This is a genomic window from Microbacterium sp. 4-7 (assembly GCF_014332665.1).
Classification (GTDB): domain Bacteria; phylum Actinomycetota; class Actinomycetes; order Actinomycetales; family Microbacteriaceae; genus Microbacterium.
This window is the reverse complement of sequence record NZ_MCRH01000004.1, coordinates 111882-169552: the sequence shown is the minus strand read 5'-3', so window position 1 is coordinate 169552 and position 57671 is coordinate 111882. Positions and strand designations below refer to the sequence as shown.

The 57671-nt window shown below is 68.2% G+C and carries 51 protein-coding genes (2 of these 51 cut by a window edge); 44 read left to right on the top strand and 7 right to left on the bottom strand.

All coding sequences use genetic code 11. The features are described from left to right. Positions 1 to 360 carry the 5' portion of a hypothetical protein gene (locus BEP68_RS07865; RefSeq protein WP_053096202.1) on the bottom strand. Its footprint begins 60 nt before the window's first position, so only the first 360 of its 420 coding nucleotides appear in the window; its start codon is at positions 358 to 360; the stop codon falls past the left edge of the window. A 101-nt stretch (positions 361 to 461) separates the two neighbouring features. Between BEP68_RS07865 and BEP68_RS07860 the strand changes: the two genes are divergently transcribed. The 3 genes from BEP68_RS07860 (at position 462) to BEP68_RS07850 (ending at position 3413) form a co-directional block, all read left to right on the top strand. Continuing rightward, positions 462 to 821 (top strand): YnfA family protein, encoded by a 360-nt coding sequence (locus tag BEP68_RS07860; protein ID WP_187249672.1) that lies wholly within the window; start codon positions 462 to 464, stop codon positions 819 to 821. Positions 822 to 942: 121 nt separating this feature from the next. Next, a complete protein-coding gene (thrS, locus tag BEP68_RS07855; RefSeq protein ID WP_232224560.1) occupies positions 943 to 2868 on the top strand; it encodes a threonine--tRNA ligase in 1926 nt (641 codons plus the stop codon). Next, positions 2865 to 3413, top strand: coding sequence for an HIT family protein (locus tag BEP68_RS07850; protein WP_053096196.1), 549 nt, complete (start codon positions 2865 to 2867; stop codon positions 3411 to 3413). Before thrS ends, BEP68_RS07850 begins: the two co-directional genes overlap by 4 nt. Positions 3414 to 3434: 21 nt before the next feature. Here BEP68_RS07850 and pdxY read toward each other — a convergent pair whose 3' ends face one another. Then, positions 3435 to 4286: a pyridoxal kinase PdxY gene (gene pdxY / locus BEP68_RS07845; protein ID WP_056278788.1), complete on the bottom strand. Its 852-nt coding sequence runs from the start codon at positions 4284 to 4286 to the stop codon at positions 3435 to 3437. Positions 4287 to 4332: 46 nt separating this feature from the next. Beyond that, positions 4333 to 5640, bottom strand: a complete 1308-nt coding sequence (locus BEP68_RS07840) for an aminotransferase class I/II-fold pyridoxal phosphate-dependent enzyme (RefSeq protein WP_053096192.1) — start codon at positions 5638 to 5640, stop codon at positions 4333 to 4335. A 114-nt stretch (positions 5641 to 5754) separates the two neighbouring features. Here BEP68_RS07840 and pdxS point away from each other — a divergent pair, with 114 nt between their 5' ends. The 5 genes from pdxS to BEP68_RS07815 all read left to right on the top strand — a co-directional run bounded on the left by pdxS (position 5755) and on the right by BEP68_RS07815 (position 12782). Continuing rightward, the gene (gene pdxS, locus BEP68_RS07835; RefSeq protein ID WP_056278787.1) at positions 5755 to 6648 is read left to right on the top strand and encodes a pyridoxal 5'-phosphate synthase lyase subunit PdxS; all 894 of its coding nucleotides are present in this window, start codon (positions 5755 to 5757) and stop codon (positions 6646 to 6648) included. Beyond that, a complete protein-coding gene (gene pdxT, locus BEP68_RS07830; RefSeq protein ID WP_187249671.1) occupies positions 6638 to 7243 on the top strand; it encodes a pyridoxal 5'-phosphate synthase glutaminase subunit PdxT in 606 nt (201 codons plus the stop codon). Before pdxS ends, pdxT begins: the two co-directional genes overlap by 11 nt. A gap of 73 nt (positions 7244 to 7316) precedes the next feature. Beyond that, positions 7317 to 8780: a DUF3375 domain-containing protein gene (locus BEP68_RS07825; RefSeq protein WP_187249670.1), complete on the top strand. Its 1464-nt coding sequence runs from the start codon at positions 7317 to 7319 to the stop codon at positions 8778 to 8780. After that, a complete protein-coding gene (locus BEP68_RS07820) occupies positions 8773 to 9432 on the top strand; it encodes a DUF4194 domain-containing protein (RefSeq protein WP_187249669.1) in 660 nt (219 codons plus the stop codon). Before BEP68_RS07825 ends, BEP68_RS07820 begins: the two co-directional genes overlap by 8 nt. After that, positions 9429 to 12782: an ATP-binding protein gene (locus tag BEP68_RS07815; protein ID WP_187249876.1), complete on the top strand. Its 3354-nt coding sequence runs from the start codon at positions 9429 to 9431 to the stop codon at positions 12780 to 12782. The genes BEP68_RS07820 and BEP68_RS07815 overlap by 4 nt, the downstream gene beginning before the upstream one ends. A gap of 15 nt (positions 12783 to 12797) precedes the next feature. On the opposite strand, the gene BEP68_RS07810 is transcribed toward BEP68_RS07815, so the two are convergent. Next, on the bottom strand, positions 12798 to 14177 hold the full coding sequence (locus BEP68_RS07810) for a pyridoxal phosphate-dependent decarboxylase family protein (protein ID WP_187249668.1): 1380 nt from the start codon (positions 14175 to 14177) through the stop codon (positions 12798 to 12800). A 155-nt stretch (positions 14178 to 14332) separates the two neighbouring features. Between BEP68_RS07810 and BEP68_RS07805 the strand changes: the two genes are divergently transcribed. The 8 genes from BEP68_RS07805 (at position 14333) to BEP68_RS07770 (ending at position 22942) form a co-directional block, all read left to right on the top strand. Next, positions 14333 to 15094 carry a YebC/PmpR family DNA-binding transcriptional regulator gene (locus BEP68_RS07805; RefSeq protein WP_053096182.1) on the top strand — a complete coding sequence of 254 codons (762 nt, stop codon included), beginning with the start codon at positions 14333 to 14335 and terminating at the stop codon, positions 15092 to 15094. 45 nt (positions 15095 to 15139) lie between these two features. After that, the gene (gene ruvC, locus BEP68_RS07800; protein ID WP_053096180.1) at positions 15140 to 15724 is read left to right on the top strand and encodes a crossover junction endodeoxyribonuclease RuvC; all 585 of its coding nucleotides are present in this window, start codon (positions 15140 to 15142) and stop codon (positions 15722 to 15724) included. 9 nt (positions 15725 to 15733) lie between these two features. Next, positions 15734 to 16339, top strand: coding sequence for a Holliday junction branch migration protein RuvA (gene ruvA / locus BEP68_RS07795; protein ID WP_056278784.1), 606 nt, complete (start codon positions 15734 to 15736; stop codon positions 16337 to 16339). Continuing rightward, on the top strand, positions 16332 to 17357 hold the full coding sequence (gene ruvB / locus BEP68_RS07790) for a Holliday junction branch migration DNA helicase RuvB (RefSeq protein WP_053096175.1): 1026 nt from the start codon (positions 16332 to 16334) through the stop codon (positions 17355 to 17357). The genes ruvA and ruvB overlap by 8 nt, the downstream gene beginning before the upstream one ends. 81 nt (positions 17358 to 17438) lie before the next feature. Further along, positions 17439 to 17852, top strand: a complete 414-nt coding sequence (yajC, locus tag BEP68_RS07785) for a preprotein translocase subunit YajC (protein WP_053096173.1) — start codon at positions 17439 to 17441, stop codon at positions 17850 to 17852. A gap of 52 nt (positions 17853 to 17904) precedes the next feature. Then, complete coding sequence (secD, locus tag BEP68_RS07780) at positions 17905 to 19635, top strand: protein translocase subunit SecD (RefSeq protein WP_053096171.1); 1731 nt, start codon at positions 17905 to 17907, stop codon at positions 19633 to 19635. Next, entirely contained in the window at positions 19635 to 20627 is a 993-nt protein-coding gene (gene secF / locus BEP68_RS07775; protein WP_053096169.1) for a protein translocase subunit SecF, read from the top strand. The genes secD and secF overlap by 1 nt, the downstream gene beginning before the upstream one ends. Positions 20628 to 20692: 65 nt before the next feature. Continuing rightward, complete coding sequence (locus BEP68_RS07770) at positions 20693 to 22942, top strand: RelA/SpoT family protein (protein ID WP_053096167.1); 2250 nt, start codon at positions 20693 to 20695, stop codon at positions 22940 to 22942. Here the strand turns inward: BEP68_RS07770 and BEP68_RS07765 are convergent. Both BEP68_RS07765 and BEP68_RS07760 read right to left on the bottom strand, forming a co-directional pair. After that, positions 22929 to 23480, bottom strand: coding sequence for a type IV toxin-antitoxin system AbiEi family antitoxin (locus BEP68_RS07765; RefSeq protein ID WP_053096165.1), 552 nt, complete (start codon positions 23478 to 23480; stop codon positions 22929 to 22931). The genes BEP68_RS07770 and BEP68_RS07765 overlap by 14 nt on opposite strands. A 61-nt stretch (positions 23481 to 23541) precedes the next feature. Continuing rightward, the gene (locus BEP68_RS07760; RefSeq protein ID WP_187249875.1) at positions 23542 to 24906 is read right to left on the bottom strand and encodes a DUF349 domain-containing protein; all 1365 of its coding nucleotides are present in this window, start codon (positions 24904 to 24906) and stop codon (positions 23542 to 23544) included. A gap of 209 nt (positions 24907 to 25115) precedes the next feature. On the opposite strand from BEP68_RS07760, the gene nirB reads away from it, so the two are divergent. From nirB to BEP68_RS07740, 4 genes are read left to right on the top strand one after another with little or no spacing between them, the layout of a single operon-like run. Next, positions 25116 to 27695 (top strand): nitrite reductase large subunit NirB, encoded by a 2580-nt coding sequence (gene nirB / locus BEP68_RS07755; RefSeq protein WP_187249667.1) that lies wholly within the window; start codon positions 25116 to 25118, stop codon positions 27693 to 27695. Then, the gene (nirD, locus tag BEP68_RS07750) at positions 27692 to 28060 is read left to right on the top strand and encodes a nitrite reductase small subunit NirD (protein WP_187249666.1); all 369 of its coding nucleotides are present in this window, start codon (positions 27692 to 27694) and stop codon (positions 28058 to 28060) included. Before nirB ends, nirD begins: the two co-directional genes overlap by 4 nt. Beyond that, positions 28057 to 28824: a uroporphyrinogen-III C-methyltransferase gene (gene cobA / locus BEP68_RS07745; RefSeq protein ID WP_053096161.1), complete on the top strand. Its 768-nt coding sequence runs from the start codon at positions 28057 to 28059 to the stop codon at positions 28822 to 28824. The genes nirD and cobA overlap by 4 nt, the downstream gene beginning before the upstream one ends. Then, the gene (locus BEP68_RS07740) at positions 28821 to 29948 is read left to right on the top strand and encodes a uroporphyrinogen-III synthase (protein WP_053096159.1); all 1128 of its coding nucleotides are present in this window, start codon (positions 28821 to 28823) and stop codon (positions 29946 to 29948) included. The genes cobA and BEP68_RS07740 overlap by 4 nt, the downstream gene beginning before the upstream one ends. Positions 29949 to 30013: 65 nt before the next feature. Here the strand turns inward: BEP68_RS07740 and BEP68_RS07735 are convergent, their stop codons facing one another. Beyond that, positions 30014 to 30310: a hypothetical protein gene (locus BEP68_RS07735; RefSeq protein ID WP_053096157.1), complete on the bottom strand. Its 297-nt coding sequence runs from the start codon at positions 30308 to 30310 to the stop codon at positions 30014 to 30016. A 112-nt stretch (positions 30311 to 30422) separates the two neighbouring features. On the opposite strand from BEP68_RS07735, the gene BEP68_RS07730 reads away from it, so the two are divergent. The 24 genes from BEP68_RS07730 to gmk all read left to right on the top strand — a co-directional run. Continuing rightward, complete coding sequence (locus BEP68_RS07730) at positions 30423 to 31754, top strand: replication-associated recombination protein A (protein ID WP_082297813.1); 1332 nt, start codon at positions 30423 to 30425, stop codon at positions 31752 to 31754. A gap of 161 nt (positions 31755 to 31915) precedes the next feature. Continuing rightward, the gene (rpsD, locus tag BEP68_RS07725) at positions 31916 to 32545 is read left to right on the top strand and encodes a 30S ribosomal protein S4 (protein WP_052677824.1); all 630 of its coding nucleotides are present in this window, start codon (positions 31916 to 31918) and stop codon (positions 32543 to 32545) included. Between the two features lie 106 nt (positions 32546 to 32651). After that, a complete protein-coding gene (locus tag BEP68_RS07720) occupies positions 32652 to 32840 on the top strand; it encodes a hypothetical protein (RefSeq protein ID WP_053096155.1) in 189 nt (62 codons plus the stop codon). Positions 32841 to 32919: 79 nt separating this feature from the next. Next, on the top strand, positions 32920 to 35580 hold the full coding sequence (gene alaS, locus BEP68_RS07715; protein WP_053096153.1) for an alanine--tRNA ligase: 2661 nt from the start codon (positions 32920 to 32922) through the stop codon (positions 35578 to 35580). Further along, on the top strand, positions 35577 to 36053 hold the full coding sequence (ruvX, locus tag BEP68_RS07710; RefSeq protein WP_187249665.1) for a Holliday junction resolvase RuvX: 477 nt from the start codon (positions 35577 to 35579) through the stop codon (positions 36051 to 36053). The genes alaS and ruvX overlap by 4 nt, the downstream gene beginning before the upstream one ends. Continuing rightward, positions 36053 to 37591 (top strand): endolytic transglycosylase MltG, encoded by a 1539-nt coding sequence (gene mltG, locus BEP68_RS07705; RefSeq protein ID WP_187249664.1) that lies wholly within the window; start codon positions 36053 to 36055, stop codon positions 37589 to 37591. The genes ruvX and mltG overlap by 1 nt, the downstream gene beginning before the upstream one ends. Further along, positions 37588 to 38400, top strand: a complete 813-nt coding sequence (locus BEP68_RS07700; protein ID WP_187249663.1) for a shikimate dehydrogenase family protein — start codon at positions 37588 to 37590, stop codon at positions 38398 to 38400. Before mltG ends, BEP68_RS07700 begins: the two co-directional genes overlap by 4 nt. Before the next feature lie 54 nt (positions 38401 to 38454). Further along, positions 38455 to 39684, top strand: coding sequence for a chorismate synthase (gene aroC / locus BEP68_RS07695; protein ID WP_187249662.1), 1230 nt, complete (start codon positions 38455 to 38457; stop codon positions 39682 to 39684). Further along, positions 39668 to 40186 (top strand): shikimate kinase, encoded by a 519-nt coding sequence (locus tag BEP68_RS07690; RefSeq protein WP_056278777.1) that lies wholly within the window; start codon positions 39668 to 39670, stop codon positions 40184 to 40186. Before aroC ends, BEP68_RS07690 begins: the two co-directional genes overlap by 17 nt. Continuing rightward, positions 40183 to 41271: a 3-dehydroquinate synthase gene (gene aroB / locus BEP68_RS07685; protein ID WP_187249661.1), complete on the top strand. Its 1089-nt coding sequence runs from the start codon at positions 40183 to 40185 to the stop codon at positions 41269 to 41271. Before BEP68_RS07690 ends, aroB begins: the two co-directional genes overlap by 4 nt. Continuing rightward, the gene (locus BEP68_RS07680; RefSeq protein WP_053096139.1) at positions 41268 to 41705 is read left to right on the top strand and encodes a type II 3-dehydroquinate dehydratase; all 438 of its coding nucleotides are present in this window, start codon (positions 41268 to 41270) and stop codon (positions 41703 to 41705) included. Before aroB ends, BEP68_RS07680 begins: the two co-directional genes overlap by 4 nt. A gap of 75 nt (positions 41706 to 41780) precedes the next feature. After that, a complete protein-coding gene (gene efp, locus BEP68_RS07675; protein WP_053096137.1) occupies positions 41781 to 42341 on the top strand; it encodes an elongation factor P in 561 nt (186 codons plus the stop codon). Positions 42342 to 42344: 3 nt separating this feature from the next. Beyond that, positions 42345 to 42755: a transcription antitermination factor NusB gene (nusB, locus tag BEP68_RS07670; RefSeq protein WP_053096135.1), complete on the top strand. Its 411-nt coding sequence runs from the start codon at positions 42345 to 42347 to the stop codon at positions 42753 to 42755. Between the two features lie 56 nt (positions 42756 to 42811). Continuing rightward, positions 42812 to 46111 carry a DEAD/DEAH box helicase gene (locus tag BEP68_RS07665; RefSeq protein ID WP_261987774.1) on the top strand — a complete coding sequence of 1100 codons (3300 nt, stop codon included), beginning with the start codon at positions 42812 to 42814 and terminating at the stop codon, positions 46109 to 46111. A 75-nt stretch (positions 46112 to 46186) separates the two neighbouring features. Then, the gene (locus tag BEP68_RS07660; protein WP_187249660.1) at positions 46187 to 47764 is read left to right on the top strand and encodes a Rieske 2Fe-2S domain-containing protein; all 1578 of its coding nucleotides are present in this window, start codon (positions 46187 to 46189) and stop codon (positions 47762 to 47764) included. 52 nt (positions 47765 to 47816) lie between these two features. Next, entirely contained in the window at positions 47817 to 48350 is a 534-nt protein-coding gene (locus tag BEP68_RS07655; RefSeq protein ID WP_187249659.1) for a hypothetical protein, read from the top strand. Between the two features lie 68 nt (positions 48351 to 48418). Then, a complete protein-coding gene (pyrR, locus tag BEP68_RS07650) occupies positions 48419 to 48949 on the top strand; it encodes a bifunctional pyr operon transcriptional regulator/uracil phosphoribosyltransferase PyrR (protein ID WP_056278772.1) in 531 nt (176 codons plus the stop codon). Next, a complete protein-coding gene (locus BEP68_RS07645; RefSeq protein WP_053096128.1) occupies positions 48946 to 49911 on the top strand; it encodes an aspartate carbamoyltransferase catalytic subunit in 966 nt (321 codons plus the stop codon). The genes pyrR and BEP68_RS07645 overlap by 4 nt, the downstream gene beginning before the upstream one ends. Then, complete coding sequence (locus tag BEP68_RS07640) at positions 49908 to 51212, top strand: dihydroorotase (RefSeq protein ID WP_187249658.1); 1305 nt, start codon at positions 49908 to 49910, stop codon at positions 51210 to 51212. Before BEP68_RS07645 ends, BEP68_RS07640 begins: the two co-directional genes overlap by 4 nt. After that, positions 51209 to 51736, top strand: a complete 528-nt coding sequence (locus BEP68_RS07635; protein ID WP_056278770.1) for a hypothetical protein — start codon at positions 51209 to 51211, stop codon at positions 51734 to 51736. Before BEP68_RS07640 ends, BEP68_RS07635 begins: the two co-directional genes overlap by 4 nt. Next, a complete protein-coding gene (gene carA, locus BEP68_RS07630) occupies positions 51733 to 52878 on the top strand; it encodes a glutamine-hydrolyzing carbamoyl-phosphate synthase small subunit (protein WP_053096121.1) in 1146 nt (381 codons plus the stop codon). The genes BEP68_RS07635 and carA overlap by 4 nt, the downstream gene beginning before the upstream one ends. After that, on the top strand, positions 52878 to 56165 hold the full coding sequence (gene carB / locus BEP68_RS07625; protein WP_053096119.1) for a carbamoyl-phosphate synthase large subunit: 3288 nt from the start codon (positions 52878 to 52880) through the stop codon (positions 56163 to 56165). The genes carA and carB overlap by 1 nt, the downstream gene beginning before the upstream one ends. Next, positions 56162 to 57007, top strand: a complete 846-nt coding sequence (gene pyrF, locus BEP68_RS07620) for an orotidine-5'-phosphate decarboxylase (RefSeq protein ID WP_053096118.1) — start codon at positions 56162 to 56164, stop codon at positions 57005 to 57007. Before carB ends, pyrF begins: the two co-directional genes overlap by 4 nt. Continuing rightward, on the top strand, positions 57000 to 57671 hold the 5' portion of the coding sequence (gmk, locus tag BEP68_RS07615) for a guanylate kinase (protein ID WP_187249657.1). 237 nt of this gene lie beyond the right edge of the window; the window shows 672 of its 909 coding nt (coding positions 1–672); its start codon is at positions 57000 to 57002; its stop codon lies off the right edge, out of view. Before pyrF ends, gmk begins: the two co-directional genes overlap by 8 nt.

The window sequence follows — 57671 nt, the reverse complement described above, 5'->3', positions numbered from 1 at the left end:
CGCCCAGACGACGAGAAGAGGCTGGAGGAAGAGTCGTCCCAGACGCCGCGCCTCGGTGTCGAGCCCCGGGGTGGACCGGTGAGTGCGCCACTGGTGCACGTTTCCCGGGAACACGGCGACGAAGAACGCGGCGGTGGCGATTCCGACACGCCGTCTCTCGTTCGGCAGCAGGAGCAGCCCGGCGGCGAGGGCGACCTCCGCGGCGCCCGACGCGATGATGATCGCCTCCTTGTCGAGACGAGTGGCCCGAGTCGCCCAGTCAGGCACGACGACGCGGAAACCGCGGGTGCTCGTGAAGTGGACGATGCCGATCGCACCCAGGGCGAGTGCGAGGATCCAGCGCGCCAGTGGTCTGATCATCCGCTCACGCTACCCCGGCGGAATCGGAGCTCACGGGTGTCGCCCGGGCGCGTCGCGGCAGGTCTGCCCGCTCAAGTGGCGGCCTTTGCCACACTGAGTGCATGACCGTCCTGCGCATCAGCATCCTCTTCGTGCTCGCCGCCGTCGCCGAGATCGGCGGCGCGTGGCTGATCTGGCAGGCCGTGAAGGAGAACCGTGGCTGGGTCTTCGCTGTGCTCGGCGTGATGGCTCTCGGTGCGTACGGGTTCATCGCGGCGCTCCAGCCTGACGCGAACTTCGGACGTGTGCTCGCCTCGTACGGCGGGGTGTTCATCGCCGGATCGCTCGCGTGGGGCATCATCGTCGACGGCTTCAAGCCGACCGTCTGGGACTGGGCCGGCTCGGCGATCGCGCTCGTCGGCGCGGCGATCATCATCCTCGCTCCCACGGCGGCGAACACCGAGTCTGAGGTGGCGTCGTAGCGGTCAGCGGCCCCCGGGCATGCGAGTAGCCTAGATCCAGACCCAGATGGAGTGTGCAGTGCCTGAAAATGCTCAGCCGAAAGACGGCTTCGCCCTGTTCTCTGACCGTTCAGTCGTCGCCATGCGCGTCAACGGGACCCTCAAGGACCTCGCCGCGACAGTGACGGATGCCGACGAGGTCGAGCCGGTCACGATCGACAGTCCCGACGGGCTGAACATCCTGCGTCACTCGGCCGCGCACGTGCTCGCGCAGGCGGTGCAGCGGATCAACCCGCAGGCGAACCTGGGCATCGGGCCGCCCATCACCGACGGCTTCTACTACGACTTCGGCGTCGACACCCCGTTCACGCCCGAGGACATCAAGGCCATCACGAAGGAGATGCAGCGCATCGTCCGTGAGGGGCAGCGCTTCGTGCGTCGTGTCGTCACGGACGACGAGGCGCGGGCAGAGCTGGCCGACGAGCCGTTCAAGCTCGAGCTCATCGGTCTCAAGGGCGGCAAAGAAGCCGCCGAGGGCGCCTCCGTCGAGGTCGGCGAGGGCGAGCTGACGATCTACGACAACACGACCCGCGACGGCGAGGTCGTCTGGAAGGACCTCTGCCGCGGGCCGCATCTGCCCAACACCCGCATGATCGGCAACGGCTGGGATCTGACCCGCATCGCCGCCGCGTACTGGCGGGGCAGCGAGAAGAACCCGCAGCTGCAGCGGATCTACGGCACCGCCTGGCCGTCGAAGGACGAGCTGCGTGAGTACCAGCACCGCCTCGAGGAGGCCGCCAAGCGCGACCACCGCCGTCTCGGCAAGGAGCTCGACCTCTTCTCGTTCCCCGAGGAGATCGGTTCGGGTCTGTCGGTCTGGCACCCCCGTGGCGGCATCGTCCGCGGCGAGATGGAGCAGCACGCTCGCAGGCGCCACATCGAGGGCGGCTACACCTACGTGTACACCCCGCACATCTCGAAGGAAGACCTCTTCCTCACCTCGAACCACCTCGTGACGTACAAGGAGGGCATGTACCCGCCGATCGTCATGGACGAGGAGCGCGACGACGAGGGCAACATCACGAAGCAGGGCCAGGACTACTACCTGAAGCCCATGAACTGCCCGATGCACATCCTGATCTACAAGGAGCGCGCGCGCAGCTACCGTGATCTGCCCCTGCGGTTCGCCGAGAACGGCACCGTCTATCGCAACGAGCTCTCCGGTGCGCTGCACGGCCTCACCCGAGTGCGCGGCTTCACTCAGGATGACTCGCACCTGTTCGTCACCCCCGATCAGCTCGAGGGCGAGGTCGCGAAGGTCCTGGAGTTCATCCTGTCGATGCTGCGCGACTTCGGTCTCACCGACTTCGAGCTCGAGCTGTCGATGAAGGATGACGAGAAGTCCAAGTGGATCGGCTCGGACGAGTTCTGGGAATCGTCGACCGATGCTCTCCGCCGGGTCGCCGTGGCATCCGGCCTGAAGCTCACCGAAGTCCCCGGCGAGGCCGCGTTCTACGGACCGAAGATCGACCTCAAGACGCGTGATGCGATCGGCCGCACCTGGCAGCTGTCGACCGTGCAGGTCGACCCGAACCTGCCCGAGCGCTTCGAGCTCGAGTACATGGACAAGGACGGCCAGAAGAAGCGTCCGATCATGATCCACCGTGCGCTGTTCGGCTCGATCGAGCGGTTCTTCGCGATCCTCCTCGAGCACTACGCCGGCGACTTCCCGGTGTGGCTGTCGCCCGTGCAGGTCGTGGGAATCCCCGTCGCCGACGAGTTCGCCGACTACCTGGGCGAGATCGTCCAGACGCTGCGCACGCAGGGCGTGCGCGCCGAGCTCGACGCCTCCGACGACCGGATGCAGAAGAAGATCCGCACGCACACGACCGGCAAGGTCCCGCTGCTGCTGATCGCGGGCGAGAAGGATCGCGACGCGGGCACCGTCTCGTTCCGCTACCGCGACGGCACGCAGGAGAACGGCGTGCCGATCACCGATGCAGTAGCGCGCATCCGCGCAGCGATCGATGCACACACTCTCGTGCAGACAGCAGGGGACCTGGCGTGACGTCCTCGGAGTCGTGGGAGGACGCCGGCGAGTTCGCGGGCGTCCCCGACGAGTTCCAGCGGCTCTGGACGCCGCACCGGATGGCCTACATCCAGGCTGGTCCTGAGCCGCTGCGTGAGGAGTGCCCGTTCTGCGAGGCTCCGAAGTTCCCGGATGCCGAGCGGCTGATCGTCGCCCGGGGGGAGACGGCCTATGTGCTGCTCAACCTCTTCCCGTACAACTCCGGACACCTTCTGGTGTGCCCGTACCGCCACATCGGCACCTACGACCAGGCAACACCCGAGGAGGTCGCCGAGATCGGGGCACTGACCCAGATCGGCATGCGCGTGCTCCGCGAGGTCTCGCGCTGCGACGGCTTCAACATCGGGATGAATCAGGGTGCCGTCGCCGGTGCCGGAGTCGACGGCCACCTGCACCAGCACATCGTGCCGCGGTGGACGTCGGACGCCAACTTCTTCCCGATCATCGCCAAGACCAAGGCCCTGCCCCAGCTGCTCGGCGAGGTGCGCGAAGCCGTGGCGAACGCCTGGCCGACGACGGCGTAGGCCACAGCTCGGAATCGCGGGTCAGCGCACCTGGCGTGCCGTGAACTGCATCCGAGGGTTCGCGTAGAACTCCTGCGCTTCGACGAGCTGCAGCTCGCGCGCACCCGACTCGAGGGTCGCGGCGAGCAGGTCGAACACGCTGGACGCGGTGCGCTCGAGCGCCGTCTTCGCGTCACCGGATCCGACATAGTGGGCCGTGAAGAGCGCCGCGGTGACGTCGCCCGAGCCGTTCGCCTTCATCGGAAGCCGAGGCGTCTGCACGATCCAGGCTCCTGCGGCGTCGGCCACGAGCATCTCGATCGTGTCGTCCTCACGGTCCGGCCGCTCGACGCTCGTGACCAGCACCGTGCTCGGTCCCATCGCCATGGCCAGGTCGACCGAGGCCAGGGTGGACTCGAGCGTGTCGGGCTCGGTGCCGGTCAGGAACCCGAGCTCGAACTGGTTCGGGGTGATGATGTCGGCAGCCGGCACGACCTTCTCGCGCAGCAGGATCGGGATGGCCGGGGCGACGAAGCATCCTGACTTCGCGTTGCCCATCACCGGATCGCAGGCGTACACGGCGGCGGGATTGGCGGCCTTGACGCGCGCCACGGCGTCGATGATCACATCGCCGATGCCCTCGCCGCCCTGGTAACCGCTCAGCACCGCGTCGATCTCGCCGAACACACCGCGCTCCTCGATGCCCGTGATGACCTCGCGCACGTCGTTCGGAGAGATGAGCGGACCGCGCCAGGCGCCGTAGCCGGTGTGATTGGAGAAGTTCACGGTGTAGACCGGCAGAACCTCGACGCCGATGCGCTGCAATGGGAAGACCGCGGCGGAGTTCCCGACATGCCCGTACGCGACGGCGGACTGGATGGAGAGGACCTTCATTCCCCGATCCTTTCTTTCAGAGCGGGAATGCTCCCGCGGCGGTGGGTCATCGTGCGGCCGATACGAGGTCGGCGACGAGTGTCGCAGTGTCGTCTTCGGACAGATCATGCACTGTGAGGCGCAGATGGCGCGACGGATCGGCGCGTTCGTCGAGGGCGAAGTCGTCGCCGGTTCGAGCGAGCCAGCCCCGACGCATGAGGCGTTCGGCGACGATGCGCGCCGGCTTCGGCAACTCGATCCACAGGCTCAGACCGTCGGTGGCGGGGGAGTCGAGGCCATGCTCGCGCAGCCGCGACGCGAAGGCCGCATTGCGTGCCGCGTAGTGCTCGCGGGCGTCGGCGATGCGTGCGAGCACCGACTCGTCGGTCAGCTGAGTGAGGGTGAGACGCTGCAGCAGGTGGCTGACCCAGGTGGTTCCGGGACTCAGACGCATGGCGAGGCGCTCTGCCGTGGTGGCATCCGTCGCCGCGATGGCGAGGCACATGTCCGGCCCGAGGAACTTCGAGACCGAGCGCACCAGCGCGAACCGCCGGTGGTCCGGGCCGATCAGCGATTCGTATGGACGCTGCGACAGCATCGAGAAGTGATCGTCCTCGATGATCAGCACGTACGGATGAGCGGCGAGCACGGCGCGCAGCTCCGCCGCACGAGCGGCCGTGAGACTCGCCCCCGTCGGGTTCTGAGCGCGCGGGGTGCAGATCACCGCTCGCACGCCGGCATCCAAGGCGGCGCGCAGCCCCTCGACCGTCATCCCCTGTTCGTCCACCGGCACGGGAACGGCCCGATACCCGCCGAGTCGGACCGTGTGGATGCTCGCCAGGAAGCAGGGATCCTCGAGTGCGACGGCATCGTCGCGCATCAGCGCCTGCGCGAGCAGTCGCTCGACGGCGTCGACGGCGCCGCTCGTGACGGTGATGCCGAAGTCGAGGTGACCGAGATCATGCGCGATCCATTCGCGCGCCCAGTCCTGCAGCCCCGGGTCGATGACGGGCTCGCCGTAGAGCACCGGACGACCGGCCACCGTGGCCAGCGCAGGCGATGGATCGGGGATCAGTCGAGGGTCCGGGTTGCCGGTCCCGACGTCGCGCAGCACCGTATCGGAGGCGTAGCCCTCCTGGGCCACCGACTCGAGACCGGCGATGACCGTGCCGGCGCGACCTCGGGAGATCACGAGCCCGGCCTGAGCGAGCTGTCGGTATGCGGCGACCGCGGTGTTGCGATTGACTCCGAGGGTCGTGGCGAGCTCCCGCACGGGAGGGAGGGGACTGCCGGCGCGCAGCACACCGCGCTCGCGCAGACCGCGCACGCTGTCGGCGATGTCCGCTGCGGTCGTTCCGGTGATCTGGTCGCTCATGTGTCCTCACTACCGATTCTAGGTCGTTCCGGACAGTGCTACTGTTTGGCCTAGATCAAACGAGACATCGTTCGACACACTCATGCACATCGTGCTTCCCCGACAGGAGCTCTCATGACCGAACAGACCACCACCGGATCCTCGCGCGTCAAGCGCGGTCTCGCCGAGATGCTCAAGGGCGGCGTGATCATGGACGTGGTCACCGCCGATCAGGCCAAGATCGCCGAAGACGCGGGCGCCGTCGCCGTCATGGCGCTCGAGCGGGTTCCCGCCGACATCCGCGCACAGGGCGGTGTCTCGCGCATGAGCGACCCCGACATGATCGACAGCATCATCGCGTCGGTGTCGATCCCCGTCATGGCGAAGGCACGCATCGGCCACTTCGTCGAAGCGCAGGTGCTGCAGGAGCTCGGCGTCGACTACATCGACGAGTCCGAGGTGCTCTCTCCCGCCGACTACGTGAACCACATCGACAAGCACGGCTTCGCTGTGCCCTTCGTCTGCGGTGCCACCAACCTCGGTGAGGCGCTGCGCCGCATCAATGAGGGCGCGGCGATGATCCGCTCCAAGGGTGAGGCCGGCACGGGGGATGTCTCCGAGGCGATGAAGCACATCAGGAAGATCCGTGGCGAGATCGCGGCTCTCACGGCTCTTCCGAAGGACGAGCTGTTCGTCGCGGCGAAAGAACTGCAGGCGCCGTACGAGCTCGTGGCCGAGATCGCCGAGACCGGCAAGCTCCCCGTCGTGCTGTTCGTCGCGGGTGGCGTCGCGACCCCCGCGGATGCAGCGATGATGATGCAGCTGGGCGCCGACGGCGTCTTCGTGGGCTCGGGCATCTTCAAGTCCGGCAACCCGGCGGAGCGCGCCAAGGCGATCGTCAAGGCGACCACCTTCTTCGATGACGCCAAGGTGATCGCCGAGGTCTCACGCGGACTCGGCGAGGCCATGGTCGGCATCAACGTCTCCGACCTCCCCGCGCCGCACCGCCTGGCCGAGCGTGGCTGGTAGTCCACGGGTCGGCGTCCTCGCGCTGCAGGGCGACGTGCGCGAGCACGCCGCCCTGCTCGCGGGACTCGGAGCCGAGGTGGCGCTGGTGCGCCGCCCGGAGGAGCTTGCATCTGTCGACGGTCTCGTCATCCCCGGCGGCGAGTCCAGCGTGATCGACAAGCTGTCGCGCACATTCGGGATGCAGGAGCCGATCAGGGACGCGATCGCTGCGGGGCTCCCCGTGTACGGGACGTGCGCCGGGCTGATCCTTCTCGCCGATCAAGTACTCGACGGCATCGAGGGACAGCAGTCATTCGGCGGCCTGGACATCGCCGTGCGCCGTAATGCCTTCGGGCGCCAGACGGAGTCCTTCGAGATGGACCTCGACGTTCCGGCACTCGGTGAGGTGCCCGTGCACGCGACGTTCATCCGAGCTCCGATCGTCGAACGCGCAGGCGAGCGGGTCGAGGTGGTCGCCTCGCTTCCGGACGGCAGAATCGTCGCCGTGCGGCAGGGGCCACTCGTCGGCACCAGCTTCCACCCCGAGGTCGACGGCGAGACGCGCTTTCACGAGCTGTTCCTCGCGGGAGTCCGGGAGCGCACCTCGCGCCGTTGACGCCATGCCGTGCGACCCGCCACGGACCGGCGCGTGACAGGCGAGGGCCCGAGGTCGGACTATTCTCGTTCGAGTGACTGGATCCAGGGCTGAGGCCGCGTATGCGCGTGCCGTCACCGCATTCAGCACCCCGACACTCGATCTGCTGCACGGTCGGTTCGCCCCGTTCGTGGTCGCGTCGCTCACTCTTCTGTTCACCGCCGACCGGGCGTCTGTCGCGGTCGCGGATGCGCACGCCGAGCTGGGCGAGGTGCTCGACGAACTCCGAGCGGCGGGGTACGACGACGACAGGCGGCTTCCGTCCGGGAGCGGCCGGGACGTGTGCCGGAACTGGGTGCGCCTCGGCTGGCTGATCCAGCAGATCGACGACGACGTCGAGGTCTACCGCCTGTCTGCGCATGCCGTCGCAGCACTCGAGATATCCGGCCGCACCGGCGGAGAGCGCACGCGCGTGTCCAACTCCCGCGTGCGCACCCTCCTCGACGCGGTCGACCACCTGTCGGTGAGCGCGGAAGTCGACCCGGTCCGGCGGCTGGCGCGGCTGTATGACGAACGCGATCTGCTCGACGCAGAGATCGCTCGCATCCAGGAGACCGGGCATGCCGACCCTGCCGACGATGAGGAGCTCCTCGAGGAGGCCGAGAACGTCCTGCACCTGGCACGCGAACTGCCCGCCGATTTCACGCGCGTCGCAGAGTCGCTCAGGTCGATGCAACGCGACGTCGTCGCCCACCTGCGCAGGGACGAGAGACCGACGAGCGAAGTGCTCCGCGAGTATCTGCAGCGCGCCCAGGATGTGATGCAGTCGACACCGGAGGGGCGCGCGTTCGCAGGAGCCCTGCGTCTGATCGGCGACCCCGATCGCATCGATGCCCTCACAGAGCAGCTTCGCGGACTGCTCGGCCGGCCCTTCGCCCGTATGCTCGACGGCGCGCAGCGCGCCGAGCTCGACGCCATCGGTCGACGCGTAGAGCAGGGAGTGGAGGAGGTGCTGGCTGCGCAGCGCCGCGCTTCGCACGTGATCACCGGCCAGGTGAAGACGCACGATCCGCTGCGCGATCGTCAGATCGACGACCTCCTGCGCGACGTCATCGCCGGGCTCCACGGATGGACCGGCCCGGCGACGGTCGTCGACCCGGTGCGCAGCATGCCGCTGATCGATCTCGGGCATCTGCGTCAGACCACCAGCGATATCCGCCCGCCGCGTGCACCGGCGCCCCTCGCCGACGCCGATGACGTCGACTTCCTCGATCACGACACGCGCGCCTGGGGTGGTCCGAGATATGCGGAGCTCGAGGAATACGTCGCCGGTCTGGGGACGGACTTCGACCTCGCCGATGCCTTCCGGTCGGTGCCCGACGCGGCTCGACGCCCTGTCGATCTGCTCGGTCTGCTCGAGATCGCGCACCGGAACGGCCTCACCGAGGGAGATGGCATCTCGACGGTCGAAGCATTGCGCCCGGACGGCACGAGCAGGCGATTCGCATTCGGCGCCGTGACCGCCCGCAGCACGAAAGAGGATTCAGATGATGAGTGACGACGACCTCACCACAGCCGGCGCGGATGAGGGGTTCATCGCTCCGACGGCGATGGAGGACGACCTCGAGGCGCACTTCCCCGGCGATCGCGGCACGCTCGATCCCGAGATCAGACGCGTGCTCGTGCACCTGCTCCAGCGGCGTTTCATCTCGATGGAGCGCAACCGACGTGAGTGGACGCTGCTGCTCGAGCACCAGCAGGTGATCGAGTCGCGGCTCAACGACATCTACCTGCGTCTGATCATCGATCACGCCAGAGGGTTCGCGTACAAGCAGCAGCTGCGCTCTGACGAGGTCGAGATGCCCGTGCTGCTGAAGGACTCTCCGTACTCGCGCGCCGAGACGCTCGTTCTCGTGCACCTGCGGACCGTCTACCAGCGCGAGTCCGCGTCCGGCGAGGGTTCAGTGCGGATCGACATCGAGGACGTCGAGCAGACCGTGCTGAGCTACTTCGCGGACGTCGACGGCGGAACCGCGAAGCAGCAGCGCGCCATCCGCAGCGCATTGGATCGGCTGGATCGAGAGGGCATCGTGCAGGAGGAGACCAGGGGACGCTACCGGATCACCGCGCTCGTCGAGGTGGTGCTCAGTGCGGAGACGCTCAAGGAGCTGCGGGAGTGGCTGCGATCCCAGGCGGTGGTGGCGCGATGACGATGATGGACACGCTCTTCGGCATGATCCCCGCGAGCTCACGCGGTCAGCAGTGGGTCGCGGAGGAGCTCCAGCTCATCAACTGGGGCGGCTACGACGGCGGTCCCCACCGAGTGCGGTTCTCGCCCGATGCGACCCTGCTGTGCGGCGGATCGGGGTCGGGCAAGTCGACGCTCATGGACGGCTACATCGCGCTGATGATGCCGCACACGACGCCCTTCAACGGCGCGTCCAACGGCGGCGTCACGGGCCGTCCCCGCGGCGACGAGCAGCGGAACATCCTGTCGTACGGGCGCGGCAAGATCGACGAGTCCCGCACCGAGGAGGGGACGAAGCTCCGCGTGCTGCGCGGCGACGGCGAGGACACCTGGAGCGCCGTCTCGATGACGTGGTTGGATCACGACGGCTCGCGCTTCACGGCGGTGCGCGGGTGGTACATCCCCGCGGACGCCCGCACCCTCGAGGACACCACGCGATTGCGGGCCACGATCGACGGCGCCTTCGACCTCTCGCAGCTCGAACGCGCTGCGGTCCAGCGACTCAGTGACGCGTCGGTGCGCGCCGTCGGGCTGGAGCCCGTGGCGACCGACCGCGAGTTCTCGGCTCGACTTCACGCCGTGCTCGGCATCGGCGCGGCCGGTTCGGGGGCGAAGGCGATCAGTCTTCTGGCCCGCATCCAGGCCGGTCAGCAGATCACGACGGTCGACGACCTCTACAAGAAGCTCGTGCTCGAGGAGCCCGAGACGATGGCGACCGCGGACGCGGTGGTCGCTCATTTCGATGAGTTGGAGAGCACCCGGACGCGGATGCTCGTCGCCAAGCAGCAGGTGGCGGCTCTCGAGCCGATCCGCGAGATCTCGCAGCGCATCGAGGCGGCGTCGGCGCGGATGAGCGTCGTGGACGAGGTCGGGGTCTTCTCGGAGCCGACCTCCCTCGCGTCCCTGTGGAGCGCCGAGCGCCGCCTCGATCTGCTGCGCGAGGTGGAGGCGGATCTGCGTGACCGCACCCAGGCGCTGCAGCTGGCCGTCCGCGAGAAGAACGCACTGATCGCCGCCGCCGAGGTCGAGCGGGAGGGGCTGCTCGACGTCCTGCGGCAGTCCGGAGGCGACCGCCTCGAGACCGCTCAGCGCGAGCTGCGGGGTGTCGAGCGCCGACTGGAGGACGTCCAGCGCGAGCGGGCGCGCTTCGACAGCGTCGCCAGGGAGCTCGGCGCCGAGGTGCGCACCGCATCCGATTTCGAGGAACTGCTCGCCCGCGTCGGCCGGGAGCTCCCGCAGAGCGGACTGCGCGGAGCCCGCGCCGCCTTCGCCGATGCAGAGTCGTCGCGCCGAGCGGTCGAGAGCGAGCTGAGTCGGGCGCGTGCCGAGCAGGACCGCACCCGTGAGCTCCGCGGGAGCATTCCCGCGCATCTGCATGAGGCGAGAACTCTCCTCGCCCAGGCGGCCGGGCTCACCCCGACGGATCTGCCCTTCGTCGGTGAGCTCATCGAGGTGCGCACCGAGTTCGAGCCCTGGCGGGACGCGTTCAACCTCGCCCTCGGCGGGTTCGCGCGGACATTGCTCGTCGATGTCGCGGACCTCGGGCGGTTCCGTGCGGCCATCGAGTCGGTGCGCATCGCTGAGCGGATCAGCTACGAAGGCGTCCCGACGGGCGTCGCCGAGTCTCGGACGGCGGACCCCCGCACGCTCCCCGGTCGTCTCGATCACCGATCGACGCCGTTCACCGGATGGCTTCAGCAGCGACTCCGTGAGCGGTTCGAGTACGTGTGCGTGGACTCGTCGACCGAGCTCGCCGAGCACCCTCGCGCGCTGACGCTCGCGGGACAGGTGTCGCACGGAGACCGCGGGTCCCATGGTGGGCATGGCCGGGCGAACATGCTCGGATTCTCGAACGCGCGCCGTCTTCGCGAGCTCGACGAGCAGATCAGCCAGCTCGAGAGCCGCCGCGATGCTGCGACTCAGGCCGCTGCGGACGCCGAGGCCGACCTCGACCGGATCGAGGCGACGTCCAAGGCGCACGCGAAGATCGAGGACCTCACCTGGGATCAGATCGACGTCGAGGCCGTCACGGCGGAGCGCGCGCGATGGGTCGCAGTGGAGGCGGAGGTCACCGACGAGAACCCGAAGATCGCCGAGCTGAAGTCGCAGGCCGAGGAGCTCAGAAAACGGGTCGGCCGTCTGCGCGACGAGAGCTCCCGACTCGGGGGAGACCTCACACTCGCTCAGGACCGTTGGGTGGAGGTCACCGACCAGGTCGACGACTGTCAGCGGATCGTCGATGCGGCTGAGGCGGCCGAGATCGCGCTGGAGGAGCGGCATCGTTCGTTCCTCGACGCGCGCTTCCTCGGAGCAGACGCGGCCGTCAGCGTGACGGCGTCGGAGCGCCTCGCTCACCTCGACGCCGCATTGCGCACGGCCGCGACCAGACTGCTCGAGGACCGCACGTCGGCAGCCGCGGCGCACGCCGAGCAGCGTGAGCAGATGCGACGCCTGATGACCGGTTTCCTCGAGCGCTGGGATACGCTCACGATCCTCCCCGACCCCGACGAGTCGGTCGCGGAGTTCGAGAGCATCCTCGTGGCGCTCGAGACCAACGGCCTGCACGAGCTGGAATCCGAATGGCGAGACAGCCTCCTCAAGCTCTCCGGAAACGATCTGACGAGCCTGGATTCGACGCTGGGTCGTGCACTGCGCGAGATCAAGAACCGCATCGACCCGATCAACAGGATCATGGAGGAGCTGCCGTTCTACGACGATGATCACCGTCTTCAGATCACACCGCGCGAGAACCAGTCCGAGGCGCGCAGGCGATTCCGCAAGGAGCTTCGCGAGGTGCGCAGCCTCATCGACGCAGCGGAGACGGATGTCGATCGTGAGAGCGTCTACCGGAGGATGAGCCGTCTCATCGGTCGGATGCGACGCACGGCTCCCGACTTCGCCGAGCTCATCGACGTGCGCAACCATGTGCGGGTGAGCGCGGAGCGGGTCCATGCGACGACCCGGGAGCATGTCGCGCTCTACGACCACATCGGCGAGAAATCGGGTGGAGAGTCGCAGGAGCTGGTCGCCTTCATCGTGGGCGCGGCACTGCGCTACCAGCTCGGCGACGCGGGTGCCGAGCGTCCGAGGTATGCACCCGTGTTCATGGACGAGGCCCTGATCAAGGCGGACGCGCACTTCACGAAGCGTGCGATCGGAGCATGGCGGGGTCTCGGCTTCCAGCTCGTGATCGGTGCGCCGAACGACAAGTACAGCGCCATCGAACCGCATGTCGACGTGGAGTACGACATCCTCAAGGACACGCGCGGCCGCTCCTGGGCACGGCCGAAGGTCGGTCTGCCCGCCGAGTGACACCGGCGATAATGGTCAGCGCGACACGAGAGTTCGGATCGCGCCGACCGTGCGGTCGATGTCGTCCCGGGTCGTCGCCCAGGACGACATCGAGCAGCGCAGCGCAGCGCGACCTCTCCACTCGGCCCCGGTCATGGCGGCGGTGCCCTCCACGAGCACGGCCTCACCCAGCCGTCGCGTCGCCTCATCGGAATCGAGACAGAACATGACCTGCGTGTAGTCGACGTCGTTGAGGATGCGGATGCCGTCGATCGTCGTGAGCCCCTCGGCCATCGCCACCGCGTTCTCGTGCAGCCTGTCGATCAGGTTCGAGATGCCGTCCCGTCCGAGGCTGCGCATCGCCGCCCACGCGGGCACGCCGCGTGCGCGACGGGACAGTTCCGGCGTCACGTCCCACGGGTCCAGACTCGTGTAGATGAGGTAGTCGCCACCCGTGCGGAACGCGGCGATGGAGTCCGCAGGGTCGCGGACGATCGCCATGCCGCAGTCGTAGGGCACGTTGAGCGTCTTATGCGCGTCTGTCGCCCACGAATCGGCGTCGGACATGCCCGCCGTCAGCGGCTGCAGCGACTCGGAGGCCGCGGCCCAGAGGCCGAATGCGCCGTCGACGTGCACCCAGGCTCCGTGCCGATGGGCTATCGGTATGAGGGCTGCGAAGTCGTCGAATGCGCCGGTGTGCACTTCTCCGGCCTGTAGACAGACGATGGTCGGTCCTGAGCCGTCCGCGAGGACGCTGTCCAGGGCGTCTGGTCGCATGCGCCCCTGCGCGTCGGATTCGATGGCAGTGATGCCGGTGCGTCCGATCCCGAGGAACCGCGCTGCACGGTCGATCGACCCATGGCGGTCGGCACCTACGACGAAGCGCATCTGCGGAGATCCGTGCAGTCCCTTCTCGCTGAGGTTCCAGCCGACTCGAGCGAGAACGGCGTTCCGTGCCGTCGCGAGGCAGGTGAAGTTCGCCATCTGGCCGCCGGTGACGAATCCGACGCTCGCGTCGTCGGGCAGGCCCAGGATGTCGAGCATCCACCGGCCGGCTATGCGCTCCAACGCCACGGTCGTCGGCGTGAGCAGGGCGGATCCCGAATTCTGGTCCCAGGCGGACACGAGCCAGTCGGCGGCGAGGGCAGCGGGGTGCGTGCCGCCGATGACGAACCCGAAGAATCGTCCTCCGGGGATCGCGACGAGACCGGGGTCCGCCCGCGACACGATCTCGCCGATCACCTCTTCCGGGTCCATGCCTTCGGCGGGCAGGGGGCCGCCGAAGGCGTCGAGCATCTCGGCGAGGGTCGCCCGCGGCCACACCGGTCTGTCGTCGAGCGACCCGAGGAACTCGAGTGCTGCTCGGTGGGCGGCGTCCAGTCCGCGGATCCTGTCATCGTCGACGCTCTGGTCCATGTGTCAGGACTACACCCACGCCTGCCCTCACACCAGAGCGATCACGGGAACAGGAGGCCGCCGCTCCGTGTGCGGCCACAGGCCGCGGGCATGGTTCGATAGAATGGACGATGCCCTGGGCCGTGCCCACGGGCGGATACGACGAGCGGAGAATTATGTCCGGGCATTCCAAGTGGGCCACCACGAAGCACAAGAAGGCCATCATCGACTCCAGGCGCGCCAAGTCCTGGGCCAAGCTCATCAAGAACATCGAGGTCGCGGCCAAGCTCGGCGGAGCCGACCTGCAGGGAAACCCGACGCTGTTCGACGCGGTGCAGAAGGCGAAGAAGACGTCGGTCCCGAAGGACAACATCGATCGCGCAGTGAAGCGCGGCGCGGGCATCGGCGGCGAAGCGGTCGAGTACACCTCGATCATGTACGAGGGGTACGGACCCAACGGCGTCGCGATGATGATCGAATGTCTCACCGACAACAAGAACCGTGCTGCGGCCGAGGTCCGCACTGCTCTCAGCCGCAACGGCGGAACCCTCGCCGACCCGGGCAGCGTCGCCTACAACTTCAGCCGCAAGGGCGTGATCGTGGTCGGCTCCGAGGGGACCACCGAGGATGACGTGATGATGGCCGCGCTCGAAGCGGGGGCCGAAGAGATCGAGCCGCACGCCGAGGGCTTCGAGATCATCACCGAGGCGACGGATCTCGTGACCGTCCGCAGCGCGCTGCAGGAGGCGGGAATCGACTACGAATCCGCCGACGTCGAGTTCGTGCCGAACCTCAAGGTCGAGATCGACGCCGACACCGCTCGCAAGATCTTCCGCCTCATCGATGCACTCGAAGACAGCGAGGACGTGCAGAACGTCTTCACCAACTTCGATCTCACCGCCGAGGTGCAGGCCGAGCTCGAGAACGACGACGCGTAGGCGCGCCGACCGCGTGCCGTCGGACGAGACGCTTAGCCTGGGGGAGTGACCTCCTCCTCGCTTCGCGTGCTCGGCATAGACCCGGGTCTCACCCGGTGCGGCGTGGGGGTCGTCGACGTCGACCGGGCTCGACGAGGGACGCTCGTGCATGTCGGAGTCATCCGCTCGGCGCCCGATCTCCCGATCGGCGAACGACTCGCGATCGTCGCCGCAGGCATCCGAGAGGTGCTGGAGCTCCATCGGCCCGATGCTGTCGCGGTCGAGCGCGTGTTCGCGCAGCAGAACAGTCACACGGTGATGGGCACGGCCCAGGCGAGCGGCGTGGCTCTGCTGCTCGCTGCTGAGGCAGGACTCCCGGCGGCCACGCACACTCCGAGCGAGGTCAAGGCGGCGGTCACCGGCTACGGCTCGGCGGACAAGCGTCAGGTGCAGACCATGATCGCCCGGATCCTGCGCCTGGATGCGCCGCCGCAGCCGCCGGATGCCGCTGACGCCCTCGCGATCGCGCTCTGCCACGCGTGGCGTCGGGGCGCAGCGGGGGTCCCGGGCGTGGACGCGCTCACCCCGGCCCAGAAGGCATGGGCCGACGCAGAGCGTGTCGCTCGAACATATCTACGATCGGGTGCGTAGGCTGGGCGGATGATCTCCTCGCTGCACGGCGCTGTCCTCCACTCGACCGCCGATCAGGTCATCATCGACGTCGGGGGAGTCGGGTTCTCCGTCTCGGTGCCCGCAGACGTGGCTCACACCGCGACCGTCGGCGAGAAGCTGATGCTGCACACGAGCCTCATCGTGCGCGAGGATGCGCTGTCGCTCTACGGGTTCGCCGACCGCAGCGAGCTGGAGATCTTCGGCCTGCTGATCAGCGTGACCGGCGTCGGGCCGAAGTCGGCGCTGGGGGTACTGTCGCATCTCACCGTCGACCAGATCGCGGAAGCCGTGACATCGGAGGATGACGCCCCGTTCCGCCGTGTCTCGGGTATCGGCCCCAAGACCGCCAAGCTCATCGTCCTCCAGCTCGCGGGCAAGGTGCATCCGGTGGGCGCGGCGTCGAAGCCCGCCGCGAACGGACCCGTCGACGTCGTCGATCAGGTCGCTGCCGCGCTCGTCGGTCTGGGGTGGTCCGAAAAGGTCGCCGCCGAGGCCGCCGCGCAGACGGCCGCGGAGGCCTCTGAGGCCGAGCGGGCAGCCGTCGCACCGCTGCTGCGCCGTACGCTCGCGCTGCTGGGGCCGGCGCGTGTCTGACATCCGCGACGCCGCCGAGCCCTCGGACGACACCGAGCTGGCGATCGAGGGAGCCCTGCGACCCACGAGCCTGGGTGAGTTCGTCGGTCAGCAGAAGGTGCGGGGGCAGCTCCAGCTGCTCCTCGATGCCGCACGGATCCAGAATCGCCCGCCCGACCACATCCTGCTCGCGGGCCCGCCCGGGCTCGGCAAGACCACGCTGGCGATGATCGTCGCGCACGAGAGCGAACGTCCGCTGCGCCTCTCGAGCGGACCGGCGATCCAGCACGCCGGCGACCTCGCCGCGCTCCTCTCGAGCCTCGTGCCCGGCGAGGTGCTGTTCATCGACGAGATCCACCGGATGGCGCGGTCGGCGGAGGAGATGCTCTATCTCGCGATGGAGGACTTCCGCATCGACATCATGGTGGGCAAGGGCGCGGGGGCGACCAGCATCCCGCTGGACCTCGCACCGTTCACGCTCGTGGGTGCGACGACGCGCTCGGGTCTGCTGCCGAACCCGCTGCGGGATCGCTTCGGCTTCACCGGTCACCTGGAGTTCTACGAGGAGGCGGAGCTCGAGCGCGTCATCGCACGCTCGGCCCTCATGCTGGGCGTCGATCTGCCGCGGGATTCGCTGTCGGAGATCGCCCGTCGCTCGCGCGGCACTCCTCGTATCGCGAACCGCCTGCTGCGTCGAGTGCGCGACTATGCGCTCGTTCACGGCGGCGGCGCGGCCTCCCTGGTCGGGGTCAAGGCCGCGCTGGAGCTCTACGACGTCGACCCCATCGGACTGGACCGCCTCGACAGAGCGGTGCTCGAGGCGCTCGTTCGGCGCTTCCGCGGGGGTCCCGTGGGGCTCAGCACGCTCGCGGTCGCAGTGGGCGAGGAGGCCGAGACGGTCGAGAGCGTCGTCGAGCCCTATCTCGTGCGCATCGGATTCCTGGGTCGCACACCTCGAGGTCGCGTCGCCATGCCGGAGGCCTACAGCCACCTCGGCATCGCGCACCCGGACGGGGCGCTCCGACTTGATGACCTATAATCGCTGAAGACTTCCCCTGATAGAACTGCGCGACCGTCCTGTGGTGCGCGCACCTGAGAAAGGCCCTTTGCCACCATGCCCATGGAAATCCTCCTCTTCGGCCTTCTCGCCGTTCTCGTCGTCTTCATGTTCGTCAACGGACGCAAGCGCCAGAAGCAGATGAAGGCTGAGCAGGAGGAGAAGGCGACCAAGACCGTTCCCGGGGTCAAGGTGCTCCTCCAGGGTGGTATCTACGGCACGATCGTGGCCTACGACCACGACGACCTCGACTCGCCCGCGCTCGTCGAGATCGCTCCCGGCACCGTCATCGAGGTGCACAGCCAGGCGATCCTGCGCATCGTCGAGCCCAAGGACGCGATCGAGACCGACCCGGCAGTGCTCGCCGCCGAGGATGCACCGATCGTGAACGACGTTCCCGTCGTCGACGACGCTCCGGCCCTCGAGACTCCCGAGGAGACCCGTCGCCGTCTCGAGCGCGACGCCGACGACAAGTAGCCTTCGCGCTGCACCACCTCGGCACTCCGGCATCTTAGAAAGCTGATCACACGTGGCCACTTCTTCCCCGGTCCGTCATGCCTGGCGGGTCCTCATGGGCCTGCTCCTGGTGACGGGCGTCCTCTTCGGCATCAACGCGCTCGGCGTCCACGTGTTCGAGAAGAGCTCCTGGACTCCTGAGCTCGCGCTCGACCTGCAGGGCGGCACGCAGATCGTGCTCAGTGCCGAGACCGAGGACGGCGCTGCGCCCTCCCCGGAGCAGCTCGATCAGGCGGCCGCGATCATCCGCCAGCGCGTCGATGCATCCGGTGTAGCCGAGGCCGACATCACCACCGAGGGCGGCCGCAACATCGTGGTGCAGATCCCGGGTGTCGCGGACGAGCAGACGCGTGCGCGCATCCAGTCCAGCGCGCAGCTGGAGTTCCGCCCGGTGCTCGCCACAACGGCCGGCACGAATCAGTACGTGGGTGAAGACGGCAACGAGACGGCGTATCCGACCCCGGACGACTCGCTGAACGCGACGCCGACGGCCGAGCCGACGGACGCGAGCGACCTCGCCTGGGTGACCGACAGACTCGCCGCGGAGTTCCAGGCCTACGACTGCGCCAACCCCGAGAACGACCCCTCGAACGCGCCCAAGGACCAGCCGCTCATCGCGTGCGATCCCTCGGGCCAGGCGAAGTACCTCCTCGGTCCGACCGAGCTCACGGGTGACGCCATCACCGACGCATCCGCGGGTCGCGACCCGAAGACGGGCGCGTGGCTCGTCCAGCTGACGATGAACGGCGACGGCGCCGAGGCCTTCGGCGAGGTGAGCACCCGTCTCAACCAGAACCGCCTCGCGGAGCTCTCGCCGCGTGATCAGTTCGCCTTCGTCCTCGACGGATCGGTGATCAGCGCACCGCGCATGAACGGACAGATCCTCGACGGTCGCCCGAGCATCTCGGGAGACTTCAACCAGGAGTCGGCGACCGCCCTCGCCGACCAGCTCAAATTCGGCGCCCTGCCCCTGAGCTTCGAGGTTCAGAGCTCCGACACCATCTCCGCGACCCTCGGCACCCAGCAGCTTCAGATCGGTCTCATCGCGGGCCTCATCGGTCTCGCACTCGTGGCGATCTACTCACTGATCGTCTATCGGGCGCTCGGCTCCGTGATCATCGCGTCCATCGCCGTGATGGCGGTTCTGACGTACATCATCATCTGCATCCTCGCGTGGCGATTGGGCTTCCGCCTGTCGCTCGCCGGCGTCGCGGGTCTCATCGTCTCGATCGGCTTCACCGCCGACTCGTTCATCGTGTACTTCGAGAGGATCCGAGACGAGCTCCGCGACGGAAAGTCGATCACCTCGGCGGTCGAAGACGGCTGGGGCAGAGCGAAGCGCACGATCTACATCTCGAAGTCGATCAACATCCTCGCGGCAGTGGTGCTGTACATCCTCGCGGACTCCACTGTGAAGGGCTTCGCCTTCACTCTGGGGCTCACGACCCTCATCGACGTGTTCATCTTCGTGATCTTCACGCACCCGGTGATGCAGCTGCTCGCCCGCACCAAGTTCTTCGGCGGGGGCCACAAGCTCTCCGGTCTCGATCCCGAATCGCTCGGTGCGGTGTACCGCAGCCGATCGCAGTTCCGTCAGGTGTCGACCGCCACCGCGGGCCGCGGCGCGAAGAACGCCAGAGCCAAGGGCGAAGCCGAGCGCCGTCAGACCATCGCAGAGCGCAAGCGCGCCGAAGCACTAGCCGGTGAGAGAACCACCCGCACCGGAAGCGAGGGGGACGCCTGATGGCTTCCATGAACGAGTTCGGTAACAACCTCTACACGGGAAAGACGTCCTTCCCGTTCGTCGGCAAGCGCCGCCTGTGGTTCATCATCGCGATCGTGCTGGTCGTCGGCTCGGCGCTGGTGCCGCTCATCCGCCCGATCCAGTTCTCGATCGAGTTCACGGGCGGGTCGCAGTTCACCGTGCAGGCGCCCGACAGCTTCGAGCAGGAGACCGCGAAGACCGCGGTGCAGTCGGTCGTACCCGGCGCGGCGACCAAGGTCGTCGTGGTGGGCGGCAACGACATCCGCGTCCAGACCGATCAGATGAGCGCCGCCGAGACGCAGCAGGTCTCCAACGCCCTCGCCGATGCCTACGGCGTCGAGCCCGAGAGCGTGACCTCGTCGTTCATCGGACCGGCGTGGGGTGAGAACGTCACCAAGCAGTCCCTCTGGGGTCTCGCGATCTTCCTCGCACTGACGTTCCTGATCCTCGCGATCTACTTCCGGACGTGGAAGATGTCCGCGGCAGCGATCCTCGGCCTGCTCGACGTCCTCGTCATCACGGTCGGCGTCTACGCCCTGGCCGGGTTCGAGATCTCACCGGCCGCGGTCATCGGATTCCTGACGATCCTCGCCTACTCGCTGTATGACACCACGGTGGTGTTCGACAAGATCAGAGAGAACACCACGGAGGACGGCGAGAACTCGACGCGAACCTTCGGCGAGTCGGTCAACCTGGCGGTGAACCAGACGCTCATCCGATCGATCAACACCTCGGTCGTCGCCGCACTGCCGGTCGGCGCGGTCCTCTTCATCGGAGCCTTCTGGCTGGGCGCCGAGTCCCTCACGGACATCTCGCTCTCGATCTTCGTCGGCATCCTGGTCGCGACCTACTCGACCCTGTTCGTGGCCGCGCCGCTCTACTCGCTCTTCCGCGAGAACGAGCCGCAGATCGCGGCACGAGATGCCAAGATCCGCGAGGCACGAAGCCTCGCGACCGCAGAGGCCCGATAGTCCCCGCTCCGCGGGGCCGCACCCCGTGGAGCACGCGTAAGCTGTTGTGATTCGGAGGTGAGCGGATGGCGGAACCGCAGACGGCGTCGCAGGGCTCCAGCCTGAGACGACTGGTTCCCCGCATCTTCTCCCGCGCGCCCAGGATCAACGACCTCGACAACCTGATCCGCACGGTCCGTGCGAATCACCCGCGAGGCGATCTCGCCGTCATCGAGCGCGCCTACGCCGTGGCCAAAGAGAAGCACACCGGCCAGCAGCGCCAGAGCGGCGAGCCCTACATCACGCACCCGCTCGCCGTCGCGCAGATCCTCGCGGAGATGGGCCTGGGTCCTCGAGCCATCGCTGCGGCACTGCTGCACGACACCGTCGAAGACACCGGCTATGCGCTCACCGACCTCACGGCGGAGTTCGGCGACGAGGTCGCGATGCTCGTCGACGGCGTCACCAAGCTCGACAAGGTCAAGTACGGCGAGAGCGCCCAGGCCGAGACCGTCCGCAAGATGATCGTCGCGATGTCGAAGGACATCCGCGTCCTGCTGATCAAGCTCGCCGACCGCCTGCACAACGCCCGCACGTGGGGATTCGTCCCGCCCGAGAAGGCTGCGAAGAAGGCCAAGGAGACGCTCGAGATCTACGCGCCTCTGGCCAACCGCCTCGGTATCCAGGCGATCAAGTCCGAGCTCGAAGACCTCTCGTTCGCCGTGCTGCATCCGAAGATCTACAACGAGATCCACAACCTCATCGCCCAGCGCACCCCGCAGCGCGAGAAGTACCTCGCTCAGGTCGTCGAGGAGATCGACGAGGACCTGCGCGATCTGCGCATCCGAGGCAAGGTCGTCGGGCGTCCGAAGCAGCTGTACTCGGTCTACCAGAAGATGGTCGTTCGAGGCCGCGAGTTCGACGACATCTACGACCTGATCGGCATCCGCGTGCTGGTCGCGTCGGTGCGCGACTGCTACGCGGTGCTCGGCGCCATCCACGCGCGCTGGACGCCGCTGCCCGGTCGCTTCAAGGACTACATCGCCACCCCGAAGTTCAACCTCTACCAGTCGCTGCACACCACGGTGATCGGACCGTCGGGTCGGACGGTCGAGATCCAGATCCGCACGCACGAGATGCACCAGCAGGCGGAGTACGGCGTCGCCGCGCACTGGATGTACAAAGAGCGGATGAACGGCGGCAAGACCGAGGTCCGCGCCGCCGACAACGACATGGCGTGGCTCGCGCACATCTCGGACTGGCAGGCCGAGACGGCGGATCCCGGCGAGTTCCTCGACTCTCTGCGCTTCGAGATCGGCGCGAAAGAGGTCTACGTCTTCACGCCGAAGGGGCGCGTCGTCGGGCTACCGGCGGGTGCGACGCCGGTCGACTTCGCGTACGCCGTGCACACCGAGATCGGCCACCGCACGATGGGCTCGAAGGTCAACGGGCGCCTCGTGCCGTTGGAATCGGAGCTCAAGAGCGGTGACGTGGTCGAGGTCTTCACCTCGAAGAACCCCGACGCCGGCCCTAGCCAGGATTGGCTCGGCTTCGTCAAGAGCACCCGCGCACGCAACAAGATCCGCGGATGGTTCACGAAGGAGCGTCGCGAAGAGGCGATCGAGCAGGGCAAGGAGGCCATCGCTCGCGCGATGCGCCGCCAGAACATGCCGCTGCAGCGCCTGATGAGCCAGGACTCGTTCGCCGAGGTCGCACATCAGCTCCGCTATGAGGACGTCTCTGCGCTGTATGCCGCCGTGGGCGAAGGTCACGTCTCCACGCAGTCCGTGCTCGAGAAGGTCACCGCGCTGGTCGCGGCGACCGATCCCGCCACAGGTCCGATCGACCTCCCCGGCAGCATGCCGTCGCGGGAGCCACGGGCAGGGGATTCGGGTGTCCTGGTGCGCGGAGCATCGGACATCCTCGTGAAGGTCGCGAAGTGCTGCACTCCGGTTCCCGGAGACGAGATCGTCGGTTTCGTGACGCGTGGCAGCGGCGTGTCCGTGCACCGCACGGACTGCCCGAACGTCAAGGCGCTCGCGAGCGAGGAGGACCGCTTCGTCGAGGTGTCGTGGGCCCCGACGACGAAGAGCGTCTTCCGGGTGCAGATCCAGGTCGAGGCCCTCGACCGTTCGGGGCTGCTCTCGGATGTCACCCGGGTGCTGAGCGAGCATCACGTCAACATCCTGTCGGCGACCGTCAGCACCACCGACGAACGCCTCGCCATCAGCCGCTTCGTCTTCGAGATGGGCGATGCCGTCCACCTCGACCGGGTGCTGAACGCGGTGCGTCGCATCGACGCGGTATATGACGTGTACCGCGTCACCTCGTCCTGACGAGAATCCTCTCGAGCGCGCCGCGTCCGGCGCGCTTTCCCGGCACGCGGGTCATGCGCTCGAGCTCCCGAAGCGCAGCGGATACGAGATCCGGTTCGGCGTCGGCGAGGAGCACCATCCACCGATGCAGGGATCCGTCGCGGTGGAGTCCGAGAGCGAGATCGACCATGGTGCGCTCCGGCGTCATCACCGGTACGCCGCCGATCACGACGAGATCCGACGGCGGCAACGCTGTGTCATGAAGGATCACTCGTGCGGGCAGTGCGGGGCGAATCCGATGGCTCACTGCGCGCCGGACGTGATGGCGTGCAGGGGGAGTGTCGCCGGCACCGTGGATCCAAGCTGCCGTCGGGCCGGAGGCGGCCGTGTCCGCAGGGACGAGGGGCGCGAGCGCGGCTGCTCTCGCGCTTGCGCTCTCGACGAGATCGGCGGGGATGTACCCCTCGCCCAGATCGACGAGATGCCCGTCGAGCCTCGCCGCGCTGAGTTCGGGGATCGTGAGGCGTTGGCCGGGCAGATACAGGAACGCGGGATGCATCACGCCAGTCTGGCGCGGTGCATCCCGCGTACTGATTCGATCCGGAGATCTGTGGAGAAGGTCAGCCGCCGAGGGCGTTGAGCCAGGTGCGGCGCGCTTCGAGTGCATCCGCCGCGGCCTTGGCGGCCTTCTTGTCTCCCGACTTCTCTGCGGCGGCCAGCTCGGACTCGAGCTTCTCGATCGCCTCGAGCAGCTGCGAGCTCATGTCGTTGGCGCGTGCCTTGGTCTCGGGGTTGTTCTTCTTCCAGTCGACCTCTTCGCGTGCCTTGAGCGCCTGCTCGATCACACGGAGACGATCGTCGAGAGCGCGCTCCTTCTCGCGGGGGAAGATGCGGCCGATCTCATCCCACTGGCGCTGGATGCCGGTGAGCAGCGCGCGGGCGCGCTTGATGTTCGGCTCGTCTGCGACTGCCTTGGCCTCTTCGAGAAGGGCCTGACGCGCTTCGATCTTCGGGGCGGAGTCCGCCTCTTCAGCCGCCGACTGCTCGGCACGAGCGGAGTACAGCGCGTCGCCGGCTGCCTTGAATCGCGCCCAGAGCGCGTCGTCGGCCTTGCGACCAGCGCGACCGGCGGCCTTCCACTCGTCGAGCAGACTGCGATACGCGGGGATGCCGTCGACTCCGCGAGGAGCGAGAGCCTCCGCGCGCTCGACCAGCCGCGTCTTGGCGTCACGAGCGGTCTTGTGGGTGTCGTCGAGCTCGGAGTAGAACGCGCGGCGTGCCTTGTCGACGGTGCCGCGCGCATCACGGAACCGCTTCCAGAGCTGCTGGGACACCCCCTTCGACAGACGAGGGCCGTTCTGCTGCTGCGCCTGCCACGCGTCGAAGAGTTCGCCGAGCTCGGCGGTCACCTGCTTCCACTGCACCTTCGAGAGGTCGCGGGCTGCGATCGCCTCGGCGCGCTCGACGAGAGCCGTGCGCTCGGCGATGGCCTTGTCGACCAGCTCCTTGGCCTGCTGGGCCTCCTGAGCGGTCGCCTCGGAGAGCGAGGAGGTCAGCGTGTTCAGACGCTCACGGAGTCCGGCGAGGTCGCCCACAGCGGCAGCGTCGGTGGCCTCGGTGAGAAGATGACCGGCCTGCTTGACCAGGTCACCCGCAGACGCGCCGCCGGCCTGGTGACGCTGCTCGAGCGTGTGCACCTTGAACGCGATGTCCTCGTACTTGCGCACGAAGTAAGCGAGTGCCTCGTCGGGGGTGCCGTCGGGATACTGCCCGACCACGCGCCACTCGTCGCCCTCGCGAACCTCGACCGTGCCGTCTTCGGCGACACGGCCCCACTTCGCTGCCTCGGCACTCGATGCGGAGGTCGCGGGCGATGCTGCGGCTGCGGGAGTCACTGCAGTGGGCTTGGTCAGCTTTCGCGGCAGCGGCGCTGCCGGGGGAGCGGGAATGGGGGGAGTCGGCTTGGACGGCTCAGACACGGTGATTCTCCTTGCGCGGTAGGGCCCGCGGGAGGCGGAAAGGACGAGCTTCAGCCTAGTACGAGAGCGAGGTTGCAGTGTGGTCGTCGAATCTCACAATGGCCGTTACCGTTCTGTGAGCGAATCGTTCGACGCACGAAACACCGCGCGTCACATGCGGGAAACACCAGGCTCCTATCGTCGCCATCACGACGTCCCCCGGCGATTGGAGCAACATGAGCGAGGTCCTCCTCACACCCCAGGAGATCGTGGTGGTCGGTGCAGGGATGGTCGCGCATCGATTCGTGGAGAGCCTGATCAGCCGGGCTGAGACGCCGATGCATGTGACGGTGATCGGAGACGAGGCCCGTCGACCGTACGATCGGGTCGGACTCACCGGGTTCTTCTCGGGGGCGACTCCCGAGGAGCTCGAACTCGATCGCTCGGTGTTCGACGACTTCCGCGTGCGATTCCTCGCCGACGACAGGGTGCTGCGGATCGATCGCTCGGCCCGCACCGTCACGACGAGGTCGCGCACGAGCATCCCGTACGACACCCTGGTGCTTGCGACCGGCTCCTACGCCGCGAAGGTCGCCGTGGACGGTGCGGACCTGCCCGGCTGCTTCGTCTATCGCACACTCGACGACGTCCAGGGCCTCAAGGACTTCGTCGAGCGGCGAGGACGCATGCTCGGTCGTCCGCTGCGCGGCGCGGTGATCGGCGGAGGGCTCCTCGGGCTCGAGGCCGCCGGTGCTCTGCAGGGAATGGATGTCGACGCCACCGTCGTGCAGTACTCCGATCGCCTGATGTCCGCTCAGCTCGACTCAGCGGGTGGAGGGATGCTCAAGCGTCTGCTCGAAGCGCGTGGCATCTCGGTGCGCACCGGATCGAGGACGACTCGGCTGGACCCGGATGACTCCGGCGCGGTCACGGCGCTCGAGTTCCAGGACGGATCGATCGAACGGGCGGACGTCGTGGTCTTCACCGTCGGCGTGCGTCCCCGGGACGAGCTGGCGCGCAATGCGGAGATGCAGGTGGACCCCCGCGGCGGTGTGATCATCGACGATCGGTGCTCGACGTCCGACCCCCACATCCTGGCGATCGGCGAGGTCGCCAACTTCGACGGTCGCTGCGTCGGACTGGTGGCTCCCGGATACGCCATGGCAGAGGTGGCGGCGACGCGCCTGCTCGGAGGCGATGCGGCGTTCCCCGGCTACGACGACTCCTCCAAGCTGAAGCTCTCGGGTGTCGATGTCGCGAGCTTCGGCGATGCGATGGCCACGACTCCCCATGCGCTCGACGTCGTCTATGCGGATCCTGTCGCCGGTGTCTATAAGAAGCTCGTGCTGTCGGATGACGCTCAGACGCTGCTCGGTGGGATCCTCGTCGGCGATGCGGCGGCCTACGGCGCGCTGCGTCCCCTCGTCGGCGCGAAGCTCGGCGCCGACCCGGCCGCCTACCTGCTGCCGGAAGGCGGGAACGAGGCTCCTGGTGGCGAGCTGCCGGATGAGGCCGTGGTCTGCTCGTGCTCGAATGTGACCGCCGGGCGCATCCGCCGGGCAGTGCACGACGAGGGGTGCACGGACGCCGCCGCGGTGAAGGGCTGCACGAAGGCCGGGGCGACCTGCGGATCCTGCGTGCTGATGGTGAAGAAGGTCGTGGGGCAGGAGCTCACCAAGCTCGGCCAGACCGTGTCGCATGCCCTCTGCGAGCACTTCGATCTCTCGCGCCGCCAGCTCTTCGACGCGGTACGGGTGGCTCAGCTCACGACGTTCAGTGGCATCGTCGAGCGCTTCGGGCGCGGCCGAGGGTGCGACATCTGCAAGCCGGCGATCGCCAGCATCCTCTCGGTGCTCGTGGGCGCGCACGTGCTCGACGGCGAGAACGCCACGCTGCAGGACACCAACGACCACGTGATGGCCAACATGCAGAAGGACGGCACGTACTCCGTCGTCCCGAGGATGGCCGGTGGCGAGGTCACCCCGGAGGGACTGATCGCGATCGGGCAGATCGCGAAGGACTTCGCGCTGTACACGAAGATCACCGGCGGGCAGCGAATCGACATGTTCGGAGCGCGGCTCGAACAGCTTCCGGTGATCTGGCAGCGTCTGGTCGACGCGGGCTTCGAGTCGGGGCAGGCGTACGGCAAGTCGCTGCGTACGGTGAAGTCGTGCGTCGGGTCGACGTGGTGCCGCTATGGCGTCCTCGACGCGGTCGGCATGGCCGTCAAGCTCGAACTGCGCTATCGGGGGCTCCGTGCTCCCCACAAGCTCAAGCTCGGCGTCTCGGGCTGCGCTCGTGAATGCGCGGAGGCGCGGGGCAAGGACGTGGGAGTCATCGCCACCGAGACGGGGTGGAACATGTATGTCGGCGGCAACGGCGGCTTCACGCCGCGGCACGCGCAGCTGCTCGCGTCGGACCTCGACGACGAGGGTCTCATCAGGGCCATCGACCGCTTCTTCATGTACTACATCCGCACCGCCGATCGTCTGCAGCGCACGGCTCCCTGGTGCGAGGAGCTCGAGGGCGGACTCGACGGGCTGCGGAGTGTGATCTTCGACGACAGCCTGGGCATCTGCGCCGACCTCGATGCCTCGATGGCGCAGCACGTCGATCGCTACGAGGACGAATGGGCGGCCACGCTCGCCGACCCCGTGAAGCTCGAACGGTTCCGGTCGTTCGTCAACGCGGCCGATACGGCGGATCCGTCACTCGCCTATGTCTCTGAGCGCGGGCAGATCCGCCCGGCGTCGCCGGAGGAGCGTCGCGCCGGAGGCGTCCTGATCGCCGGAACCGCCCTGGAGGTGCGCCGATGACCACTGCGACGGACTCCGCCACGCCCGTGCGGGTATGCACGCTCGAGGACCTCGAGGTCGAACGAGGACGAGCCGCTCTCTTGGACGGACAGCAGGTGGCGCTGTTCCTCCTCTCGGACGGCACCGTGCTCGCAGTCGACAATCTCGACCCGTTCAGCGGAGCCAATGTCATCTCCCGCGGGATCGTGGGAAGTCGTGGGGATGTCCCCACGGTCGCATCCCCACTCCACAAGCAGATCTTCGATCTCCGCACCGGTGAGTGCATCGAGACCCACGGCAAGCCCCCCGCAGCACTGCGGGTATGGCCGGTCGCGATCGACGACGGCGTCGTGTACGTCCGGATGCCGGAGAGCGTCGGATCATGAGGCGGACGCGTGTGGGCAGGGTCGACCTCGTCGGCGGTGGGCCGGGTCCCGCCGACCTCATGACGGTGCGCGCCTATCGCCTGCTGATGGCGGCCGACGTGGTGGTCGCCGATCGCCTCGGTCCGTTCGCGGAGCTCCGGAACGAGCTCCCGTCGCACGTCGAGGTCATCGATGTCGGCAAACGACCGGGTCACCACCCCGTCCCTCAGCACGAGATCGATGCCCTCCTCGTCGAACGCGCCCTCGCCGGCCACCGCGTGGTGCGGCTGAAAGGCGGCGATCCCTTCGTGCTCGGTCGCGGGGGGGAAGAGGTTCTCGCGTGTGAGGCCGCCGGTGTGCCGGTCAGTGTGACCCCGGGCGTCAGCAGCGCGATCTCGGTGCCTCAGGCCGCGGGGATCCCGGTGACCCATCGCGGCGTCGCGTCAGCGGTGCACATCATCAACGGGCACGGCGACCTCACCCCGAGTGCGCTCGCATCTCTGTCCGATCCGACGGTCACCACCGTCGTCCTGATGGGCGTGGCCTCGCTGCCTCGCCTCGCAGCCTCGGCCGCGTCGCACGGGGTGTCCGGCGACATCCCCGTGGCGATCGTCGAGAACGGTCACACCGAACGACAGCGGACCATCCGCAGCACCCTGGCGACGGCGGCGCAGGACGCGGCCGCTGCGCAGGTCGTGAACCCGTCCGTCATCGTGATCGGCGAGGTGGCTCGCGCGGGACTGCTGCTGCCGACGAGGGCGATGATCGCGGAGAGCGCCACATGACGACCGCGCGCACGCTCGACTCGGCGCTGGCCGGATGCACGATCATCGTCGCCGCAGACCGCCGCTCGATCGACCTGGCGACAGCCCTCGAGCGTCGCGGTGCGGTGGTCCATCGCGCGCCGGCGCTGAGCATCGTCACCAACTCCGACGACGCGCAGCTTCTCGCCCGCACCGAGCAGGTGATCGCCGCTCCTCCGGACATCGTGATCGTCACCACGGGCGTCGGGTTTCGCGGATGGATGGATGCCGCGCACGAGCACGGCCTCGACGGACAGCTCGACGCGGCACTGCAGGGCGCGCACTTCGTCGCACGGGGACCCAAGGCGCACGGCGCGATCCAGCAGGCGGGTTTCACGGCTGACTGGGTCGCCGAATCCGAGACGTCGGCCGAGGTCGGCGAGTACCTCCTCGCCTCCGGGGTCGCGGGCAAGCGGATCCTCGTGCAGCATCATGGCGCCGGATCGGACGGCCTCGACGAGTTGCTGGCGGATGCCGGAGCCGAGGTGCTGAGCATCACGGTCTACCGGTGGGGGCCGCCGCCGGATCCTGAGGTGGTGCGGCGTTCGGCATTGCAGGCGGCGGCCGGCGAGGCGGACGCCGTGCTGTTCACCTCGGCACCGGGAGCGGCGTCGTGGATCGCGGTGGCAGAGGAGTCCGGCGCGCTCGAGCGCATCAGGAGACGCGCGGAGTCGGGCCGCCTCCTCCTGGCGTGCGTGGGCCCGATCACGGCCGCGCCGCTGCACGGCGCGAACCTCCGCACCACGATCGCCGACCGGGGGCGACTCGGATCCCTCGCTCGAACGGTCATCGCGCATTTCGGCGGCGGGAGGGCACCGTCACTCCCGACCGACGCGGGTCTGGTCGAGGTACGCAGCGGCGGAGTCCTCGTGGACGGCGTGTTCATCCCGCTCTCGCGGTCGGCTGCCGCCTTGATCGAGGCGCTCGCCTCTGCGGGCGGGCGTGTGCTCTCGCGCGCCGAGCTCGGGGGCGTTCTCCCCGGCGCCGAGCGCAACGGACATGCGGTCGAGGTGGCCGTCGCACGGCTGCGGGAGGCTCTCGGCGGCAACGAACTCGTGCACACGGTGGTGAAACGCGGCTACCGCCTGGCGGTCACCGAGTACTGAGCGAGGTGCGCGCGGGGGAGTGCGGGCAGTGAACGCCCGTGTCCGCCACCCACAGGGACCGTGGTCTATCCGGCGGGGGCCTCAGTGGGTGCAGGCTCCGGCGTCGCGGGGTCTGTCGGCACGGGCGCCTCCGTCGGCTCGACGGTAGGCGAAGGCGAGGGGGCCGGGGGATTCACCTGCGCGTGAACGACCTGGCTCACCACGGCTCCGGCGACGATGAGCACTCCGGCGACGACGGCGATCGTGTTGTCGCGGGTGCGACGCCGGATCTGACCCTCATGCCACGTCTTGCGGGCGGTGTGCAGACGTGCGCGCTCCACCTCAGTGCGCGACTGCTGCGTGCTCTTCCCGCGTCCGGCCATTGCGTGCTCCCTTACTGGACGTGAATGTGCAACGTCGCCTGAGAGCCTACCGTCGAGATCGCGTCACGCCGTTCCCACCCGAAGTGTCGGCGCCCCGCGTTAGCCTGGACGGATGACCTCCGCCTCCGCACTGCTCTCCGGGCAGACGCCTCTCGCCGTGCGAATGCGCCCCGTGTCGCTCGACGAGGTCGCCGGTCAGAAGCACCTGCTGCGCGCGGGTTCCCCGATCGTCGCACTCGCCGACCCTGCCGCGACATCCCCGGGTGCCGTCTCGATCATCCTGTGGGGTCCGCCCGGCACCGGCAAGACCACTCTGGCGCAGGCGATCGCACGCTCATCGGGCCGCCGGTTCGTCGAGCTCTCCGCGATCACCGCCGGCGTGAAGGACGTGCGCGAGGTCATGCAGGAGGCGATCACCCAGCGCGACCTCTATGGCCAGACGACGATCCTCTTCCTCGATGAGATCCATCGGTTCACCAAGGCGCAGCAGGACGCCCTGCTCCCGGGCGTCGAGAACGGCTGGGTGCTGCTGATCGCGGCGACCACCGAGAATCCCTCGTTCTCGGTGATCTCGCCGTTGATGTCGCGATCGCTGCTCCTCACGCTCCAGCCGCTGACGGATGACGACATCGGGCTCCTGGTCGATCGGGCGGTGACCGATGCGCGCGGACTCAATGGCGCGGTCACCCTGGCCGACGACGCGCGCGCGGCGCTGATCCGCCTGGCGTCGGGCGATGCGCGGCGTGCGCTCACCGGACTCGAGGCGGCAGCGGCCGTAGCCCTCTCGAAGGGGGAAGAAGGCGCGGTGCCCGCCGCGACGGCGGACGACGTCGCTCAGGCCGTCGACAAGGCGCTGCTGCGATACGACCGTCAGGGAGACGAGCACTATGACGTCATCAGCGCGTTCATCAAGTCGATCCGAGGATCCGACCCGGATGCGGCCCTGCACTATCTCGCGCGGATGATCGAGGCGGGGGAGGACCCTCGCTTCATCGCTCGGCGCCTGGTCATCTCGGCCTCCGAGGACGTGGGCCTCGCCGACCCGCAGGCGCTCTCCATCGCGGTCGCGGCCGCGGACGCCGTCGCGTTCATCGGAATGCCGGAGGGGCGGATCCCGCTCGCCGAAGCGACCGTCTATCTGGCCACGACAGCCAAGTCGAATGCGGCGTACGTGGGAATCGACCAGGCGATCGCCGACATCCGCTCCGGGGGGTTCGGACGCGTCCCGCTGCATCTGCGAGACGCGCACTATCCGGGCGCGAAGCGGCTCGGTCACGGCCGCGGATACGTCTACCCGCACGACAGCGAGTTCGGCATCCTGCCGCAGCAGTACCTCCCAGACGAACTGCGCGGAAAGCGGTACTACGAGCCCAAGAACCTGGGCGCCGAACGCGACATCTCGGCTCGCCTCGAGCGCATCAGACGCATCCTCGACGGGCGCTGACGCGAATCTGTTAGACTTGATCGGCTCGAAACCGTGTTTTCGGGCATCTCCTCGTTCACACCACACCTTGCTGGCGCCCCGGCGTGCGCTCCAAGGCAGAACGCGGACGATACGTCCGTGAGTCGTGAAAGACGCGACCACGTCATCGGAAGGAACACTTCGTGACCACGAAGTCCCAGGACCGCCGCAAGGTACGTCTGAGCCGTGCCCTCGGCATCCCGCTCACCCCGAAGGCCGCCCGCTACCTCGAGAAGCGTCCCTACGCTCCGGGTGAGCACGGCCGCACCAAGCGCAAGGCAGACAGCGACTACGCCGTCCGTCTGCGTGAGAAGCAGCGTCTGCGCGAGCAGTACGGCATCCGCGAGAAGCAGATGCGCAACACGTTCAACGAGGCTCGCCGTCAGGACGGCCTGACCGGTGAGAACCTGGTCGAGCTGCTCGAGATGCGTCTCGACGCCCTCGTCGTGCGTTCGGGCTTCGCCCGCACCACCGCGCAGGCTCGTCAGCTCGTCGTGCACCGTCACATCCTCGTCGACGGTCAGCTCGTCGACCGCCCGTCCTTCCGCGTGAAGCCGGGTCAGCTCATCCACGTCAAGGCCAAGAGCGAGGGCACCGAGCCCTTCCAGGTCGCAGCGGCCGGCGGTCACGCCGAGGTCCTGCCTCCCGTTCCCGGCTACCTCGAGGTCGAGCTCGACAAGCTCCAGGCTCGCCTGGTTCGTCGCCCGAAGCGCGCCGAGGTCCCCGTGACCTGTGAAGTGCAGCTCGTCGTCGAGTACTACGCAGCTCGCTGAGTTCCAGCTTTTCCGCAGAAGGCGTCGGGGTCACCCGACGCCTTCTGTCGTTTGCGCATACGATGGTGACACCGCGCCTTCGCGGGTCAGAGGCAAGGATGACGACATGAAGAACGTGCTGTGGTTCCTGATCGGTGTGATCGGCGGATTCGTCGCTGCGCATTTCATGAACAAGGACCCGCGCGGTCACGACATCCTCGCCGAGGTCGACGCTCGCTTCAACGAGTTCACCGGCATCATCGGCGACTCGTACCGCGAGCAGCAGGCGCGACTCGTAGACCCCGCGGACGACTGATCGCGCGCGGTCTCCCGGCCGCTGCCGCATCATCGCCCCGCCCTTCCACACCCTGTACGCAAGGACACCTGGCACCCCTATGAAAACTGCGGAGATCGCGCAGCGCTATCTCGACTTCTTCGAGAAGAACGACCACGTCATCGTCCCCTCGGCCTCTCTGGTCAGCGACGATCCGTCGCTGCTGTTCACGGTCGCCGGAATGGTGCCGATGATCCCGTACCTCACCGGAGTCGTGCCCGCGCCGCACCCGCGCATCGCGGACCTGCAGAAGTGCATCCGCACCAACGACATCGAAGAAGTCGGGAAGACCGCGCGTCACGGCACCTTCTTCCAGATGATGGGCAACTGGTCCTTCGGCGACTACTTCAAAGAGGGCGCGATCCGCTACGCGTGGGAGCTGCTGACGAGCTCGGAGGCAGACGGCGGCCTCGGTTTCGACGAGAAGGACCTCTGGGTCACCGTCTACGAGACCGACGACGAGGCTGAGGCCATCTGGCGCGACATCATCGGCCTGAAGCCGGAGCGCATCCAGCGTCTGGGGCGTGCGGACAACTACTGGAACACCGGTCAGCCCGGTCCCGGTGGCCCCGACAGCGAGATCTTCTTCGACCGAGGTCCCGCGTACGGCAAGGACGGCGGCCCCGCGGCCGACGACTCGCGGTTCCTCGAGATCTGGAACCTCGTGTTCATGCAGGACTTCATCGACAACATCCGCGGCAAGACCGAGTTCGACATCGTGGGCGAGCTGCCCCAGAAGAACATCGACACCGGCATGGGACTCGAGCGCGTCGCGTTCCTCAAGCAGGGCGTCGAGAACATGTACGAGACGGATCAGGTGCGCCCGGTCCTCGATCGCGCGGTCGAGCTCTCCGGCCGCCGTTACGGTGCCGTCCACGAAGACGACGTGCGCTTCCGCGTCGTGGCCGACCACGTGCGCTCGTCCCTCATGCTGCTGTCCGACGGCGTCCGCCCGTCCAATGAGGGCCGCGGATACATCCTCCGCCGCCTCATGCGGCGCACGGTGCGCTCGATGCGTCTGCTCGGCGTCGACGAGCCGGTCTTCCCCGAGCTCTTCGCCACGTCCCGTGATGCCATGAAGTCGGCATACCCGGTGCTCGAGAAGGAATGGTCGACTCTCTCGGCCTCCGCCTTCGCCGAGGAGGAGACCTTCCGGCGCACTCTGGCGCAGGGGTCGACGATCCTCGATCTCGCGCTGGACGAGACGAAGAAGGGCGGCGGGGCGGCACTGAGCGGCTCCGAGGCGTTCCTGCTGCACGACACGTACGGCTTCCCGATCGATCTCACGCTCGAGGTCGCTGAGGAAGCCGGTCTCGCGGTCGACCGTGAGGCGTTCGACACCCTGATGCAGGAGCAGCGCTCGCGCGCCAAAGCTGACGCTCGCAACCGCAAGCGTCAGCTCGCGGACGTCTCGGTGTACCGCGATCTCCGTGCGCTGGGCGAGACGGGCTTCGACGGCTACTCCGAGCTGGAGGTCGACTCGCGCATCCTCGGCATCCTGGTCGACGGACAGCCGGCCCGCACCGCCTCAGAGGGACAGATCGCCGAGGTCGTGCTCGCCGAGACGACTCTCTACGCCGAGTCCGGCGGTCAGGTCGCCGACAAGGGCGTCATCGTCGGGCCGGGCTACGAGCTCGAGGTGCTCGATGTGCAGCGTCCGGTGCCCGGTCTGATCAGCCACACGGTCGAGGTCACTCGCGGGGCTGTAGCCGTGGACGACCCCGCGACCACGGTCGTCGACGCCGCCAACCGACGCGCCGCCAGGCAGGCGCACTCGGCGACGCACCTCGTGCATGCGGCGCTGCGCGACACGCTCGGACCGACCGCCACGCAGGCCGGTTCGCTCAACCGTGCCGGGTACATGCGTTTCGACTTCTCGTGGTCTCAGGCTCTCTCGGCCGACACGCGCACCGAGATCGAGGAGATCACCAACCGCGCGGTCAACGACGCCCTCGAGGTCACGACTCGCATCGTGACGCTCGACGAGGCGAAGGAGGCCGGTGCTATGGCGCTCTTCGGCGAGAAGTACGGCGACGTCGTGCGGATGGTCGACATCGGCGGTCCGTGGTCGCGCGAACTCTGCGCGGGCACGCACGTCACCACGAGTGCCGAGATCGGCCTCGTCAGCGTCGTCGGCGAGTCATCGGTCGGCGCGTCGAACCGCCGCATCGAGGCCCTGGTCGGCCAGGACGCGTTCCGCGAGCTCGCTGCAGAACGCGCGCTCGTGTCGCAGCTGACCACCTCGCTCAAGACCCCTCGCGACCAGCTCGCCGAGCGCATCGCGGATCTCTCCGCCAACCTCAAGGCGGCCGAGAAGCGCATCGCCCAGTTCGAGTCCAAGGAGCGCGCGGGCCGTGTCCCGGCCATCGCCGATGCCGCGAACCGCGTCGGCGCGTTCCGTGTGGCCGCGCAGTCGCTCGGTGAGGTGGCGTCGGCCGACGATGTGCGCGAGCTCGTCCTCGGCGTCCGCGACCGTCTCGGTTCCGACCCCGCCGTCGTCGCTCTCGGCGCTGTCGTGAACGGACGCCCGGTGGTGGTCGTCGCGACGAACGATGCCGCGCGCACCGCCGGAGCGAAGGCCGGTGCCCTCGCGAAGCGCGCCGCCTCCGTACTCGGCGGCGGCGGCGGAGGTCGTGACGACGTCGCTCAGGGTGGTGGCACGGATGTCGCCGCTCTGCAGGCAGCCCTCGAGGCCGTGTCGCAGGAGCTGCAGTCAGCGTGAGCGGCTTCCGCCGCGGCGTGCGGCTCGGTGTCGATGTCGGGCGTGCCCGGGTCGGCGTCGCCCGCTGCGATCCGGACGGCATGCTCGCGGTGCCGGTCGAGACCGTGCAGCGCAACGACACGTCGATCGACAGGATCGCCGCGATCGCCGAAGACTTCGACGTGCTCGAGTTCGTGGTCGGGCTGCCGGTCAATCTGCAGGGCGCCGACACCGCGTCGACGACCGACGCTCGCGAGTTCGCCGCGGCTCTGCAGACGCAGACGGGCACTCCCGTCCGGCTCGTCGACGAGCGCCTCAGCACCGTCACCGCACACGCCGCTCTGCGTTCTTCGGGCAGAACACAGAAGAAGTCTCGTAGCATTGTGGATCAGATCGCCGCGGTGATCCTGCTGCAGCAGGCGATCGACACGGAGAAGAGCACCGGAAACCCGCCCGGTGCCACGATTCCGCTCGACGAGGAGTCCCCCCGATAATGCCCGAACGCGAGAGCGCTTCGCCTCAGCACGATCCGGATGCCCGTCTGGGCGATCTGTTCGAGAACCTTCCCGACCCGTCGCCGCAGATCCCGACGGTCGACAACACCCCGCCCGCTCCAGGGTCGCGCCGGGCGGCGCGTGAAGCCGCGGCTGCACAGCCGGGGGCTCCGGCCGGGCCAGCCGGCACCCCCGCGGACCGCTCGTCGTCGGACGATGCGTCGACCAGGGCGATGCCCGCACTGTCCGCGGACGAGCCCGTTGCCGCCCGACTTTCCGAAAGCGAGTCCTCCGTCGGCGAGGCGGCCGCGGACCGAGCCGAATCCGGCTCGGGGTCGGAAGCATCTGCCGGCGCCGCGGTGGGTGCCGCGTCGGGGAGCGCGGCAGCAGGCGGACGCCTCGAAGACCTCTTCCACGCGCATCCGGAACACGAAGCCGGCCACCCAGCGCCCGCGAAGAAGAAGCGCCGCACGGGCTGCCTGGTGGCGCTCGTCATCGTCCTCGCCGTGATCGGCGGCATCGTCGGCGCGGGATTCTGGGCGTGGGGCACCTACGGCGACAAGATCAGCGAGGCGCTCGGATGGGGCGACCCCAAGGACTGGGAGCCCGGGCTCGCATCCGGCGAGGTGCTCGTCACCATCCATGAGGGCGACACCGGCGCTCCCGTGTCCACCGCGCTCTACGAAGCGGGCGTCACGCGCACGGAGGACGTCTTCTACGACTACCTGGTCACCGAGAACGTCGCGGTCACCTTCTATCCGGGCATCTACAGCCTGAAGGAGAAGATGACAGCCGAGGCGGCGCTCGAGGCGCTGCAGGACCCCGCCAACAAACGCGAGAACTCTGCGAGCGTGGGCGAGGGCGCGACCATCGAATCCTCCCTGCCCGACATGGCCGAATCGCTCGGCATGCCCATCGAGGAGCTCCAGGCGGCGGTCGACGCCGACCCTGCGACCTACGGCGTGACCGCGCAGAGCCTCGAGGGGTGGCTGTTCCCGGCCGTCTACACGTTCGATCCGGGGGTCACCGCCACCCAGGTCATCCAGCGGATGGTCGACCGCACGAAGGAATCGCTGACAGAGGCCGGGGTGCCGGCGGAGGACGCTCAACGCGTGCTCACGATCGCCTCGATCATCCAACGTGAGGGCCTCACCGCAGACTTCCCGAAGGTGTCTCGTGTGATCGAGAACCGCCTCGACATCGACATGAAGCTGCAGATGGACTCGACGGCGCAGTACGGCTACGGTTCGCTGCACGAAGGCGTCGTGTCGAGTTCGGCGGAGGCGCTCGAGGACGACAATCCTTGGAACACCTACGTGCACACCGGCCTGCCGGTCACGCCGATCGCGAGCCCGAGCTTCGCTGCGATCGACGCGGCGATGCACCCCGCAGACGGCCCCTGGCTCTACTTCGTGACGACGAACCTCGCCACCGGAGAGACCCAGTTCTCGGTCACCTACGAGGAGCACCTGCAGGGAGTCGAGAAGTGGGAGCAGTGGTGTCAGGAGAACCCCGACGGGGGTTGCTCGGCCGGATGAGCTCCCCGCGGCTCGCAGTCTGGGGCGACCCGATCGCGCACTCCAAGTCTCCGCAGCTGCACGCGGCCGCCTACCGTGCGCTGGGCCTCGATTGGGAGTACACGCGTCGCCAGGTCGACGACGTGGCGTTCGACACGGCTCTGGCCACTCTGGACGATTCGTGGCGGGGGCTCTCGCTCACGATGCCGCTGAAGGAGAAGGCGCACAGCGCGTCGGTCACGCACGACCGCTATGCCGACCTCACCGGAGCAGTGAACACGCTGCTGCTCACCGACGGCATCCGAGGCTTCAACACCGATGTCGGCGGGATCCTCGACGCCCTGGGCGAGCAGGACCTTCGGGGAATCGGTGATGTCCGCATCCTCGGCGCCGGCGCCACGGCATCCTCGGCTCTGGTCGCGTGCGTCGAGGCCGGGGCCCGCACTGTCGATGTGAGGGCGCGCCGTCCCGAACGGGCAGCCGGACTGGTGGCTCTCGGACGGAGACTCGGCGTCTCGATCACGACCTCGACGTTCGATGCCGACGCTGACGATGTCGGGCTCACCGTCGCGACGCTCCCCGGAGGCTCCGCGCTGGACGAGGCGACGTCAGCGCGCCTCAGCGAGAGCGGGGGCGCGCTGTTCGACGTCGCGTACTCACCCTGGCCGTCGGCGCTCGCATCGGTGTGGCGCGGGGGGCGGGCCGTCTCCGGGGAGGCGATGCTGCTGCGTCAGGCCGTGCGCCAGATCCGCATCTTCCTGCACGGAGACCAGAGCGTTCCGCTCCCCTCGGAGGAGGTCGTGGTCGCCGCGATGGAAGCCGTCCTGTAGTCACCGGCCGTCACGCGGCACGATCCGAGGCGAAACGCGTGGGAGACTAGACCAATGCTCCGCGTGCTCACGGCCGGCGAATCGCACGGCCCAGAACTCATTGCCGTCATGGAGGGTCTGCCTTCGGGCGTCCCGGTGTCCTCCGAGGCGATCCAGGCCGATCTCGCACGACGCAAACTCGGCTACGGTCGAGGCTCCCGCATGAAGTTCGAGCAGGACGAGCTGACGATCTCGGGCGGCGTCCGCCACGGCAAGACGCTCGGAAGCCCGATCGCTCTTCGCATCGGCAACACGGAGTGGCCGAAGTGGATCGAGGTCATGAACCCGGAGCCGGTCGAGCTGACAGACAGGTCGCGTGGCCGGAGCGCACCGCTGACCCGCCCGCGGCCGGGACACGCCGATCTCGTCGGCATGCAGAAGTACGACTTCGACGAGGCTCGACCCATCCTCGAACGCGCCAGCGCCCGAGAGACGGCGGCCAGGGTGGCGCTCGGCGCCATCGCGCGGTCGTTCCTCGGCGAGCTGGGCATCCGTCTCGTCAGCCACACCCTCTCGATCGGCCCCGTGCGCGTGCCCGACGGCGCCGCGCTGCCGACCCCGGACGACGTGGACCGGCTGGACGCCGATCTGCTGCGCTGCTTCGACGCGTCGACCTCCGCCCTGATGGTGGCCGAGGTCGATGACGCGAAGAAGGACGGCGACACGCTCGGCGGGATCGTCGAGGTGCTCGCCTACGGTCTTCCGCCCGGACTCGGCTCGCACGTCCACTGGGATCGCCGTCTGGACGCGCGCCTGGCGCAGGCCCTGATGAGCATCCAGGCCATCAAAGGCGTGGAGGTCGGCGACGGCTTCGAGACCACACGACGACGCGGATCCGCGGCTCACGACGAGCTGTTCGCGACGGCAGACGGCATCTCGCGCGGCTCCGACCGCGCCGGAGGCACCGAGGGCGGGATGTCGACGGGAACGGTGTTGCGCGTCCGTGCAGGCATGAAGCCGATCGCCACCGTGCCGCACGCGCTGCGCACGATCGACATCGCGTCCGGCGAGGATGCCACGGCACACCATCAGCGTTCCGACGTGTGCGCCGTGCCTGCGGCAGGCGTCGTGGCCGAGGCCATGGTCGCCGTCGAGCTCGCCAACGCCGTGCTCGAGAAGTTCGGCGGCGACAGCATCGGCGAGACGCGCCGCAACCTCGACGCCTACCTCGCTGCGATCCCGGCCGAGCTGCGGACGACGCCTGCGTCCGAGGCGGCGCTCATCGCGCATGACGAGCGCGGCTGACCAGCTGTCGCTGGTGCTCGTCGGCCCGATGGCGGCGGGCAAGACCAGCGTCGGTCGTCGTGTCGCGCGCAAGCTCGGCGTCCCGTTCGTCGACACGGACAAGCGGGTGGTCGCGGTGCACGGCCCCATCCCCCTGATCTTCGAGGAGCACGGGGAGTCGCATTTCCGCGCGCTCGAACGGGCCGAGGTCGCAGAGGCGCTGCGTGCGGGCGGCGTGATCTCGCTGGGCGGGGGAGCGGTGACCGACCCTGAGACCAGGAGGCTGCTGCTCGACCACCCGGTCGTCTTCCTGACGGTCACCCCCGCAGCGGTGGCTGACCGCATACAGAGCGGCGGCCGACCGCTGCTCGCGGGCGACGACCCTGTCGGGCGATGGACGCAGATCTTCGAAGAACGTCGAGACTGGTATGACGAGGTGGCATCCGTGACGTTCGACACGTCGCGGCGCCCCATGCAGCGCATCGCCGACGACATCGCGGCGTGGAGGAGAGAACTGGGATGACTACGACAACCATCAGTGTGACGTGCGAGAACCCCTACGACATCGCCATCGGTCGGGGGATCCTCGATCAGGTGTCCGCGGCACTCGATCCCGGAGTCCGCAAGGTGCTGGTCGTCCACCCGCCGACCCTGGCCGCGCGTGCGGCAGAGCTTCGTGACAGGCTGCTCGCCGATGTCGAGAACGGTCCGCGGGAGGTCCTGCTCGCCGAGGTGCCCGATGCCGAGCAGGGCAAGCGCATCGAGGTCGCCGCCTTCTGCTGGCAGGTCATGGGGCAGGCTGACTTCACGCGCTCGGACGCGGTCGTCGGATACGGCGGAGGCGCCGTGACCGACCTCGCCGGATTCGTCGCGGCGACCTGGCTTCGCGGCGTGCAGCTCGTGCAGGTGCCCACCACCGTGCTCGGCCTCGTCGATGCCTCCGTGGGCGGCAAGACGGGGATCAACACCGCTGAGGGCAAGAACCTCGTCGGAGCGTTCTGGGCTCCCCGTGCGGTGATCGGCGATCTCGACGAGCTGGCGAGCCTCAGCCCGAACGAGGCGACCGCCGGATTCGCCGAGGTGGTGAAGGCGGGGTTCATCTGGGCACCGGAGATCCTCGACATCATCGAAGCCGATCCGGTGCGCGCCGTCGACTCGACCACACCGGAGTTCCGGCGTGCGGTCGAGCTCGCGATCGACATGAAGGCCCAGGTCGTCTCGGACGACTTCCGCGAGGCGGGGCAGCGCGAGATCCTCAACTACGGCCATACGCTCGGCCACGCCATCGAGCACGCCGAGCGCTACCGCTGGCGGCACGGCGCGGCGATCTCGATCGGCATGCTGTACGCCGCCGAGCTGTCGCGACTCGCGGGGCGACTGTCGGACTCCGCAGCGGAGCGCCACCGCACGATCCTCGAGTCGCTGGGCCTTCCGACCGGCTACCGTGCCGGTGCGTGGCCGCAGCTGCTGGCGACGATGCAGCGCGACAAGAAGAGCCGCGGCGGCATGCTGCGCTTCATCCTTCTCGACGACATCGCGAAGCCCACCGTGCTGCAGGCACCCGATGAGTCGCTGCTCTTCGCCGCCTACCAGGAGATCGGCGAATGACCCGCCGCATCCTGCTCGTGAACGGGCCGAACCTCAACCTGCTCGGCAGTCGCGAGCCCGAGGTCTACGGCACGGCGACGCTCGCCGATGTGGAGCGACTCACCGCTGAGGCGGCCGCAGCCGAGGGCTTCGAGATCCGCGCTGTGCAGAGCAATCACGAGGGTGTGCTGATCGACGAGATCCATGCCGCGCGCGCGGACTGCGCGGCGATCATCATCAATCCGGGCGGGCTCACGCACACGAGCGTGTCGCTGCGCGATGCGCTCACGGGAGTCGCGCTGCCGTTCGCCGAGGTGCACATCTCCGACGTGTACGCACGTGAGGAGTTCCGGCACCACTCGTACCTGCACGATGTCGCTGCGGTGCGGGTCATCGGCGAGGGTGTCGACGGCTACGCGAGCGCTGTGCGGCAGCTCGCAGCGCTGATCCCGTAGAATCGACTCTCGGCCCACCCCAGTCCAGACCGGACGCGAGCGGCCCCCAGACTCGAGAAACGGAAAGTCCAGCGCATGGCATCTACCGCAGACATCAAGAACGGCGTCGTCCTGAGCATCGAGCGGCAGCTCTGGAGCGTCGTCGAGTTCCAGCACGTCAAGCCCGGCAAGGGTGGCGCCTTCGTGCGCACCAAGCTGAAGAACGTCATGACCGGAAAGGTCGTCGACAAGACGTTCAACGCCGGCGCCAAGGTCGAGATCGAGAACGTCGACCGTCGCGACTTCACCTACCTCTACACCGATGGTGACGGGTACGTGTTCATGGACCAGACGGACTACGACCAGATCACGGTCCCCGCTGCGACCGTCGGCGACGCGAAGAACTTCCTGCTCGAGAACCAGCAGGTCACGATCGCGCTCAACAACGGCAACCCGCTGTACATCGATCTCCCCGCGTCCGTGATCCTCGAGATCACCTACAGCGAGCCCGGTGTGCAGGGCGACCGCTCGTCGGCGGGAACGAAGCCGGCCACGCTCGAGACGGGCTACGAGATCCAGGTGCCGCTCTTCGTCGAGACCGGCACCAAGGTCAAGGTCGACACGCGCACCGGCGACTACCTCGGTCGCGAGAAGTAAGGCGTGAGCGCCCGTACGAAAGCGCGCAAGCGCGCACTCGACATCCTGTTCTCCGCCGACGTCCGTGGAGACGAGATCGCGGTGACCCTGGCCGCAGAGGCCAAGCGCGCCGCGAGCGAACCCGCTCGCGAGGCCTCCTGGCTCTACGCCCGTGAGGTGGTGGACGGCATCATCGACCACCACGACGAGATCGACGAGCAGATCACGACCCACAGCCGCGATTGGAGGATCGAGCGCATGCCCGCGGTCGATCGCGCGCTGCTGCGCATAGGCGTCTGGGAGATCCTGTTCAATGACGCGGTGCCGACCGCTGTCGCCATCGATGAGGCGGTCGAACTCGCCAAGGAGTTCTCCACCGACGATTCGGGCGCGTTCGTGCACGGCGTGCTCGCACGCGTCTCTCGCGCGGCCTGAGCGACGACTCGGGACGCGGTCTCCGAGATGTCGGAGGCCGCGGGAAGGATGGGGCCATGCCCGCGCCGCACGTCGATCTTCGCGACCTCATGCAGATCACCGATGTCGGGGGCTACCAGCGCGGTCTCGCGTACTTCCGCGAGGGCAATGTGCTCGACGTGGTGTGGCACGAGGATCTGCTCGAACTCGAGGGCCATGTGCGCGGCAGCTCGGACGCCCAGTATGTGACCGAGATCGTCTTCCTCTCGTCCAACGGGACGAGACGGGTTCGGACGACCCGCTGCACCTGCCCGGTGCGGAGCGGCTGCAAGCACGTGGTCGCCACGCTGCTCGCGTCCAATGTGCACGAGTACTCGCAGCAGGCCGCGGCTCTCCAGCGGCAGCCCGACGCGGAGCAGAAGCCCGCCGCACCGCGCACCGCCGCAGTGGCGTCGTGGCGGACCCTGCTCGACCCTGCGGTGTCGCAGCACCCGCAGCGCCTCGCTCTCGGCATCGAACTGCGTCACCGTGAGTCTCGGAGCGAGAACCACTGGGGGCCGCGCCCCGTCCGGGCGGCGACCGCGCGCGATCTCGCCCGCCCGAGCGGTGAGCTGCTTCTGGCGATCCGCCCGATGATGCGCAGCGCGCAGACCGGTGCATGGATCCAGGGCGGCGCAGGCTGGGATGCGGTCCGTCGCGACGCCTCGCAGTTCGGTCGCGACCAGAACCGCTGGTTCGGGGATCTCCTCAGCATCTCGCGGGACTCGCTGCTCTCCGGCAATGCCGGCGAGTGGCTCGTCCTCGACCAGGTCGAGTCGCCGCTGCTGTGGAGGCACCTCCGATCGGCCACCGACGTCGGAATCCCTCTCGTTCCCAGTCAGAAGAGCGCCTCGGTGCGGATCGCATCCGCGGCCGACGTCTCCGCGAAGATCAGTCGCACCGAGGAGGGTGCTCTGGAGGTCGCCGCCGACGTGCGCATCGACGATCGAGTGATTCCCGCCCGCGAGGTGCATCCGATCGGTCGTACGGGTGTCTACGCGGCGAGCCTCGTGGGTGCGCGGATCGAGGTCGTCCTCGCCGAAGTGTCGTTGAGCGAGCAGACACGTGCCCTGCTCGCGGCCTCCGACCCTATCCTCGTGCCGGCCGACGACGAGCAGGCGTTCATCGCCGACGCCTATCCGCTTCTGGCCCGGCGCAGCACCGTGCGCACGGTCGGGGAGGTCGCGCTTCCCGACGTGCCCGAACCGGAGGCGGTGCTCACGGTCAGCTACGAGCGCGGCGACGTCGTCAGCTACGCATTCGAGTGGTCGTACGGTCCGTTCGGCCGAGTGCCGTTCGCGTGGAATGACGCAGCGGTGCGAGATGCCGAGAGCGAGACGACCAGACGCGCGGCGATCGAGGCGGCATGGCAGGAGTTCCGCACGACGAGCTTCCGCCCGAGCGGTTCGTTCCACGACATCGATGCGGCGGCGTTCATCGCGGAAGGCGTTCCCGCGCTCGAGGCTGTGGGCGTCCGCGTCGAGTCTCACGGAGAACGCAAGGCGTATCGCGAGCTGACGGGGGGTCCTGAGGTCAAAGTCACGACCGTCGAATCGACCGACTCGGACTGGTTCGATCTCGGCATCCTCGTGACGATCGACGGTCGACTCATCCCGTTCGGACCGCTGTTCACGGCGCTGAGCAGGGGGCGCAAGAAGCTGCTCCTCTCCGACGGCGGCTACTTCTCGCTCAACCACCCGTCGCTGGATCGTCTGCGTGATCTCATCGAGGAGGCGGGCGAGCTCGACGAGTGGGAGACCGGTCCGCGCATCAGCCGCTACCAGACCGATCTGTGGGAGGAGTTCGAAGACCTCGCCGACGAGGCCCAGCCGGCTGTCAGCTGGCGCGCCACGGCCGACGGGCTCCGTCAGGCCACGGGGGTTCCGCCGACGCCCGTTCCTGCGGGAGTGCAGGCCGATCTCCGCCGTTATCAGAAGGCCGGCTTCGACTGGCTTGTCTTTCTGTGGCGTCACCGACTGGGCGGGATCCTCGCCGACGACATGGGTCTGGGCAAGACCCTGCAGCTCCTCACGTTCGTCCAGCACACGCGGGATGCCGGCGAGACGAGACCGTTCCTGGTGCTGGCCCCCACGTCTGTCCTGAGCACCTGGCGGTCGGAGGCGGCCCGATTCACTCCCGGGCTTCGTGTCTCCATCGTCGACAGCACGAGCGGGAAACGGGCCGACGTCCTGAGGGCGGCGGCCCGGTCGAGCGATCTCGTCGTCAGCTCGTACACGGTCGCCCGACTCGACGAGGAGGAGTTCCGCGAGATCGAGTGGGCCGGACTGATCCTCGATGAGGCCCAGTTCGTCAAGAACCCCAAGACGCGGCTCCACCGCGCCATCTCGACATTTCATGCCGACGTCACGTACGCGGTCACGGGAACCCCGATGGAGAACAGCCTCTCCGAGCTGTGGTCGCTGCTCAAGCTCGCCGCCCCCGGCCTGTTCCCTTCGGCTCGGAAGTTCAAGGACCGCTACATCCAGCCGATCGAGAAGGGCAAGGTGCCCGAGAACGAGGAGGGCGGCGAGTACCGCGCGCGGCGCCTCGCTCAGCTGCGTCGTCGAGTGAGACCCCTGATGCTGCGACGTACCAAGGAGCTCGTCGCTCCCGACCTGCCGGCGAAGCAGGAGCAACTGCTCGAGGTCGAGCTGAGTCCGGCGCACAGGGCCCTCTACGACGTCGTGCTGCAGCGCGAACGGCAGAAGGTCCTGGGGCTGATCGACGACCTCGATCGCAACCGCTTCATCGTGTTCCGCTCGCTCACCCTGCTGCGCATGCTGAGTCTCGCTCCCGCGCTGGTCGACGAGGCCGACGCCGAGATCGGGTCGAGCAAGCTCGACACACTGCTCGAGCGCGTCGCCGAACTGCAGGCCGAAGGGCACCGTGCTCTGGTCTTCAGCCAGTTCACGTCGTTCCTCGACCTCGCGGCTGCCCGGCTCGAGGCCGCCGGCATCCCGTATGCGCATCTCGACGGCTCGACGCGCCGCAGAGAGCAGGTGATCGACGGCTTCAAGTCGGGGGAGCAGCCGGTCTTCCTCATCAGCTTGAAGGCGGGTGGGTTCGGACTCACGCTGACGGAAGCCGACTACGTGTTCCTCCTCGATCCGTGGTGGAATCCCGCGGCCGAGGAGCAGGCGATCGACCGGACGCACCGCATCGGTCAGACCAATCAGGTGTTCGTCTACCGGATGATCTCGACCGGCACGATCGAGGAGAAGGTGCTCGAGCTGCAGCGCCGCAAGGCCAGGCTCTTCACCGCGGTGATGGACGACGACGAGCTGTTCGCGCAGTCCCTCACCGCAGACGACATCAAGGGTCTGTTCGACGGCGCGTGATTTCTCCCGGCCGGGTCACCGCGTCCGCCCAGGACCCCGTCGGTAGAATCGAACGGTTCACTTCAGGAGGAATGCATGCGGATCACGGGACTCGGCCACGCCGGGATGTTCATCGAGACGGTCGGCGGGAACATCATCTGCGACCCGGTTCTCGGGCCCTCGTTCTTCGGCTCGTGGTTCCCGTTCCCCGACAACCGCGGGCTCGACTGGGAGCGTTTCGGACGCGAAGCGGACTTCCTGTACATCTCGCACCGGCACCGCGACCACTTCGATCCCCGGCTCCTCGAGCGCTACATCCGCAAGGACATCGAGGTGCTGCTGCCCGAGTACCCGATCGATGACCTCGAGCAGGACATCAGGGCGCTGGGCTACACGAACATCACCTACGCCCCGGCCGGCGAGATCATCGAGCGCGGCGATCTGAAGATCATGATCACTCCGCTGCGCGCTCCGAGCGACGGACCCATCGGAGACTCGTCGCTGAGCGTCGACGACGGCACCGGCTCGGTGCTCAACCAGAACGACTCGCACCCTCTCGATCTCGACACGTTGCTGCACTTCGGCAAGCCCGACGCGTACTTCACGCAGGTCTCGGGTGCGATCTGGTGGCCCATGGTCTATGACCTGCCGCTGGATGCGAAGCAGAACTTCGCGAAGCTCAAGCGCGACGCGCAGAACAAGCGGGCGATGTACTACATCGACAAGGTGGACGCGCCTCACGTCTTCCCGATGGCCGGTCCGCCGATGTTCCTGCGCGACGAGCTCTTCGATTTCAACGGCGTCGGGCGCAACGGCGAATCGATCTTCACCGACCAGAAGCAGTTCCTGGCCCACATGAAGGAGCTCTCGCCCCAGTACGACGGACATCTGTTCGTGCCGGGCACGGTGGTCACCGTCGAGAGCGGCTCCGTGTCCACCGAGCAGTCGCTCTACACCGAGGCCGAGCTCGCCCACATCTTCGACGAGAAGTGGGACTACCTCGAGGAGCAGCGCGCCTCCCGACAGCGGGAGATCCGTGACGAGGAGGCGTCGCGCGCCGAGGTCATGCCCGCCGCCGAGATGCTCGAGGAGCTGAAGACCTGGTGGGAGCCGCTGCTGAAGAAGTCGCGCACGATCCGACTCGGAGTCGGGGGATGCGTGCGCTTCAGGATCGGCGACCTCGACATGGTCGTGGACTTCCCCCGCGCGAAGGTTCGCGAGTACGCAGGCGAGGAGTGCATCTACTGGTACACGATCCCCGCTGACCTCGTCTCGACGAACATCCGCGACCACGAGATCGACTGGTCGAACTCGATCTTCCTCTCGATGCAGTTCGAGGTGGGGCGCAGCGGAAAGTTCAACGAGTTCCTCACGACATTCCTCAAGTGCCTCTCGGTCGATCGCATCGAGTACGTCGAGAACTGGTATCAGGAGCAGACGGACCAGACCGAGGATGCCGAGATCGGCGATTGGGTCGTGCAGCGTCGCTGCCCCCACCTGCGCGCCGACCTGACCAAGACCGGAAAGGTCGACGACGACGGCATCCTGACCTGCAGCATGCACGACTGGAAGTGGGACCTCAACACAGGCCGCTGCCTATCGACGAGCGGCCACCCGATCCGCTCCACGAAGATCGACGAGGTCACCGACGCAGTGCTTCGCGAGGCCAGCTGACGTGGTTCGTTCCTCGCACCCGCACGGATCGGGGCGCGACGCTCGAACGCCGATGCCGATGTTCACGGGGCCTCTCCGCGGGGCTCGATGGATCACCCGCTCCACGCCGGAACGGCTGATCCGGGTGGCCGTGGAATTCCTCGAGGACGCCGGTTTCGAGCAACGGCACGATGGCTTCGACGAGAAGCTGAGAGGCCGCGGATCCGAGTGGACGGCCGTCGCGCTGGAGATCGGGGACGAGGAGAAGTCGAAGAGGCGCGCACTGCTCGGGCTCGTGATCGACGAACTCCCGTTCCCCGTCCCCCGGGCGTTCCAGCGTGTGCTGTCGCCGACGCTGGCCGTCGTCGCGTCCCGTCCCGTCGGACCCCTCGTGTCGGAGCTGATCGTCTTTCCCCACACCTCGCGTCGCGGTGCGCCGCCCTACTCGAGAGCCGCGGCTCCTCGCGTGCGCGACGCCCTCGAGCAGATCACCGCGGCAGCGGGCCTGGAAGGCGCGATGCTCTCGCACGAATCGCTCGCCGGAGTCCCGGATGACGGTTCCCCCGTCTCGCAGGCGGTCGTCCGAGAGGTCCTGGGCTGGCACTGACGCACGCTAGACTGGTGCCATCAAGCAACCTTTAACACCGTCCTGTGAGGCGGAGAAGGGAGCGGCCGATGTCTGCACGAACCGTGCTGCACGAAGCCGATATCTCGCGGGCTCTCACCCGTATCGCGCACGAGATCCTCGAATCCAATCGAGGGGCTGAGAACCTCGTCCTGCTGGGCATTCCGACCCGCGGCGTCACTCTCGCCCACCGCCTGTCCGCAGCGATCGGCGCCATCGCGCAGACCACCGTTCCGGTGGGGGCTTTGGACGTCACGCTCTTCCGTGACGACCTCGCCTCGCAGCCGACGCGTTCTCCGCGGCCCACGGACATCCCTGCCGGCGGGATCGACGGCAGGACCGTCGTCCTCGTCGACGACGTGCTGTTCTCGGGCCGCAGCATCCGCGCCGCACTCGACGCGCTGCAGTCGATCGGTCGCCCGTCGATCGTCCGCCTCGCGATCCTCGTCGATCGCGGCCACCGGGAACTCCCGATCCGCCCCGACTTCGTCGGCAAGAACATCCCGTCGTCTCGCCAGGAGCGCGTCAACGTCCGGCTGACCGAGCACGACGGCACCGAAGAGGTGACGATCGAAGCATGAGACACCTGCTGGATACCCGCACCCTCGACCGAGAGTCGGCTCTGCGCATCCTCGATGTCGCCGAGGACATGTCCGACACCCAGTCGCGCGAGGTCAAGAAGCTTCCGACCCTTCGCGGCAAGACGGTCGTGAATCTGTTCTTCGAGGACTCGACCCGCACCCGCATCTCCTTCGAAGCCGCTGCGAAGCGCCTCTCAGCCGATGTGATCAACTTCGCAGCCAAGGGCTCGAGCGTGTCGAAGGGCGAGAGCCTCAAGGACACCGCCCAGACGCTGCAGGCGATGGGAGCGGATGCGGTCGTCATCCGCCATCCCGCCTCCGGCGCCCCGCAGACCCTCGCGACCAGCGGGTGGATCTCCGCCGGAGTCGTGAACGCCGGCGACGGCACGCACGAGCATCCGACCCAGGCTCTCCTCGACGCGTTCACGATCCGCAAACGGCGCTTCGGCGCCGACAGCCGCGGTCGTGATCTCGCCGGCATCCGGGTCGTGATCGTCGGCGACGTGCTCCACTCCCGCGTCGCACGGTCGAACGTCTGGCTGCTCGCCACGCTCGGCGCCGAGGTCACCCTCGTCGCGCCGCCCACCCTGGTGCCGCAGAACGTCTCGCTCTGGCCTGCGAAGGTCGTCTACGACCTCGATCAGGCTCTGGCGGACGGTCCGGACGCCGTGATGATGCTCCGCATCCAGCTCGAACGGATGAGCGCTGCATATTTCCCCACTGAGCGGGAGTATTCCAGGCGATGGGGTCTGGACGCACTGCGTGTGGCCGGCCTTCCGGACGGTAGCATTGTGATGCACCCCGGACCCATGAACCGAGGGTTGGAGATATCCTCCGAAGCCGCAGATTCCCCGCGCTCGACAGTGCTGGAACAGGTGACGAACGGGGTGTCCATCCGCATGGCGGTGCTGTACCTGCTCCTTGCAGGAGAACGAGACGACGAACGAGGGGGAGACCAGTGAGCGAGACCCTCGTCATCACCGGAGCACAGCTTCTCGGTGCCGAGCGCGCCGACATCATCGTGGAGAACGGGCAGATCTCCGAGATCGGCACCGGACTGAGCCGCTCCGGTGCGCGAGTCATCGACGCCGACGGCCTGGTGGCCCTTCCCGGACTCGTCGACCTGCACACCCACCTCCGGGAGCCGGGCTACGAAGCCTCCGAGACGATCCTCACCGGGACCCGTGCTGCGGCGGCAGGCGGGTTCACGGCGGTGTTCGCGATGCCGAACACCTCGCCGGTCGCGGACACGGCCGGTGTGGTCGAGCAGGAGCTCGCCCTGGGCGAGGCCGCCGGGTACGCCACCGTGCAGCCCATCGGCGCCGTCACCGTGGGGCAGAAGGGCGAGCGCCTCGCCGAACTCGGTGCGATGGCCACCTCGCGCGCCCAGGTGCGCGTCTTCAGCGACGACGGCTTCTGCGTCTTCGATCCGCTGATCATGCGGCGCGCACTCGAGTATGTGAAGTCGTTCGACGGAGTCATCGCGCAGCACGCTCAGGATCCACGCCTCACCGAGGGCGCCCAGATGAACGAGGGCACAGTGTCGGCCGAGCTCGGACTCGCCGGATGGCCCGCGGTCGCGGAGGAGTCGATCATCGCTCGCGATGTGCTCCTCGCGGAGCATGTCGGATCCCGACTGCACGTGTGCCACCTGTCGACCGCAGGCTCTGTCGACATCATCCGCTGGGCGAAGAAGCGGGGGATCAACGTCACGGCCGAGGTCACCCCGCACCACCTCCTGCTCACCGATGAACTGGTGCGCGGCTACGACGCCCGCTACAAGGTCAACCCGCCGCTGCGCCGTGCGGAAGACGTCATGGCGGTGCGCGAGGGCCTCGCCGACGGCACCATCGACATCGTGGCGACCGATCACGCCCCGCACCCGAGCGAGCACAAGTCGTGCGAGTGGCAGGCCGCAGCCAACGGCATGGTCGGACTCGAGAGCGCCCTGCGCGTCGTGCACCAGTCGATGGTGCAGACCGGCCTGATCGGCTGGGAGGACGTCGCCCGGGTGATGAGTGCGGCCCCCGCACGGATCGGACGTCTGTCCGATCATGGGCTGCCCCTGCAGGCCGGTGCTGCTGCGCAGATCACCCTCTACGACCCGTCCGCCGCCGGCGTCTTCACCGAATCCGACCTGCACGGTCGGAGTGTGAACTCGCCGTACCTCGGTCGCGACCTCCCCGGCCGCGTCGAGTTCACGATCCACCGCGGGCTGCTGACGGTCGACGGCGGATCCGTGGTCGAGGAGCTGAACGCATGAGCACGCGCGACATCGCCATCGCGATCACGATCGCCGTGGCGGCACTCGTCCTGGTCGCCATGTTCACGGCGTGGCGCCGACGACTCCGACGCGACTCGGGTCTGGCGGCTCCCTTGGGCGTGCCGGAGCATGCGGAGGTCCTCGACCGTCACGAGGTGCTCTACGTCTCGACGACGAAGCACGATCAGCCGCTGGAGCGCCTCGCCATCCGGCCGCTCGCCTATCGCGCCAGGGGAGAGGCTGCGGTCACCGATCGCGGACTCGCACTCTGCCTCGACGGTGCGCCGACCGTCTTCCTCGCCTCTGCACGACTCGCGAGCGTCGACCGCGCCACGGTGACGATCGACCGCGTCGTCGAACCGGGTGGACTCGTCCGCGTCGCCTGGAATGCGGACGACGACACGATCGTCGACTCGTATCTCCGGGTCACCGACGGCGATCCCCAGAACTTCATCTCAGAACTGCAGCGCCTCGTCCCCGCCACGGACGACAGCGCCGCCCCCGACACAGGAGCAACGTCATGACAGCCCTCCCCGAACCCGCCGTCCTCGTCCTCGAAGACGGGACCCGCCACGTCGGCCGTGCATACGGCGCGCTGGGCACCACCTTCGGCGAGGTCGTCTTCTCGACCGGCATGTCCGGATACCAGGAGACGCTCACCGACCCGTCGTACGCGGGCCAGATCGTCCTGCAGACGGCCCCGCACATCGGCAACACCGGCATGAACGACGAGGACCCCGAGTCCCGTCGCATCTGGGTCGCCGGCTACATCGTGCGCGACCCCTCACGAGTCGTCTCGAACTGGCGTGCGACCGCTTCCCTGGACGAGATCCTCGAGCGGGACGGCATCGTCGGCATCAGCGGCATCGACACCCGATCGATCACGCGGCACATCCGCTCTGCCGGGTCTATGCGCGGCGGTGTCTTCTCGGGCGAGGCCGCGCAGATCGACGCCGACGAGCAGCTGCGCCTCGTGCGCGAGGCGCCTCAGATGGCCGGCCAGAACCTCTCGGCGCAGGTCTCGGTCGACGTCGCCACGGTCACGACGGCGATGGGGGAGCGGGTCGGCAATCTCGCCGTCCTCGACCTCGGCGTCAAGCAGGCCACGATCGACAACCTGGCGGCCCGTGGCTTCGAGGTGCACGTCCTGCCTCAGAACGTCACGATCGATGACATCCGTGCGATCGATCCCGTCGCCGTCTTCTACTCGAACGGCCCTGGCGACCCCGCAGCCTCCGGCGACCACGTCGAGCTGCTGCGCTCGGTGCTCGACGACGGGCTGCCCTTCTTCGGCATCTGCTTCGGCAACCAGCTGCTCGGCAGGGCGCTGGGTCTCGGCACCTACAAGCTGCCGTTCGGGCACCGCGGCATCAACCAGCCCGTACTCGACAAGTCCACCGGACGCGTCGAGATCACCGCGCACAACCACGGGTTCGCCGTGGAGGCGCCGCTGGAGGGCTCGTTCGACAGCCCCCACGGCTACGGCAAGGTCGAGGTCAGTCACATCGGCCTGAACGACAACGTGGTCGAGGGCCTCCGCGCTCTCGACATCCCGGCGTTCTCGGTGCAGTACCACCCGGAGGCTGCGGCCGGACCGCACGACGCCAACTATCTCTTCGACCGGTTCCGTGACATGGTCATCGCCAGCAAGAAGGACACCAAGTAATGCCCAAGCGCGACGACATCAACTCCGTTCTCGTCATCGGCTCCGGCCCGATCGTCATCGGTCAGGCGTGCGAGTTCGACTACTCCGGCACCCAGGCCTGCCGCGTCCTGCGCGAGGAGGGCGTGAGGGTCATCCTGGTCAACTCCAACCCGGCGACGATCATGACCGACCCCGACTTCGCCGACGCGACGTACATCGAGCCGATCACCTGGCAGGTCATCGAGACGATCATCGCGAAGGAGCGTCCCGACGCGATCCTGCCGACCCTCGGCGGGCAGACGGCCCTGAACGCCGCGATCGAGCTGCACAACCACGGCATCCTCGAGAAGTACGACGTCGAGCTGATCGGTGCGAGCTTCGAAGCCATCAACAAGGGCGAGGACCGCCAGATCTTCAAGCAGCTCGTCCTCGATGCCGGCGCCGACGTCGCCCGCAGCATCATCGCGCACACCATGGACGACCTGCTCGAGGGAGCGGCCGAGCTGGGCTACCCGCTCGTCGTGCGCCCCTCGTTCACGATGGGCGGTCTCGGGTCCGGCTTCGCCTACGACGAGGCGGATCTGCGTCGCATCGGCGGTGCCGGTCTGCGCGACTCTCCGACCACGGAGGTGCTCCTGGAGGAGTCGATCCTCGGCTGGAAGGAGTACGAGCTCGAGCTCATGCGCGACACCGCCGACAACACGGTGGTCGTCTGCTCGATCGAGAACGTCGACCCCGTCGGCGTGCACACGGGCGACTCGATCACCGTGGCTCCCGCTCTGACGCTCACGGACCGCGAATACCAGAAGCTCCGCGACATCGGCATCGACATCATCCGCGCGGTGGGCGTCGACACCGGTGGCTGCAACATCCAGTTCGCCATCGACCCGAGCAACGGGCGCATCATCGTCATCGAGATGAACCCGCGCGTCTCGCGCTCGAGCGCCCTGGCCTCCAAGGCCACGGGGTTCCCGATCGCGAAGCTCGCCGCGAAGCTGGCGCTCGGCTACCGTCTCGATGAGATCCCCAACGACATCACGGGTGTCACCCCCGCGAGCTTCGAGCCCACGCTCGACTATGTCGTCGTCAAGGTGCCGCGGTTCGCGTTCGAGAAGTTCCCGGCCGCTGACGCGACCCTGACGACCACCATGAAGTCGGTCGGCGAGGCGATGGCGATCGGCCGCAACTACGCGACCGCGCTGCAGAAGGCGCTCCGCTCGCTCGAGAAGCGCGGTTCGAGCTTCCACTGGGGCGCGGAGAGCCGTTCCGTCGACGAGCTGCTCGAGATCTCGAAGGTCCCGACGGACGGTCGGATCGTCACCCTCCAGCAGGCGCTGCGCAAGGGCGCGACGGTCGAGCAGGCGTTCGAGGCGACTGCGATCGATCCCTGGTTCATCGACCAGATCGTCCTGATCAACGAGGTCGCCGAGATCGTGCGCACGGCACCGGAGCTCGACGCGGCCACGCTGCGCTACGCCAAGGAGCACGGCTTCTCCGACGCGCAGATCGCGGAGCTCCGCGGCGAGAAGGAAGCGGAGATCCGCGGCGTGCGCCACGGACTCGGCATCCGTCCGGTGTTCAAGACCGTCGACACCTGCGCCGGCGAGTTCCCGGCTCTCACGCCGTACCACTACTCGAGCTACGACTTCGAGACCGAGGTCACACCGTCCGATCGCACCAAGGTCGTGATCATCGGATCGGGTCCGAACCGCATCGGTCAGGGCGTCGAGTTCGACTACTCGTGCGTGCACGCGTCGTTCGCCCTCTCGGATGCCGGCTTCGAGACCATCATGGTCAACTGCAACCCCGAGACGGTGTCCACCGACTACGACACGTCCGACCGGCTCTACTTCGAGCCGCTCACGCTGGAGGACGTGCTGGAGGTGCTCGACGCGGAAGCCGCGAGCGGCACCATCCTCGGAGTCGTCTGCCAGCTCGGCGGCCAGACGCCGCTGGGGCTCGCAAAGGGCATCGAGGCAGCCGGCTACCAGGTGCTCGGCACCAGCCCGGAGGCCATCGACATCGCCGAGGAGCGCGAGCTGTTCTCGCAGCTGCTCGACACGGCAGGCCTCATCGCCCCGCGCCACGGCACCGCTGTGGACGCGGACGGCGCGGTGGCCGTCGCCGAGGAGATCGGATACCCGGTGCTCGTGCGTCCGAGCTTCGTGCTCGGCGGACGCGGCATGGAGATCGTCTACAGCTCCGAGTCGCTGCGCGAGTACTTCGTGCGCACGGCGGGCGAGGTCATCATCGAGGAGGGCAAGCCCCTGCTCGTCGATCGCTTCCTCGATGACGCGATCGAGCTCGATGTCGACGCCCTCTACGACGGCACCGAACTGTTCATCGGCGGCGTGATGGAGCACCTCGAAGAGGCCGGCATCCACTCGGGCGACTCGAGCTGCACCCTTCCGCCCGTCTCGCTCGGCCGCACCGACATCGACCGGGTGCGGGAGGCGACACTCGCGATCGCGAAGGGCGTGGGCGTCCGTGGCCTGCTCAACGTGCAGTTCGCGATCAGCGCCGGCGTCCTCTACGTGATCGAGGCGAACCCGCGCGCGAGCCGCACCGTGCCCTTCGTCTCGAAGGCGCTGGGCATCCCGATGGCCAAGGCCGCGAGCCGTGTGATGGTGGGGTCGACGATCGCGGAGCTCCGCGCCGAGGGCATGCTGCCCGAGCAGGACGGCTCGCGAGTGCCCCTCGACGCCCCCGTCTCGGTCAAGGAGGCCGTGCTTCCGTTCAAGCGGTTCCGTACGGCCGACGGCAAGACCGTCGACTCGATCCTCGGCCCGGAGATGCGCTCGACCGGCGAGGTCATGGGCATCGACCGCGACTTCCCGACCGCGTTCGCCAAGAGCCAGGCGGCCGCGTACGGCGGAATGCCGACCTCCGGCACGGTGTTCATCTCGGTAGCGGACTCCGACAAGCGCGCCGTGATCCTGCCGGCGCATCGCCTGCAGCAGCTGGGGTTCACGATCGTGGCCACCGAGGGCACTGCCGAGATCCTCTCGCGCAACGGCATCGCGGTGACGGTGGTCGAGAAGTACAGCGAGACCCAGGAGTCCGGCGCGACGAACATCGTCGACCTCATCAACGACGGCTCGATCGACATCGTCGTGAACACGCCGTCCGGGGGCGCGGCGCGTGCAGACGGCTATGAGATCCGGGCGGCGGCTGTCGCGGCCGACAAGGCGCTGTTCACCACGATGGCGGTGCTCGGCGCCGCCGTGAGCGGTATGGACGCAGCGCACGAGGGCTTCCAGGTGAAGAGCCTGCAGGAGTACGCCCTCGACCGGAAGGCCGCAGTGTGAGCGCACGCTTCGGCGAACGGGTCCGTGTCGCCCTCGCGGCGCACGGCCCGCTGTGCGTGGGCATCGACCCGCACGCCGCCCTGCTCGGATCTTGGGGCCTCGGCGACGACGCCTCGGGCGTCCGGGAGTTCGGGCTGCGCACGGTCGAGGCCGCGGCGGGCCGTGCCGCGATCGTGAAGCCTCAGGTGTCGTTCTTCGAGCGCTTCGGATCCGCAGGATTCGCGGCGCTCGAAGAGGTCATCGCAGCTGCGAGGGACGCCGGCCTCCTCGTGATCGCGGATGCCAAGCGCGGCGACATCGGGTCGACCATGGACGCCTACGCGGCTGCCTGGCTCACCCCGGGGTCTCCGCTCGAGGCCGACGCCCTCACCGTGAACCCGTTCCTGGGTGTCGGCGCGCTCGACGGCGCCTTCGCCCTCGCCGATCAGCACGACAAGGGTCTGTTCGTGCTGGCTGCCACGAGCAACCCCGAAGCCGAGGTCCTGCAGCGCTCGATCTCCGAGACCGGCCGTGCCGTCTCGGCGGACATCGTCTCGGTGGTCTCGGCGCGCAACACCGAGCACACGCCCGCAGGGGAGTGGGGGAGCTTCGGCTTCGTCATCGGCGCGACCGTGGACTGGACGGATGCCGGCATCGCCGCCTTCGCACCGGTGGCACCCATCCTCGCTCCGGGATTCGGCACGCAGGGTGCGACGCCGTCAGACCTGCACCGCCGGTTCGGTTCGATGAGCGCCGCCGTCATCGCGAGCGAGAGCCGCAGCATCCTCTCGGCCGGACCCGCCGGTCTCGCCGCCGCCATCGACGCCCGCGTCGCAGAGTACAGGGAGGCCGGCCGTGGCTGAGTCCCGTCCCGTCCCCGAGGTCGACCGCGCTGCCGCCGCACGCAAGGCGGTCGAACGACGCCGCGCCCGCGCATCGCTCAAGCGCGATCTGACCACGCGTGTCGTCACACCGCAGGCCGTGCTCGAGCGGGCGACCGCAGACCCGGACTCGGTCGAGGGGTCCATGCGCATCACGGACTTCCTGCTCGCTCTCCCCGCGATCGGCGCGGGCAAGCGCGACCGCATCCTGGCAGAGCTGCACATCTCGCCGGTCAAGCGACTGGGAGGGCTCGGCGTCCGCCAGCGGGTGGCGCTCTCGCAGTGGCTCGACGCGCGCTTCCCGCTGCTCGAGCCGCGTGGCGCACGAAGCCGTCTGCTCGTGCTCGCCGGGCCCACGGCAGTCGGCAAGGGCACCGTCGCCGCCCACATCCGTGAGCACAACCCCGAGATCCATCTGTCGGTCTCGGCGACGACGCGCGCACCGCGACCTGGCGAGATCGATGGCGTGCACTACTACTTCGTCGACGATGCGGAGTTCGACCGTCTGATCGCCGACGACGAACTCCTGGAGTACGCCGTCGTCCACAACAAGTCGCGCTACGGCACGCCGCGGGCTCCGATCGACGCCGCTCTCGCTGCAGGCAAGACCGTGCTGCTCGAGATCGACCTGCAGGGCGCGCGCCAG

Bases quoted from the DNA above. Each gene is read 5' to 3' on its own strand.
- efp (WP_053096137.1), top strand. From the start codon at position 41,781: ATGGCATCTACCGCAGACATCAAGAACGGCGTCGTCCTGAGCATCGAG.
- BEP68_RS07815 (WP_187249876.1), top strand. From the start codon at position 9,429: ATGACGATGATGGACACGCTCTTCGGCATGATCCCCGCGAGCTCACGC.
- BEP68_RS07730 (WP_082297813.1), top strand. From the start codon at position 30,423: ATGACCTCCGCCTCCGCACTGCTCTCCGGGCAGACGCCTCTCGCCGTG.
- BEP68_RS07645 (WP_053096128.1), top strand. From the start codon at position 48,946: ATGAGACACCTGCTGGATACCCGCACCCTCGACCGAGAGTCGGCTCTG.
- BEP68_RS07740 (WP_053096159.1), top strand. From the start codon at position 28,821: ATGACGACCGCGCGCACGCTCGACTCGGCGCTGGCCGGATGCACGATC.
- BEP68_RS07820 (WP_187249669.1), top strand. From the start codon at position 8,773: ATGAGTGACGACGACCTCACCACAGCCGGCGCGGATGAGGGGTTCATC.
- BEP68_RS07655 (WP_187249659.1), top strand. From the start codon at position 47,817: ATGCCGATGTTCACGGGGCCTCTCCGCGGGGCTCGATGGATCACCCGC.
- ruvA (WP_056278784.1), top strand. From the start codon at position 15,734: ATGATCTCCTCGCTGCACGGCGCTGTCCTCCACTCGACCGCCGATCAG.
- aroB (WP_187249661.1), top strand. From the start codon at position 40,183: ATGACTACGACAACCATCAGTGTGACGTGCGAGAACCCCTACGACATC.
- thrS (WP_232224560.1), top strand. From the start codon at position 943: ATGCGCGTCAACGGGACCCTCAAGGACCTCGCCGCGACAGTGACGGAT.
- BEP68_RS07840 (WP_053096192.1), bottom strand. From the start codon at position 5,640: ATGAGCGACCAGATCACCGGAACGACCGCAGCGGACATCGCCGACAGC.
- aroC (WP_187249662.1), top strand. From the start codon at position 38,455: ATGCTCCGCGTGCTCACGGCCGGCGAATCGCACGGCCCAGAACTCATT.
- cobA (WP_053096161.1), top strand. From the start codon at position 28,057: ATGAGGCGGACGCGTGTGGGCAGGGTCGACCTCGTCGGCGGTGGGCCG.
- BEP68_RS07660 (WP_187249660.1), top strand. From the start codon at position 46,187: ATGCGGATCACGGGACTCGGCCACGCCGGGATGTTCATCGAGACGGTC.
- BEP68_RS07770 (WP_053096167.1), top strand. From the start codon at position 20,693: ATGGCGGAACCGCAGACGGCGTCGCAGGGCTCCAGCCTGAGACGACTG.
- nirD (WP_187249666.1), top strand. From the start codon at position 27,692: ATGACCACTGCGACGGACTCCGCCACGCCCGTGCGGGTATGCACGCTC.
- carB (WP_053096119.1), top strand. From the start codon at position 52,878: ATGCCCAAGCGCGACGACATCAACTCCGTTCTCGTCATCGGCTCCGGC.
- alaS (WP_053096153.1), top strand. From the start codon at position 32,920: ATGAAAACTGCGGAGATCGCGCAGCGCTATCTCGACTTCTTCGAGAAG.
- BEP68_RS07635 (WP_056278770.1), top strand. From the start codon at position 51,209: ATGAGCACGCGCGACATCGCCATCGCGATCACGATCGCCGTGGCGGCA.
- BEP68_RS07735 (WP_053096157.1), bottom strand. From the start codon at position 30,310: ATGGCCGGACGCGGGAAGAGCACGCAGCAGTCGCGCACTGAGGTGGAG.
- BEP68_RS07765 (WP_053096165.1), bottom strand. From the start codon at position 23,480: ATGCATCCCGCGTTCCTGTATCTGCCCGGCCAACGCCTCACGATCCCC.
- BEP68_RS07690 (WP_056278777.1), top strand. From the start codon at position 39,668: ATGACGAGCGCGGCTGACCAGCTGTCGCTGGTGCTCGTCGGCCCGATG.
- nirB (WP_187249667.1), top strand. From the start codon at position 25,116: ATGAGCGAGGTCCTCCTCACACCCCAGGAGATCGTGGTGGTCGGTGCA.
- yajC (WP_053096173.1), top strand. From the start codon at position 17,439: ATGGAAATCCTCCTCTTCGGCCTTCTCGCCGTTCTCGTCGTCTTCATG.
- BEP68_RS07860 (WP_187249672.1), top strand. From the start codon at position 462: ATGACCGTCCTGCGCATCAGCATCCTCTTCGTGCTCGCCGCCGTCGCC.
- BEP68_RS07720 (WP_053096155.1), top strand. From the start codon at position 32,652: ATGAAGAACGTGCTGTGGTTCCTGATCGGTGTGATCGGCGGATTCGTC.
- BEP68_RS07700 (WP_187249663.1), top strand. From the start codon at position 37,588: ATGAGCTCCCCGCGGCTCGCAGTCTGGGGCGACCCGATCGCGCACTCC.
- pyrR (WP_056278772.1), top strand. From the start codon at position 48,419: ATGTCTGCACGAACCGTGCTGCACGAAGCCGATATCTCGCGGGCTCTC.
- BEP68_RS07810 (WP_187249668.1), bottom strand. From the start codon at position 14,177: ATGGACCAGAGCGTCGACGATGACAGGATCCGCGGACTGGACGCCGCC.
- mltG (WP_187249664.1), top strand. From the start codon at position 36,053: ATGCCCGAACGCGAGAGCGCTTCGCCTCAGCACGATCCGGATGCCCGT.
- pdxY (WP_056278788.1), bottom strand. From the start codon at position 4,286: ATGAAGGTCCTCTCCATCCAGTCCGCCGTCGCGTACGGGCATGTCGGG.
- carA (WP_053096121.1), top strand. From the start codon at position 51,733: ATGACAGCCCTCCCCGAACCCGCCGTCCTCGTCCTCGAAGACGGGACC.
- BEP68_RS07805 (WP_053096182.1), top strand. From the start codon at position 14,333: ATGTCCGGGCATTCCAAGTGGGCCACCACGAAGCACAAGAAGGCCATC.
- BEP68_RS07680 (WP_053096139.1), top strand. From the start codon at position 41,268: ATGACCCGCCGCATCCTGCTCGTGAACGGGCCGAACCTCAACCTGCTC.
- pdxS (WP_056278787.1), top strand. From the start codon at position 5,755: ATGACCGAACAGACCACCACCGGATCCTCGCGCGTCAAGCGCGGTCTC.
- BEP68_RS07665 (WP_261987774.1), top strand. From the start codon at position 42,812: ATGCCCGCGCCGCACGTCGATCTTCGCGACCTCATGCAGATCACCGAT.
- secF (WP_053096169.1), top strand. From the start codon at position 19,635: ATGGCTTCCATGAACGAGTTCGGTAACAACCTCTACACGGGAAAGACG.